The following is a 57,671-nucleotide window of genomic DNA, read 5'->3' as shown; positions in this document are numbered from 1 at the left end:
AGAAGAGCAAAAGGCTGAATTAGAACATAAGAATCACAACATAAAAGAGAGTTTAGATTATGCTAAAAAAATCCAGACTTCAATATTGCCTCCAATTGGTGGTTTGAAAGAAAAATTTTCAGATTCATTTGTGTTTTTTAGACCTAAAGATATTGTAAGTGGAGATTTCTATTGGTACTATGAACATGGTTCTAAATTGTATGTTTCTGTCTCTGATTGTACTGGACATGGTGTTCCAGGAGCATTTATGTCTATTATTGGTAATAACTTAATAGAAAAAGCGATTGTAGAGCTAAAAATCGATAAACCAGCAGATGTGTTAAAGTTTATGAGTGATCGTATCAATGAACAGCTAGGAATGTCAACAGGTGTCTCTGAAGTAAAAGATGGAATGGACATGACGCTAATTTGTATTGATAAATCAAACAATAAACTAAGCTTTGCTGGAGCAAGAAACCCATTATACTTCTATAGAGCTGGACAGTTGGAAGAAGTGAAAGCAACGAAAATGTCTGTAGGGTATAACAGTAAAAAAGTAGCCTCAGAATTTGAGAATATAGAAATGGACCTACTTAAAGGAGATCGACTGTATATGTTCTCTGATGGTTTTGCAGATCAAAAAGGTGGACCGAAAGGGAAAAAATTCTACTATAGACCATTTAGAGAAATTTTACAAGGGTCAGGAACACAGTCTATGGATTTTCAAAGAGATTTATTAGAGAATACAATTGTTGAATGGATGAACGGAGCAGAACAGCTAGATGATATGCTGGTCTTAGGAATAGAAATTTAAGGAGCAATACTTAAAAATAAAAAGCTCTGCATACAGTATGCAGAGCTTTTTTTGTAAATATTAGTATGCTTAAAGCTAAATGCTTCAAGTGAAATGATTACCAATCATCATCGTCATCCTCTTCAACCTCAGGAGCAAGTTGAACAAGAAGTCCATCCATCTCATTCGTTAAATGAATTTGACATCCTAGTCGACTGTTATCTTCTACATGCCAAGCTTCATCTAACATTAGTTGCTCGTCTTCATTACGTTCAAGTGTAACTTTATCATTCAGAACATACATTTGACAAGAAGCACACATCGCCATTCCTCCACAAGTCCCTTTTACTGGTAACTCATAGCTTTTGCAAAGCTCCATCATATTCATGTTCATGTCTGTTGGAGCTTCTAATTGGTGCTCAACACCTTCTCTGTCGATAACCGTTACAGTTATGATATTGTCCATTGATTTATTCTTTAATTAATTAAAAGCCGTTAATCCCGTTTACTGTTGTATATTTTAAAACGTTATTCTTTTCTGGATAAATTCTTTTGAAAGCGCTTTGAACCATTAATGTAGCTTCATGGAAACCACATAAAATTAATTTTAGTTTACCAGGGTAAGTGTTTACATCCCCAATAGCAAAAATTCCCGCTCTATTGGTGCTATAGTCAAAAGTATCCACCTTAATAGAATTCTTTTCAATTTCTAATCCCCATTTAGCAATAGGACCTAGTTTAGGAGTTAACCCGAATAAAGGAAGCCAGTTATCTAATTCAATAGAAGTATTTTCCGCTCCTTTCGTTTTAATAACAACACGCTCAAGCTGATCCTCCCCTTCTAACTCAAATACTTCACTATCTGTCATCAACTTTACTTTACCTTCAGAAGCCATATCCATAATGCGTTGTACAGAGTCTAAATGACCTCTAAAACTCTTACTTCGATGAACCAAGGTTACTTCTTTCGCTACTCCTTCTGCAAGGAAAATGGCCCAGTCTAAAGCAGAGTCACCACCTCCACTGATAACTACGCGTTTGTCACGGTATATTTCAGGATCCTTGACAATATATTCTACTCCTTTCTTTTCAAATTGTTTTAATGTAGGAATAGGTGGTTTTCTTGGTGTGAAAACACCTAGCCCACCTGCAATGGCAACATTAGGAGCTTTGTGTTTAGTTCCTGCATTTGTTGTCACAATAAATTGGTTGTCTTCAGTCTCCTCAATGCTTACAGCTGTTTCACCTAGTGTAAAGCCAGGTTTAAAAGGAGCGATCTGCTCCATTAACTTATCCGACAAATCTCCTGCAAGTATAGAAGGATACGCAGGAATATCATAAATTGGCTTTTTAGGGTATATTTCTGAACATTGTCCACCAACCTGTGGTAAGGAATCAATTAAGTGACACCTTAATTTTAGTAACCCAGCTTCAAATACCGTAAACAACCCAACAGGCCCTGCTCCAATAATTAATATATCTGTTTCAATCATCTCTTATTTTTTATATCAATACAAAAATAACTTTTATTAGAGATGCATAACTATGATTTTTGTCAAAAATGGTATTTTATGTAGTATTTGTTACAAAAGAAACATTACTCAAAATCTGGGTAAAGTAAGTACTTTTTACGCACCATTTTAAACGCATTCAATTCATCTTTCCATGATGCTCGGATTGTTTTTACTGACTTTCCCTCCTCAATCATTTGTTTGATTTTTTTATTTCCAGTCAATAAATAAAAGAAACCATCTTTCCTAAAAAAGTCAGATGGGTTGGAAGATTGATGATACATACTCGTTAACCAATGTAAATACAATTCCCCTAATTCAGGCATAAAATGATCTCCAAAAGCAGTGAGGTCGTATCCATGGCAACGTTTATTTTCATGTTTAGGATGCTTTGCACCAAACATAGGTTGGGGAATAAAAGAAAAATCGGTAGAAGGAATAAAAGGAGAACCAAAAATTTGAAAAGGTGTAGTGGTTCCTCTACCAACACTAACATTTGTACCTTCAAACAAACAAAGAGAAGGGTAAAGGTAAATACTTGTCATATTCGGTAAGTTAGGAGATGGAGCAATAGGAAGATGGTACTTATCTTTGTGTGTATAATTGCTACATTGAATGATTTCTAATTGACATTGTATTCCGTTATTGAGCCACTTTTCACCATTAATCATTTGGGCATATTCAGCTATTGTCATTCCATGGACAATAGGAACAGGGTGCATTCCAATGAATGATTTTTGACTCATCTCCAACACCGGTCCATCAACATAAAAACCATTAGGGTTAGGTCGGTCTAACAATAATAGAGGAATATTGTTTTCTGCACAAGCTTCCATTACATAATGCATAGTACTGATATAGGTGTAAAAGCGCGCACCTACATCCTGGATATCAAAAATAACAAGGTCAATATTTGCTAATTTTTCAGCAGAAGGTTTTCTGTTTTTTCTACCATAAAGTGACAGAATAGAAATTCCAGTTTTTTTATCTTTCCCATCAGCAACTTTTTCTCCAGCATCTGCAGTGCCCCTAAAACCATGTTCTGGAGCAAAAACTTTTTCTATAGTTATTCCTAAAGAAACTAAAGAGTCCACAAGGTGAGTGTTTTGAATAACACTTGTTTGGTTGGCTACAACAGCTACTTTTTTACCTTGTAAGAGAGGAAGGTATTTCGAAGTCTGGTTTGCTCCTGTATTGATTTGAGCTGAGATTTCTAATAAAGAAAGCACAAACAAAGAAAATAAGGTGAATATATTTTTCATGTGTATAATAAAATGGGTTTTTTACCTAAATTTGGCGCAAAATAGATAAAACGATTTGAATACAGAACTATATATAGCAAAAAGGATGCTAGAAAACAAAAAGGGGAAGGAAAAAGTTTCTAAACCTATTGTATTTTTAGCTATTGCCGGTATTACATTAGGTATTGCGGTAATGTTATTGTCCATTTCTATTGCTTCAGGTTTTCAAAAAGAAGTAAGGGAAAAAATTATTGGGTTTGGTTCACATGTTCAAATATCTAGTTCTTATAATAATTTATCGTTTGAATCAAGTCCATTGCTCATTGACGATATTGCAATGGATGCTATAAAGGCAGATGAATCCGTTAATCATGTACAAGTATTTGCCTATAAGCCAGCAATCATGCAAGCGAAAGAAGTGCTTGAAAAGAATGAAAAAGGAGAAGCGATAAGGGATATCTTAGGAGTCGTGTTTAAAGGTGTTAGCCATGATTTTAATAACACTTTTTTTCAAAAACATTTAAAAGAGGGAAAGATCCCTAACTTTCAAAACCGAGGCGAAAATGATAGCATTGTAGTGTCTAGGTTTATTGCAGATAAATTACAGTTAGCAATCAATGATAAAGTGGCCACTTTTTTTGTGAAACAAGAGGGACCTAAACAACGAAACTTGATAGTTGCTGGAATCTATGAAACTGGCTTAGAAGATTTTGATCGACAATTTTGCTTTATAGACCTCAACCAAGTTAGAAAATTGAATGAATGGGGAATAGCAACATTTTTGAAAGTTGAAGAAAACTGTGAACATGGATTTGTAGTTGTGAGTGCAAAGGTTTTTGGAGGAAATCAAAATTATCGCTATAGTTGGAATAACGCTCCTTATAGTGTTGAACAAAAACAAATTCTTTGTCCAATTAAAGATACAGTAATTCAATTAGTGGCTACAGATTTTGAATCCAATGGCTACTTGGAGCCGATTGAACAAAAATCAATAGCAGATACAGCTTGGTTAACCATTAAAACGCAAGGGAATAACCAATGTAATTGTGAAAGCAGTACGGCAGATTTAGAGCCCAATTACCTTAATGATTCAGTGACAGCGTATCGTACTCAAGGAGGAACCTTTATTACCACATTAAAAACTTCTGGGGGGAGCGCTAACCACTATAGCGGAGGAGTAGAGGTGCTGTTAAACAAATTTGAAAAATTAGAGGAAGGAGAGGAAATTATAGAAAGATATGTGGGGCCTCAATATAATGTGACAACAATCGTTACGCAGAATGAAGAGATATTCAATTGGCTAGAAATGCTAGATATGAATGTCTATATCATCATTGGATTAATGATTATTGTTGCAATTATTAATATGACCTCGGCGTTAATGGTTTTAATATTAGAAAAAACGCAAATGATAGGAATCCTAAAAGCTTTAGGGGCAACTAATTGGAGTGTAAGAAAAGTTTTTATTTACAACGGAGCATACCTCATTTTAAAAGGCATGTTGTATGGAAATATCTTAGCTTTTTTGGTAATTTTCTTACAGCAACAATTTCATATCATAACCTTACCTCAGGAAAATTATTATGTTAGTGTTGTGCCTATGGATATTCCCGTTTTTGCACTGTTGTTAGTCAATTTAGGAGCTTTTGTAGTTTGCTACTTAGCACTAGTTCTACCCTCGTTTATTGTCACTAAAATAACCCCTGTAAAAGCAATCAAATTTGATTAAGCAAGGATTCCTTTTCTTGGCAAAATCGACCGCTTAATAGTTTTAACAAAAATTAGGTCATACAATTGTAATAATTTGTAATTTAGCAAGCTATGAATTCACTTACTCTATTTTTGAAACAATTAGTAGCGCTCACGTTAGTATCAATAATTTTTTCTGGATTTACTGCTTTAGCTCAAGAAACAGGTACAATTAGAGGGTTTGTTTATGATAAAGCAAATGGAGAGCCAGTGATGTTTACCAATGTGAAGATTAAAGGTACAGGAATAGGATCTCCTACTGATGTAAATGGATTTTATCAAATTTCTAATGCTCCAGTTGGGGCTGTTGTACTTGAAATAACAAACGTTCAATATTCAACAAAAGAAATTCCGTTAACAGTAACTAAAGGTAAGATTATTTCTAAAAACATTTATTTAGAAGAAAACGATAAGTTACTAGATGAAGTTGAGGTTTCTGCTGAGGGACAAGAGTCGAAGAAGCAAGTGAAAATGTCGATGATCAAGGCAACCAAAAAAGAAATTCAAGCAGTACCATCAATAGGTGGAGAGGCAGATATTGCAACCTACTTTCAAACAGTACCTGGTGTGGTTAGTACAGGAGATCAAGGTGGACAAATGTATGTAAGAGGAGGTTCACCAGTGCAAAATAAAGTATTGTTAGATGGAATGGTAATTTATAACCCTTTTCACTCCATAGGTTTTTTCTCTGTTTTTGATACAGAAATTATAAGGAACGCAGATATTTATACAGGAGGTTTTAGTGCACAATATGGAGGAAGAATTTCATCAGTAATGGACATCACTACTAAAGATGGGAATAAATCTAAATTTTCTGGACGAGCGGCAGTTAATCCATTTGGATCAAAACTAACCCTAGAGGGGCCAATTAAAAAACTAAAAGAAGATGGAGGGGGCACAATCTCTTATGTGCTCTCTGGAAAAACCTCATACCTAGAACAAACGTCTAAATTGTTTTATTCTTATGTGGATACAGCAGGGTTACCTTTTAATTATACTGATTTGTATGGAAAGGTATCTATTAATGGAGCTAATGGTAGTAAGGCTAATATTTTTGGTTACAATTTTAGTGATAATGTAAAGTGGAAAGAACTCTTAGATTTAAAATGGGATTCTTATGGGGCAGGAGCAAATTTTGTGATGGTGCCAGCCGCAACGCCTGTGTTGATTGAAGGTCGATTTAATATCTCTGATTATAAAATTTCTTTGTCAGAAAGAGATCCGTATACCAATTTAGTCGATACTTCAAAAGGAAGACACAGTGGAGTTAATAACTTTACTTTAGGTTTTGATTTCAAGTACTTCAAGAAAGATGATGAAATCAAGTATGGTATAGAAATTAATGGGTTTAGAACAGATTTTAATTTTAAAAATTCAGTAGGAAGAACCATTGAGCAGGTTGATAATACAACTGAGCTTTCAGGATATCTAGATTATAAAATCGTAAGAAACCGTTTTGTATTAAATCCAGGTTTTAGGTTACAATATTATGCCTCTCTAGGAAATGTTTCTCCAGAACCTCGTCTAGGATTGAAGTTTAATGCCAATGAAAAATTAAGGTTGAAATTTGCTAGTGGAATCTATTCTCAAAATTTAATTAGTGCAACTTCTGATAGAGATGTGGTCAACTTGTTTTACGGGTTCTTATCTGGACCTGATAACTTGCAGGAAGAGCTAATTCAAGAAGATGGAACAGAGCGAGAGATTACGCATAAGCTGCAAAAAGCAACACATGCGATTTTAGGTGCTGAATACGATGTCGCTAAACATTGGTCTATTAATGTAGAAGGGTACTACAAATGGTTTACGCAACTATCCAATATGAATAGAAATAAAATATATGAAGATGGTGTGAATGACTACCCTGATGTGTTAAAGAAAGATTTTATTATTGAAACAGGAGATGCTTACGGGGTGGACTTTGTATTAAAGTACTCAGATGATAGACTTTATTTATGGAGTGTTTACTCGTTAGGAAAAGTAACGAGATGGGACGGTACACAAACCTATTCACCAGTGTTTGATCGTAGACATAACATCAATTTTGTTGGAACATATCTCTTAGGAAAAGATAAGAAATGGGAGCTTAATGCACGTTGGAATTTTGGATCAGGACTACCTTTTACTCAAATTCAAGGATTTACCCAGTTTGTAGATTTTAATGGAGGAGGAATCAATACCGATTATACTACTACTAATGCTAATAATGTTGATATTGTTTATGGAAATATTAATGAGGGGAGACTATCTGCATATCACCGTTTAGACTTTGCTGTTAAAAGAAAATTAGAACTTAAGAATAAAAGTTTAATCGAGTTAACAGCCAGTGTAACCAATGCCTATAGTAGAAAAAATATTTTCTATGTAGAGCCTGTTGCTAATCAAAAAGTATATCAGTTACCTATACTTCCAAGTTTTGGATTTAGTTGGAGCTTTTAAGTCTCAGAAATGTCAAAACTTAGGAGTAATTAGAGAAATACCTTGAAAGTGGTATTGCTATTATTTTGTTTTCTGTTTTTATTTGTTTAGAATAAATCTAAATAATATGTATAAACACTCTGATAAAATAGCAAGTAACGAAATAGGTAAGATTAGACATTGTAAATATTGTAATCAAGTTGAGGTTCAAATTGGAGCCATAGTAAGTTATATGTCCATCACGAGATTTACTAATCTTTATTTATCTTTAGTTGATATCAAAGAGAGTGTATCCATATACGATGAAGCAGAATTTCATGAAAAGTTGATGATCACTTCCCCTATTAAGGATACCTATTTTGCTTTTACAGTACATGAAATAAAAACATTGTTAGCTTTGTTTGAAGAGGCCTTATTAATGTTTGAAGTTCAAAGAATATTAAGTGAATAATATTTCCCCACTTCTTATCTCGTTATTCTTTTTATTGTATAATAAGTAATGATACTTTCCTTTTTGATCATGCATTAAATGCACCTGATATTTGTTGACTCTGTAAAATTGAATGATTTCATCTCTTATACAATCAATACCTTGAGAACCATTAGTCTTTAATTGATAGATCAATCCATCCAATTGCGTTTGATCATCTAAGATGATGAAAAAAGCACCATTTAAACCTTTATTTAGTGGGTCTTTTCTGTTGAAATGAATACAACCATGCACTGCTGAAGTGCAGAAGATACGTCTTGAAAACTGAGTGTTCCAATCAAAAGCTTGGGTGTTGACCACTGGCTTTTGTTTTTTTTGAGGTGTTATTTGATCTCCTACATTCCAGGCAATGTGCTTTTTCACTTCCTCATGATTAATAGTGCATGAAGTAAGCATGAAAAAGAAGATAATAGAATTAATTTTTAACATTTCTTATACAAATAAAAGTTCTTGTTTTTGTGAAAAATAAAGTTCTGATAGCTGCTCTCTGTCGTCAGGATGCGCTATTTCAATCATAGCTTTAGCACGTTCCTTAAGATTTTTACCATACAAGTAAGCTGTCCCATATTCTGTTACAATATATTGTACATGAGCTCGCGTAGTTACAACAGAAGCTCCATGTTTTAAATTGCTAACTATTCTAGGAATACCACTGGAAGTTCTAGATGGAAGGGCTATGATTGCTTTTCCTCCTTTAGACAGTGTAGCACCTCGAATAAAGTCCATTTGTCCACCAACTCCTGAATAATGCTTTGTCCCAATTGAATCAGCGCAAACCTGTCCGTATAAATCAACTTCAATAGCGCTATTAATAGCAGTAACTTTAGGATTTCTTCTAATCGTTCTTACATCATTTACATATTCAACATCCATCATATTTACTAGTGGATTTTCGTGAATGAAATCATATATTTTTTGAGTTCCAAAAGCAAATCCAGCTACAATCTTTCCTCGTTCTGTTACTTTTTGAGAACCATCAATAACCCCACTATTGACTAAGTCAACAATTCCATCGGAACACATCTCAGTATGTATTCCTAAATGTTTATGATTATTTAATTGACTCAAGGCTGCGTTCGGTATCCCTCCAATCCCCATTTGTAAAGTAGCTCCATCCTCTACTAATGATGCGACATTTTTTCCAATTTCTTGTTCTACAGAAGTAGGAGTATTAATCGTTAACTCATGTAAAGGCTCATTGATATAGACATGAGCATGAATTTTTGATTGATGGATTACTCCATTTCCATATACCCTAGGCATGTTAGGGTTTATCTGAGCAATGACATACTTTGCCGAATCTATAGCAGCATTAGAAATATCGACAGAGCATCCAAGTGAGCAATACCCCTTGCTGTCTGGAGGGGATACCGTTACCATGGCAACATCAATCTTCATTTTTTGATCTCTAAACAATTGTGGAATTTCACTCAGAAAAATAGGAATGTAATGAGCTCTCCCGTTTTGAACATAAGGGCGTATGTTTTTTCCAACAAAAAAACAGTTTATTTTAAAGTTATGTTTAAACTCCTCTCTTGCGTAAGGAACCGCTCCTTCTGTGTGAGCGGAAACAATTTCTACATCTTCTAATTCATCCGCACGCTCTACCATTGCATTTATTAAATACTGTGGAGCCCCAGCCGCTGTATGTATAAAAACCCTATCTCCAGATTTTATCACTTTTACAACATCCTCAATTGTTTCTTTTTTCATACCAGTTTTTTTTATTTAGATTTATTCTAAACAAAGGTATGCTGAATACAAATAAGAGAATCTAACAGCGAACCGTTTTTACAGAATTTTGACAATGCGGTGTGATTGTCATTTTATTGTCAACCTGATAAATGTTAGGAACTATCCATCATAGAAGAGATACATTTGATAAAAATTCACAGCTATGAAAAGAATCATTTTTACCTCAACATTGGTAGCTACGCTATTAAGTTGTAAAAAGGAAGAAGCGCCAGAAGAAAACGACCCTATAGTTGATGTTGAAAAAATAGAGATTCCATTTGAAGGAAAATGGAAACGTACATTTGAAGCTGGCCCAGGAAATACTCAAACAGTCGTATATTCGATATATCAGGATAGTATAAGATATACCCTAACAGGACCAGTCGCAAATTCGAATTATAATATGATTAGAGATACCTTCCTATTAGAAGATAATCGTTATATCGGTCATACTACAGATAATGTATATTACCTCATCTTTGCAAAAAATGTTGTCGATGATTCCATAAGCTTGTACAAAGAAATAATACCCAACTTCTCGGCCGGAATGTCAACCGATGTGCCTCATGATTCAACCACTCAGAACCATGGGTGGGCAGTATATTACAAAGACTAAAAGTGTGTTAAAAAAAATACCATCCATGACTGCCAGCAACAGCACCAATAATTGTGATTAAGCTGATGGTTAATAAAGCCCAGTGAAAACGATGTAAAATTTTAAATGTTTTTTCAGGGTGTGATAAGGCGTATTTTTTAAAAAGTCGATGTAGAATAAATGGCTCTAGAATGAATAGTACAACTGTAAAAAGTACCCAAACTAAGGTCATCGTATGCATCCACCAAAATTTGGAAGAAAGGAATCTGTCCCATGCGTTGAGGTAGTAAACCATATAGAATCCAGAAATAGCTGTGATTAATGTTGTAATTTTTGCTTGAAAAGCAAATTTGCCTTCAATACTTTCAAAGGTTTGATAACGATCTTCTGGCTTACTAAGTTTTTTAATGGAGGGGATGATCACAGTGGTTACCATAGCAACACCTCCAATCCATAAAACAACAGCTAAGACATGTAAAACTCTAGCTAAAGTGAAAAGTTCCATGTTTATTATTTTCAGACAAAGTTATTGTTTTTTTTATGTGATATCCGTGATTAAAAGGTGATTAAAATCAGGTTTCTATAAAGGGAATCTGACAACAATATGACAAACAGAAAACACATTGAATTTACCTTTGTAAAAAAATAATGAATGTATAGATTAGTTGTTTTTATAGTATTGTTTTCAGCTTATACGAATTTTGCACAAATTCATATAACAGTTAATGATGAAGATCAATACCCAATTCCCTCAGTCCATATCTCACTTTTTTCTGAAAGTGGAAAGTTGGTAGCAATGAAGCTAACTGACTCAAATGGGAAACTTGAGTTTTCTGAAGAAGAAACCAAAGGGATCGATACATTTGATGCAAAAGTTAGTTTTATTGGTTTTGAAACAATATATAGAAAGGTTCGCCTAAACCAAGCCTATAGTTTTATTCTAAAAGAAAGTAATGTAATGCTAAATCAAGTAGTTGTTACAGCACAATACTCTGAAAATAGTCCCGAAAAAGCGGTGCATAAGATCGAAATTATTGATCGAAAAAAGATTGATGCAATGGGGGCTATAACATTACAGGATGCTCTTTCTAATAGTATGGGGATTCGAATAGAGCAAGATAATATCTTAGGAAGTGGTATGAGTCTACAAGGAGTTTCAGGTCAAAATGTAAAGATTTTAATAGATGGAGTGCCTGTAATAGGGCGTTTGAACGGAAATATCGATTTATCCCAAATCAATTTAGATAATATTGAAAGAATAGAAATTGTAAAAGGGCCTTTGTCTGTAAACTATGGAACCAATGCTTTGGCAGGAGCTATCAATCTAATCACTAAAACAAATAAAAAAGGTCAGTTTTCAGTAGGAGGAACTTCATATTATGAAAGTGCTGGTAAATTTAATTTTACGGGTAAAGTCGGATTCAATAAAAAAAATAATGATGTTTTAATTACTGGTGGGCGAAACTATTTTGATGGTTGGAATGATGGTGATCAACAATTTAAAAACCCAACACCAATTGCTGATTCAACACGTTTTAAATCTTGGAAACCAAAAGAACAATTGTTTGGAGGGGTACAATTGGGGAAAACCATAAAAAATGTAAAGTTAAAATATAAAGGAGACTTGTTTAAAGAGACAATATGGAATAGAGGGTATCCACGTCCCCCATATCAGGAAACCGCTTTTGATGATGACTATCAAACTGCTAGAATTGATAATGCATTGTTCTTTAATCGTAAAGGAAAACAGTCTACCATTAATGCGTTAGCTTCAATCAATCACTTTGAGAGAACTAAGAATACGTTTTACACAGATTTAACCACATTGGATAGAGTCTTAACAGAGAATGCAGGAGACCAAGACACTTCTGTTTTTAATCAGTTTCTTTCAAGAGGATCCTTTATTAGCCAAAAAGACTCAGCGAAATTAAATTATCAAATTGGGTATGAAATTAATATCGAACAAGCGGAGGGAAGAAGAATAGAAAGTGGAACACAAGAGCAAGGAGATTATGCCTTGTTTGCAAGTTCTGAGTATAGTCACAATAATTTTATCGTAAGGCCTGGATTAAGATATGCATACAATACTAGCTATTCAACACCATTATTGCCTTCATTAAATGTTAAGTTTGGAAAGGATAAATACGCTATTAGAGCTTCGTTTGCTAGAGGTTTTAGAGCTCCATCATTAAAAGAATTGTATTTTAATTTTGTTGATATCAACCATAATATTGTAGGTTCTAACAACTTAAAAGCAGAAACCTCAGCTAATTATATCTTAACGATGGCTTACAATATTTTACACGAAAACTTAATCTTTAAATCAGAAATAGGTGGGTTTTACAATGCAATAAAAGACCAAATTGCATTAGCTCAAACAGATGGGACACAATATACTTATGTCAATATTGGAGAGTTTCAGTCTGTGGGAGGACAAGCTGATTTTCAAGTAGGCTTTTATCACTTTAAAGCCAATGTTGGAGGGTCATATATTGGAAGGTCTAATAGTGTAGAGGCTGATGGCGCTCCACAATTTAGTTTTAGCCCCGAATTAAGAAGCAGCTTGTTATATGAATTAAAGAAACAAGGATTAACAATGGCATTATTCTATAAGTATCAAGGGAAACTCCCCAATGTGATTCAAAATGCCGATGGTCAAATTCAAACGAACTATATTGAAGCCTACCATACATCAGACTTTACTTTGTCAAAGAAATTATACAAAAAACAAATAGACCTTTCTATTGGAGTGAAAAATATATTTGATGTAAAAAGAGTAGCTTCTTCAACAAGTAGTGGAGGAGCCCACTCTTCTGGAGGAGCGACAATACCTGTTGGAATGGGAAGAACCTATTTTGCTGCTTTAAAATTGAACCTTACAAAATGGAAAAAAGCTAATAAAGAATGAAAAGAATTATATATATCATATTGTTGTTGAGTGTCATTGCTTGTAAAAAAGATGAAATACCTGTTTTGAAACATCAGGCGGGTAATGTGATTTCCAATGCTTTCGAAATGGGAACTGATTATCGAAAACAAGCTTTTTTTGATTTAGAAACTAATGCATTTGTAAGTGAAAATATTAAGACTTCTTGGGACTTAGGTTTTGAGACAGGGGTAAACGGTTCGAGCGTTATTTTGAACTCAGCAAACTTTATGTCCATAGCAAAGGTGAATAATACTACATTTAATGCCGTTACTGATACCGTCGGTTTGGATTGGTTATTTGATGTTCCCTCAGGGAATTTAGACTCTACAGCAATAGGTGATTGGCAAAATACAAATAGTATCTATGTCGTTAATAGAGGAAATGATCATTTAGGAGCGCATAGAGGGTTTTGTAAAATAGAATTTCAATCAGTTTCAGGTACAACCTATACGTTTAGAATCGCAAATTTAAATGGAACATCTGATGAAATGATCACCATCACTAAAGATGACGCTTTAAATTATGTAGCTTTTTCTTGTGACACTAGAGCAGAAGTAGAAGTAGAGCCCAATAAAGAAGCATGGGATATTCAATTTACCCAGTATACTTATGTCTTTGTAGATTTACATGAAGAATACCTTGTAACAGGAGTTTTAGCGAATAGGAATGGTGTACAAACTGCAAAAGTATTTGATAAGGAGTTTGCTGACATAACAAGTGAAGATATTGGGAACTATAATTTTTCTGATGCTATAGATGTTATCGGTTATGACTGGAAATATTATGATTTTTCGTTGGCAAATTATACCGTGCATTTAGATCAAAATTATCTAATAAAAACTACTGAGGGGATTTTTTATAAATTACATTTTATAGACTTCTATAATGAGAATGGAGATAAGGGAACACCAACTTTTGAAATACAAAAGTTATAGCCTTTGTGTCATGAAAAGGTTTGGTAAATGTCATAAAAAAGTAAATTATTTAGAGACAGTCTAAATAATGATTTTTGTTAGCTTTCTTCTCTCATTTACTTCTTTACTTTGTCAGTGAATCAAAAAAAATATAAAATAAATTAATACATAAAAGGATGAAAAGAATATTACTATCAGCTTTATCGTTAATTGCATTAAATTCGATGAATGCACAGCAGGTTTCAGACATGATATCAACTGGGGCAGGAAACTCTAATGCTGTTTTCTATAGTTTAGAAGACGGAGAAGTTTCGAATATCACCAACGAAGACTGGGACTTAGCATTCAATACCAGTATTTTTGGTGTTGATATCAGAATCAATGATGGAAAAGGGGTTCAGTTATATACCTATCCAAATGGCGATACCTCAGATTTTGCAACAGTAGATACAGCAGGAATCTCTGGTTGGTCTCAAAACTACAATTCAAGTGAAAGCTGGGATTATGGAGCTTTTAATACAACTGCTAATGGTAGTTCTTTTGATTATGGATGGGGAGCTTATAACCCAACAACACATTATGTAACAGGTGATTCTGTATATGTAATTAAAACTTTAGCAGGAAACTATAAAAAAATATGGATCCAAACATTGGCAAATGGACATTATAACTATAAATATGCCAACTTAGATAACTCCAATACAGTTAGTGAGTCAATTCAATTATCCAATTATTCAGATAAAAACTATTTCTATTATTCATTAGATAATGGAACAGTGATAGATAGAGAGCCTGCAACAGGAACATGGGACTTTGTAGCAATGAAATATTTAGCTCCTCAACCACAAGGAGGGTACTATCCATCTACTGGAATATTAATGAACAGAGGATTAAAAACAAGAGAAGCTAGAAATGTATCAACTGCTACTGCTTTATGGAGCGATTATACAGAAGAAGAAGCAATTGATGTTATTGGTTTCGATTGGAAATCATTTGACTTTTCTACATATTCTTATATCATGGAGGACGATTTAAGTTATTTTGTGACTGATAGAGCTGGAAATATTTGGCATATCATTTTTACCGCTTTTGGAGGGTCTACAAATGGTAATATTGAATTTACTAAAGAAATGATTTCTGCTGTATCAATTGAGGAAAATAATGGAATTAATTTAGGATTATATCCTAATCCAGCTTCTAATCAAGTAACTTTCTTGTACGAATTAGAAAATGATGCAGTAATCACAATTTATGACCTACAAGGAAAAACAGTATACAATAACGAGTTTTATGGAGCAGGATTTAATCAGCAAACAATAGATGTTTCATTTTTAAACTCAGGAATCTATAACGTTATGATTCAATCAGAGAATAGAGTTGGAACTCAAAAGCTTGTAATAGAATAAGTTTAACGATGATATAAAAACAAGGTCTATTATAAAGAAAAAGGGCTTAATCATTTGATTAAGCCCTTTTTGTATAGTGGAAAAATAAAATTATCCTACATATTCTTCAGCTGAAAAATGAAAATCACTTTCGATTTTAGCATTTTCATCACTATCAGAACCATGAACAGCATTTCTACCGATAGATTCAGCATATTTAGCTCTAATTGTTTCCTCAGCAGCTTCTGCAGGATTAGTAGCTCCAATTAATGTTCTAAAATCAGCAACAGCATTATCTTTCTCTAATACAGCTGCAACAATAGGACCAGATGTCATGTATTCTACTAATTCTCCATAAAAAGGACGTTCACTGTGAACAGCATAAAATTCTTTTGCTTGTTCAGTTGTTAATTGTCTCAACTTCATTGCAACAATTTTAAATCCTCCATCTGTAATCATTTGAAGAATGTTTCCGATGTTGTTATCTTCAACAGCATCAGGCTTAAGCATTGTAAATGTTCTAGTACCTGCCATTTTTTGTTTTTTTGAATTTTAAATTAAAATAATAAGCCACAAAATTAGTGAAAGTTTTGTTCTAAGGGTAATTTTCTTATTCTAAATCAATAAAAAAAGATTTTTAACTCTACATTTATTGTTGTTAGTTTGCTATTGTGATTTGATAGACAACCTTTTATAGTGTTTAAGAGTCTTATTTATTATATATAATTTTTTTTAACAAAGTTATTTAGGAGATTATGGAGAAAAAAACAATGTTTAGTTATTTACTGCTTTTGGTATCAATGTGCAGCTGGGGGCAAACAACTATTACTATAGGTACCGATAATACAACCAATGGGAATACATCATATCCAGCTCCATATGGAAATTACTATGATGGAGCAAAACATCAGATCATTATTAGGGCAGCAGAACTGAATACTGCTGGGATGACAGCCGGAAATATATCAAGTTTGTCATTTAATGTTGCTACAGCCAATGGTGTAGCAATGGCTAATTTTAATATTGCAATGGGACTCACCACAAAAACAGAGTGGAATGTTAACGATGATTTTGAAACAGGATTAACAACAGTTTTCTCTACTGTAGCCTATACTGAAACTTCAGGGTGGAATACGCATAATTTTTCAAGTCCCTTTTACTGGGATGGAGTTTCAAACCTTATTATTGAAACCTGTTTTGAAAATACCAATTATACAGGGAATGCGCAAATGTATTATTCGACTACTTCCTACAATAGTGTGCTGTATTACAGAAGAGATAATCAGCCTGTTTGTTCGGTAACTCAAAATGGTTTTTCATTTAGTGAGTCATCGAATAGACCAAATATACAATTGGAGTGGGAAGCTCCAAATGTTCCTCCTGTTACCGATTTTTCTGTGAGTTCAGTAACAACATGTTCAGGGCAAATTAGTTTTTTTGATGAATCTTCAGGAGATCCAACTACTTGGTCATGGGATTTTGGAGATGGAAATACCAGTACGCAGCAAAACCCCTCACATGTGTATACTGCATCAGGAACCTATACTGTTCAATTAACAACAACCAACCAGTTTGGAAGTCATATAGAAACGAAGACGAATTTTGTTACAGTTAATTTATCTGCTCAAACACCTGTAGTTGCAGGATGTACTCCAGTAACACAAAATGGAACGTTGGGATTTGGAATAACCAATGTAAACTTCAACACCATTAATGAGTCTTCTGGTGATGCAGCTGAGGGATATTTAGATAATACTTGTTCCCAAACAGTAGTTTTTGCAGGGCAAACATATCCTATTACCATACAACATGCCCAACCAACAAACCATAACTGTGTGGCATGGATTGATTATAATAACGATGGTGTTTTTGATGATTTAACAGAGAAAATAATATCGAATACAAGTGCTTTGTCTACAGCAGGAAATGTAACCATCGCATCAAATGCAGTTCTTAATACCCCTTTAAGAATGAGAGTGATCGCCGATTACGACCTGAATGCAGTTCCTACTCCTTGTACCAATCCAACTTATGGTCAAGCAGAAGATTATACTATCATTGTAGAACAGGCAACAGTACCTCCTGTAGCAGCGTTTGAAGTTGATCCTACGATTACTTGCGAAGGAACAGTTACATTTACAGATTGGTCAACAAATATTCCTACCTCTTGGTTATGGGATTTTGGAGATGGAAATACTTCAATTCAACAACACCCAACGCATGATTATCAATCGAGTGGTGTGTATGATATTCGTTTAATTGTAACCAATCAATTTGGTTCAGATACCATTGTTTACACCAACTATATTCAAGTAAATTTAGAAAACAGTTTAGTTGAAGCGCAATGTACTCCGGCAACTTTAGGACATTGTTGCGGATATGGTATTTATCAGGTAGAATTCAACCTAGGCTTTAATCCTGCGTATGGTTTTTCAAATTATTCTGATGGAGCAGAAGATGGTTATCAAGATTACTCTTGTCAATATAATGATAGTATAGTTGGAGGAACAAGTTATCCTATCGTTATTAGAACAGGAGTAGATAATCCACAAGATACTCGAGTTTGGATAGATTTTAATAATGATGGAGCTTTTGATAACGCTGAAATAGTTTTGGAAGCTTTAAATAGTTATCATCCAACTGGAAATATTGTTATCCCATCTTCGGGAGTAGTTTGGGATACGCCGCTAAGAATGAGAGTGCTTTCAGATGAAGTGGGGGCAGCTTTATCGAGTTGTGATGATTTAACAAGAGGTCAAGTAGAAGATTATTCTTTAATAATAACAGAGCCTGAAGTAGATACTACAACAATTGTTGAAAAACATTTAAATGAAGTGGAAATTTACCCTAATCCAACAAATGGAACGATTAATGTTAGTAATACCTTTTACAGAATGGAGTCAATTCATGTGTATACCATTGATGGACAATTAGTGCAAACGATGACAGCCAATACCAATGAATTGTTTTTGAAACTAAAATTAAATGAACTTGTAAACGGTATCTATCTTTTAACAATAAGGTATACTAATGGAGAAAATCATTTAGAAAAAATTATAATAAGAAAATAATATCAATGAAGAGAATATTACTATTATCTGTATTTATTTTATCGTATTTGGGAGCATTCGCAACTCATCTAATAGGTGGAAACTTAGGATATGAGTACGTTGGTCAATTTGGAGCCAATTATCGTTATAAAATTATTTTAACAACCTATACGAATTGTGATGCAACATCCAATATACCGCAGCCAGAAGGACCGAACTTAACCATTGGTATTTATGGACATGATGTACAAAATGATCCACTAAATGGAGGTGACAAAACATGGATTACAGATGCAACAATAACATTGGTTGATTCCAATCAGATAGACCCTAATCTTCCTGGGAACTGTCCAATAGGATCAAATGTTTGTATTTATAAAGGTGTTTATGAAGGATTTGTAGATTTACCACTTAATTTTAATGGTTATCATGTCTTCTATGAAAGATGTTGTAGGAATGGGAGTATTGTAAACTTAATACCCTCAGAGTCGATGGCCTTTCATGCTTTTATACCTTCCCCTTTACTACCTAATACATCTCCTGTATTTACAGATGATCCTGTTCCATTTTTATGTGCAGGGGACACCACTACGATTTTGAATACTGCTTATGATCCAGATGGAGATTTGTTAGTATTTAGCTTTGTTACCCCTTATAATGGATTTGCAAATTCAAATAACCCAGCACCTCTTCCTCCTCAACCCAATTTAGGATGGAATATTCCAAATGTGACGTACGCAGGAGGATATAACATGGCTTCTCCTTTTGGAGTAGGAGGGTATTCTTATATTAACGGTTCAACGGGATTAACTTCGTATTATCCACCAGTTACTGGTGACTATGTTGTTGCTGTTGAAATAAAGGAGTATAGGAATGGAAATTTGATAGGTGTTACTCGAAGAGATTTGCAATTGTTGGTGTTAAACTGCTCTGCAAATGGAACGCCCTCTTTATCCCCATCTTTAGGTTCAACCAGTACTCAATATACTGTAACTGAAGGAGAAACTTTATGTTTTGATTTTGGTTATGATGACCCAGAAGGAGATAGTGTTACTTTAGAAGTTAATGGTCAAATTTTTGATCCTAACAGTGTTAACCCACCAGCTACTGTAAATTCACCAGTTTCTGGTTTAGATACTGTTTCTACAAGTTTTTGTTGGACAACAGTCTGTGGACAAGCTCAAAACTTACCCTATCAATTTCAAGTTTCTGCAACAGATAATGGATGTCCACCAAAGGCAAATAATAATGTTTTTCAAATTACGGTAAATCCTGTAGCTCCACCTGATACAATTATAGGCCCTGTAATTATTTGTGAAAATTCGGTGCAAACTTATACTACACAAACTGTTCCCAATACGACATATAATTGGTCGGTAATAGGAGGAAATATTATAGCAAATAATGGATCCTCTGTAGATATACATTGGGGAAGTGTTGGTGCTGGAACAGTGTCGCTGTCAGCAACGAACCAATTTGGTTGTAATTCAGCGCCAATTAGTCTTAATGTTACGAAAACTTCAGGTCCAACTGTTGATGCCGGAATTGACGTAACAATTTGCGCTGGAGATACCGCTCAATTAAGTGCTTCGGTTATTGCCGCTAATGCTTATACATCAAGTTGGAGTCCTTTAGGAAATGTAATTAATGGAACAACGTTAAATCCTTCCGTTTATCCACAGGTCACAACCGATTATGTTTTAACGGTTAATATGGGAGGAGGATCTTGTATCAATACAGACACAGTTCGGGTTATAGTTAATCAATCAGTCATAAATGCTGGCCAGGATACAGCTTTGTGTATCGGTGATACTGTGCAATTGGGAGCATCAGGAGCTACTAGCTACAACTGGTCTCCAAATATTGCTATAAATGACGTTGCTGTTAGTAATCCATTAGTGTACCCAACTACCACGCAGTCTTACATTGTTTCAGGAACAGATGCCAATGGATGTTTTGGTTCAGACACCGTAACCGTAAATGTCAATAGTTTACCAATAGTTAGTGCTGGTGAAGATGTGTGGGTTTGTCCAGGAGGAACAGCACAGTTGAATGCCACAGGAGGAGTAACGTATGCTTGGTCTCCTAACTTTAATATTTCTGATACAACAATTGCAAATCCTGTTGTGACACCAACAGTTGACACCTCTTACATTGTGCAGGTAACAGATACCAATGGTTGTGTGAATTCAGATACGGTCTTAGTTGCAGCCAGTAGAAATGTTCCAACAGATGCAGGAATGGATACGACAATTTGTGCTGGTGATTCTATCGTGATAGGAGGCAATCCAACAGCTGTAAATGGGACAGATTATGCCTGGGTTCCGTCTGCAAGTATTATCGATTCAACATTAGCTAATCCAACAGTATTCCCTTTAGTCACTACAGCGTTTATTGTTTATACTTCTAATGATACATGTACTGGAACAGATACCATCTTGGTCACAGTAAATCCTTTGCCTATTATCGATGCAGGAAATGCTGTGCAAATTTGTATAGGAGATACAGCTCAGCTAAATGCTTCAGGAGGGGTTTCGTATTCATGGAATAATGGTCAACTTTTAACAAATGACCAAATTGCTGATCCTATGGCGTTTCCAGTAGATACAACAAGTTTTATCGTTACAAGTGTTGATGCCAATGGTTGTGTAAATACGGATACAACTCAAGTCATTGTAAACCCACTCCCTAATGCTAATGCAGGGTTAGATACTTTAATTTGTCATGGAGATTCGGCTCAATTGATGGCTTCTGGAGGGGAAAGTTACGCATGGAGCCCCTCTGTTGATTTAGCGGATGATTCAATCGCTAACCCTTGGTCTTATACCTTAGATTCAACGACATATTATGTGGCTGTTACGGATAGTAATGGATGTGTAAATAACGATTCTGTTAATATCGCTGTTTATCCGCTGCCAATCGTTAATGCAGGATCAGACCAACGAATATGTGTGAACGATACTGTTCAATTAACAGCTACAGGAGCAAGTCTATATTTGTGGACTCCAGGAGATTCTTTAAGTGACTCTACCACTAGTAGTCCTTTTGCTTTCCCTATTGTTACAACAACTTATGTAGTAGAAGGAACCTATAACTATGGATGTAGTAATACAGATACCGTTACTGTTTTTGTAAACCAATCTCCAACTATCTCAACAAGCCCAACAGTTCAAATTTGTGTGGGAGACTCTGTCGAGATTTCTGCTAGTGGAGGAGATGCTTATGCATGGTCTCCTAACGTCAATATTTCTGACACTACAATAGCCAACCCAGTTGTTTATCCAACAGTTACAACAACATATTTAGTTGCTGGTTTTGATACTATTGGTTGTGGTTCTCAAGGACAAGTGACAGTAGTCGTTAATTCTTTGCCAACTCTTCAAGCCCATACACAATCCACCGTTAATGTCTGTATTGGAGATACCACTCAATTACAAGCAAGTGGAGCAGTTTCGTATACCTGGACACCTAGTCAATCATTAAGTTCGGCTATAATTAGCAATCCTTTTGCTTTTCCACAGTCTACAACTGAGTATACGGTAGTTGGAACTGATGGTAATGGTTGTGAAAATTCAGCTAGTGTAACGGTTGAAGTTTTTGAGGTTTCTACTATGCCTGATACTGCCATTTGTGTAGGAGAAAGCGTCTCTTTATTCGTAAATGGTGCACCAGGAGATGTTTATTCGTGGTCTCCTACTACAGGGCTGGATAATCCATCTATTGCAACTCCTACAGCTACGCCAACCAATACAACGACTTATGTTGTTAGTGTTACTGATGTGGCAGGTTGTCAAGATCAAGCTCAAGTGACCATTACCACGTTAAGTGCTCCTCAGTCAAGTTTTAGTACTCAAGTTGAAGCTGATTGTGAGGGAACAACCGTTCGTTTTACGAATAATTCGACAAATGCATCAAGTTATAACTGGACTTTTAGTGATGGAACAACCTCTACGGAAGAAAACCCAGTACACTTATTTGATTATGACGGAACTTACTCTGCTGTTTTGGTGACCACAGATCCAAGTGGATGTAACGATACCTTAACAATCAATGGAAATACGTTAATCTTTAATGACTTGTTCTCAGCACTTCCTCCTAATGTGTTTACTCCCAACGGAGATGGAGATAACGATTTCTTCGAAGTAGCACTTAACCCAGAAATTGAAGAATGTACTTCGTTTGTTGTGTTTAACAGGTGGGGACAACTAATTTTCGAATCAGATGGAAGTTCAATTAAATGGGATGGAAAAAAGGAAAGTGGAAGAAAAGTGCCAGAAGGAACTTATTTCTATATAATAGACTTAAATGGAGTAGTGTATAAAGGGACATTGAGTTTGTTTAGGTAAGTACTATATTATCTCATGTATAATATTTTACTAATTATAGCTATTATATTTTCTATTGAGCTAAGCGCACAAACGGACTCTTCTAGTAAAACTAATATTTTGTTTGTGGGGTTCGAGGGGCTAGAAGGATTTGGTGATGTGAAAAATTTAATGTCGTTGAATAATTCAGAAGAATTGATGATTAAAGGAGGTCTTGTACCTAAAATAGGTATGTCTCATCGATTAAAGAAGAATTTTTTAGTGACTTTTGATATTAATTATTCATTTTATACTAGTTCAAAATTAGATACTGTTATTAGTAGTGAAATTAAGATGTATAGGTATAAAAAGCATGGGCTTGGAGCAGGTATAGATTTTGATTATTATCTTCTAAAGAAAAAACATAATTATACAGGTTTGTTAGTTGGAGTGCAACTAAATAGATTAAGTTCTTTTTCAGAATTTGAGGTTTTAAAAGAAGCTTCAAAGTTGAATGTTCTTAGATATAAAATTGGAGTTGTAGCCTATAGACTAGGGGCATCAGTACGATTCTTTTATAGTAGGTTTGGTGATAATAATATGCTCGGGGCTGAATTAAGAATAGCTTTAAAGTCGTTTTGACTAATTATTTAATGAATCGTTTATTAAACAAAATATATCCATAGTTTAAAGAAAAATTCCAAGGAGAGTTGGGTTGAGCATCATAATAGTTTACAGCAAAAGCTAGTGGGCCAATTGGACTGTGAAAAACCAGCTTAGCAGTAGCAAGATACCTGTAGTCGTTAAAAGAAACATTGTAATTATAGCTAGCGGTATTGGTGTTCGTACGTTCAATAAGGACTGAAGGGCGGAATAAATAAACTTCGCCACGTAAATCAATATTCGGTCGAATTGGTGTAACAAGTTTGGCTCCTAGACCAACATAACCATGAGAAGCGTATTCTCTAAAAAAGTGGGTTTTACTTTCTGGAAATGGCTGATAAATAGGAGCGTTTAAAACAGTAGAAGTGTAATTTCCAAAAAATTGATTTCGCCAGCTGTTTACAGCTTCAACTTCAATACCTAGTCTAATGTTCTTGTGGAATTTAAGGTATTGTTCATAATGTGCAGTTAACCAAAAATCGTAATGGGGAATGTTAAATTGATCTACTGTTGCATTGGCTGTACTTCCTGGGTAGTAGTCTTCTAGTCCTTTGATGTATTTCCCAGAAACAGAGAAAAATCTTCCCTCAGAAGAATAAGCTTTTCGATTTAAGGTTGAGGTGCGTAAGCTAAGACTGTTGACATGCGCAGAAAAGTAGGTGATGTCAGCAGTGTCACTTGCAGAAAAATTATCTGTTTGATAATAACTATCTTTATTGATTCCATGGGAAGTATTGAACGTCAACTTGATTTGTTTCCCCAAAGGGATGCCAATTTCTCCTCCATAAAAACTTTCATTTTGAATAATATATGAAGGTTTGACAGCGTCAAAGAATGTGGTAAAACTTTTAAAATAATCCCAGTTGTTTAGTACTCCGTACCCTTTGAGGTAAAAAGGTATTCTGGTATTAAAATCTGTTTGAATGCCTATTCCCGTCGAACCATAATATTTACCAAAGTGAATATCGCTATTTAGTTTTAATCCTATTTTGCCTAGTTTTAAGTACTCTAAACCAAAATAACCAGTGTTGATTGGCCTTGAGGAAAAAACACCTCCAAACTTTATAGCAACGGGTTTCTGAGGAATGACATTGATTTTAACTTCGTATTTTTTAGAGTGTGGATTGTATTTAGCAATAGGGTATAATGATTTGATTTTTTCGTCAGCAAGAAGTTTAAAGAAACGTTCCTTTAAGGTGTGAAAGTCGATCTCAATTTCATTTCGATGAATCAATGCATTCTTGATATACCGAGCCTGATTACTTGAAACTCCCTCAATAGTAATTAAGTTAATTGTTGGGTTTAATTGGGCAACTTTAGATTTAAAGTTGTTTCTTCTAAGAATAAGGCTGTCTGTACTCACTCTTCTGGCTATTTGGGCCTTAATAGCATCCATCGATTTTATGGTTGCATCATAGCCCTCTTGAATAGCTGTTTGAGCTTCCTCAAAGTCAAAGGTTCCGATAGAAACTTTTGGGGAGATTAAAATACCATTATCACATAAAATATCAACGTCATTTCTGTTAATGACCATACTTTTTAGTTGAGAAAGTACATCATCTTCATCCGGAGGTGTAATTGAATCAGATAAGTTTACCCCAATAATAATGTCAGGGTAAAAGTCGTTATACATAATGTCACTAGGGAAATTATTATACAATCCCCCATCAAATAAAAGTTTTCCGTCAACTTTGATAGGCCTCAGGTAACCAGGGAAAGTCATGGAAGCTCTCACAGCTTGGTTAAGATGTCCTTTGTTAAAAATAACAGCCTGTTTAGTGTTAACGTCAGAGCCAACGCATCGAAAAGGGACAAAAAGATTGTTGAAGTTATAATCTGCAGCTTTAGAGACACCTGAAAAGGTGGTCATAAATTCAAAGTCTAGTAAAGCTGAATTGGTAATGTTAGTAGGAATAGCTTTACTAATTGAAAATTCTTTTTCAAACCAAATTTTTAAAAGAGCAGCATCATTTTCTGGATTTCTGTAATAGTAATCTAAGTCCTTATCAATTTTACCAAAGGCCATTTTTAAAAAGAGTTTGCTTCCCACTAATGCCTCCATTTCTTGTGGTGAGTATCCACTAGCATAAAAACTTCCCACTAATGCTCCTGCACTAGTCCCTGTTATATAATCAATGGGAATGTTGTGTTCCTCCAAGGCTTTTATAGCCCCAACATGTGCAAGGCCAAGTGCTCCACCACCACTTAAAACTAAACCGACTTTTTGGGCACTAAAATTGCTTGTTAAAGTACACGTAATCAAAATAAGAAATACAAACTTTAGCGTTTTCACCCGATTCATTTTATTTTTGTATTACAAAGATGTTAAAACACTTTCAACTAAAAAATACTTTAACCTTTAAAATATGCATAGTCTAACTAAAATATTCTTACTATTAACTCCTTTCTTTATGATAAGTTGCTTAGATGTGGTAGAAGAAATAGAACTAAATGAGTCCAAAGGAGGAAAAGCTATCTATACGATTAATTTGAGCCAAAGTAAAATTAAACTCAATACTTTAATGAAGTTGGATAGTATTGATGGCCATCGTATTCCTAAACAATATGAAATTGAAAGCGAGCTTGCCAAAGCGGTTCAAGAGTTAAGGACGAAAAAAGGAATTACTGGAGCAAGGTACGAACTGAATAAAACAGAATATATCTACACATTAGAAGTTGAATTCTTAAGTGTAAATGATTTGGATCTAGCTATTCGAACATTATCCTATTGGAGAAAATCTGACTGGAAGCCTCAGGAAGCTTTCTACGTTCAAAAAGAACGACGTTTTATTAAACATGTTCCACAAATACATGTAAAAGAAAAAGACCTTGGAGAAGTAGAAAAAAGAAAAGAAAGTTTAAAATTGGGAAGCTATACTTTTATCCTAAGAAATGAGGGGGAAGTAAGTACAAATAACCATAAAGAGATTAGAGTTTCGGGGAATAAAAGAGCAGCACTGTTTCGAAAAGATTTGTATAATTTGGCTAAGTATAGAAACGGTTTTAATTTAGAAATGGAAGTAAAATAATAGATTGTTTTGTTAATAAATAAAAAAGGATTACTTTTGCAGGCCGTACAAAGTGTGCGGATTAGAATTATTTAAAACAAATTATTATGAACAATTACGAAACTGTTTTCATTTTAACTCCCGTTTTATCTGATGTTCAGGTAAAGGAAGCAGTAGAGAAATTCCAGAGCGTTCTTAAAGATGCTGGAGCGAAGCTTTCTCAAACGGAGAATTGGGGATTGAAAAAAATGGCATATCCAATTCAAAAGAAATCAACAGGTTTTTATACATTATTTCAGTTTGAAGGAGCTGGTGATGTTGTAGAAAAATTAGAACTTGCATTTAGACGTGACGAGCGTATTTTACGTTTCTTAACAACTAAAATGGATAAGCACCATGTTGCTTTCGCAGAAAGAAGAAGAAGTAAAGCTAAAGCTTAATTAAAAACATTAAAAAAGATCAGAAATGGCTGGAAAAGATTCAGATATCAGATATTTAACGCCAATTAGTATTGACGTTAAAAGCGATAAATATTGTAGATTCAAAAAATTAGGGATTAAATATGTAGATTATAAAGATCCTGAGTTTTTATTGAAATTTATTAACGAACAAGGTAAAATTTTACCAAGAAGAATAACAGGAAACTCTGCTAAATATCAAAAGAAAGTAGCTCAAGCAGTTAAGAGAGCTCGTCATTTAGCGATTTTACCATATCTTGCGGATCAATTAAAATAAGGAGGGCATATCATGGAAGTTTTATTAAAGAAAAATGTAGATAATTTAGGAGATAAAGATGAAATCGTATCTGTAAAAGATGGTTACGGACGTAATTTCCTTATCCCTCAGAAGATGGCTGTTATTGCAACAGAATCTGTAAAGAAAATGCACGCTGAAACAATGCGTCAAAGAAGTCATAAATTAGCGAAGATTAAAGAAGAAGCTCAAGCAGTTGCTGCTAAGTTAGCTGAAGCTTCAATCAAAGTTGGTGCTAAAGTTGGTGAGAACGGAAAGATTTTTGGTTCTGTTACTAACGTACAGTTAGCTGATGCTTTAAACAAAGCTGGTTTTGAAGTAGAAAGAAGAAAAATTAAATTATTAGGAAGCGCAATTAAAGCTGCTGGTTCTTATGAAGCAGAAGTGAAATTACACAAAGAAATCACTGTAAAAGTAGGTTTTGAAGTTGTAGGAGAATAATTTGCTTACGCAATTTGATTAATATTTTAAAAGCCTTGTAGGAATTTCCTACAAGGCTTTTTTTATGATCGTTATTAATTTTATAGGAAGTCAAGAGAGATGAGAAGATGTTTTAACTTAATAGTAATTTTTGCTTTTTCAATACTTTTATTAGCCTGTGAAGCAGGAAATAAAACACCTAAAGGCGTTGAAACGATTTCAAAAGAAAAGAAGGAACAAGAAAAACCTAAAGTTCCTGTATTGGGTTGGCATAGAACAAAGGAAGGTGTTCAGTCTTACAATTACGAAGCTTTAAATATGTTGGCCTATTTTTCTTATAAAGTGAACCCCTCAAATGGAGAGGCTGAGGAAAGTATCGATTGGGCAAACGATCCAATAATAGACTCAGCTCAAGCTAAAAACTGTTCGGTTTATTTAACAATTACGAATTTTGGTTATTCAAAAAATGCAGCGTTGTTATCTAATCAAAAAGCTTGTGATACACTGATCAAGAGAGTATCTAATATGTTGGTGCAACGAAATGCAGCTGGAGTTTGTGTTGATTTTGAAGAGATTCATCAAAAAGATAGTAGTCTTTTTGCAGGTTTTATACAACAGTTAGGACAAGAATTAAAGAAAAATAAGCATCGTGTTATGGTGGTGCTACCCATAGCATTTCAAGAAAATATAGTAAATGCAAAAGTCTTAAAAACGAGTGTAGACTACTTTGTAATGATGGGCTATGCTTGTTACCATTTAAAAAGTCATCATGCTGGACCAATTTCTCCTTATCAAAGTGGGGATATTTGGGAGCCTTATAACATTAATGATAATGTGGATCAATACTTAGAACATTCCTTTCCAAAAGAACAATTCATGGTTGCTTTACCACTTTATGGCACAATATGGGAAACGGAAACCATAAATTTGAACAGTAGATCTGTTAAAGGGATTAAAGAAATTAGCTATAACAAAGTAATGGAATTGGTAGAAAAAGATAAAGTTATGCTTGATTCCGTTAGCCAAAGTTCTTATTGTGTCTATCGAGAAGGAGAAAAGATCATGCAATGTTGGTTCGAAAGTAAAGAAAACTTAGCGTATAAGATAAACCAGTTATTAAAAGAAAAATCAATTGGAGGAATTGGCTTTTGGGCAATGGGTTATGCCAACGAACATCCTGATGTCTGGAAGATGGTTGAGGAAAAATGTAATCCTTCCCGATAAGGGAATAAAATACGTAACTTTGTTAAAGCATTAAGTTCCATGCCATGAAATTTTTCTTTTTTTTAATATTGATTAGTTCTACTTTTTCCATTCACGCTAATGATATTGACTCTTTAAAAACGATTCTTAAAATTAAAGAAAACGATGCAACAGAAAAGGAAAAAGTATTGGAGCTTTTAATGCTAGAATATAAGCGTGTTAATTATGATTCATCAAAAATATATTGTGACAAGTCAATTGCCATTTTATTAAGCCAAAATAAAAGAGATGATAAAAGGTTAGCGCAAAGGTATATAGATAAGGGAAGCCTATTAACAAAATTATATTCATTTGACTCAGCAGGACATTATATTAATGCTGCAATAGATCTTTGTGTTAGTAACAACAATAAAGCTTTGTTAGGAAAAGCTTACAATCAATTAGGGGTACTTTATTATAAAAGTTCAGACTATGAAAAAGCTATTGATTATGCTTTGAAAGCTCTAAAAATATCTGAAGAGGCAGGGATATCTAAGCTGCCTCCTTTAAGTTTAATTTCTACATCATATTATGGGGTTAAAAATTATAAAAAAGCTTTAGAATATAATGAGCTTGCTGAGAAAGAAATTTTATCTAAAAAGAAGCTTAATTTAAAAGATTCCTTAAGTTTAACTACAATCCATACTAATATCGCAGGAGCATTGATGCATTTACAAGATTCAGTAGAAGCTGTCAAGAGGTTGTTTTTATCATATAAAATAGGTAAAGAAACAAATAATTATAAGAGTTTAAGTTATACCTCATACGCTTTGGCTAAATATTATGATTCTAATAAAGAATCGGAAAAATATAATATAGATTCAGCTTATTATTACCTTAAGGAGTCTTTAAGGTACAGTAAATTGACTAATGATATAGGTAGGGAAGTAGGTGCCTATATTGGTTTAGGGTCATTATTAGTTGAGCAGAATAGAAATGCAGAAGCTTATCACGAACTTAGAAAAGCATTAAATGTCGCTCATAAGTTTGGAGTAAAACAAGATGTAGAGCATTTGTATTATTATTTGGCATTAGCAGCTATTAAAGAATGTCCAGATTCAGTTTTATTCTTTCTAAATAAAAGAGATAGTATTAAGTCTTCTTTTCTGAATGCTCAAAATATTGAGAATATTAATGAATTAACCCTTAAATATGATACCGAAAAGAAAACCTATGAGAATCAAATTCTCAAGCAAAGTATCGTTGTTCAAGAGAAAGATTTTAGGTTAAAAATAATAATTGCTGTAGGGATAATTGTTGGGACGTTATTCGTTGCATTACTCATGTTTTTAGTGGTGAATAGGAAAAAGGCTAAAGCAGAAAAAGAACTGTTAGAATTAGAGCAAAAACTATTGCGTACTCAAATGAATCCACATTTTATCTTTAATTCTTTAGCAACAATAGGTAGTTTTATAAGGGCGAATAAAAAAGAAGAAAGTTACAGGTATATTACTCGATTTGGAAAATTAATGAGAGCAATTTTAGAATGTTCTAGAGAAGAGTCGATTAGTTTAGAAAAAGAAATTGAGATTATTGAAAATTTTCTGTTTTTACATAAATTGCGTTTAGGGGAAAAATTAAATTATCAAATCAATGTGGATGATGAAATAGACGTCGAGGAATATGACGTTCCTCCAATGTTGCTTCAGCCATTTATAGAAAATGCAATAGAGCATGGTGTGGAAAAACTGACTGCTCCTAGCCAGTTGATCGTAAATGTGAAATTGAAAGAAAGGGTGTTAATTTTGGAAGTAGAAGATGAGGGGAAAGGCTTTAAACAAGTTGAAGAGGTTGCCAGTGAAAAGGAGGGGTATAAATCTTATGCAATTCAAATCACAAGGGAGCGAATTGAGAATATGAGAAATAAACAAAGCATAGAGTTGGCTATCAATAATATTATTGAAGACGATGTTGTGAGAGGAACTAGGGTTGCTTTAGTAATAAATTAAAAGGTATGTATAATATATTAGTTGTAGATGATGTAGAAGTGCTAAGTGATTCTTTAATAGATCTCTTAAAATCATATTATGCAGAAGAAATTTCATCAATTCATGTCGCTAATAGCTATCAAGAAGCGTTAAATCTGATGTTGACTAAAACGTTTGATATTCTCTTTTTAGATATTGAGTTGGATGGTGATAAAACAGGATTTCAATTGTTAGAAGCAGCCAATAAAGAAAATTTTCATTTAGTTGTAGTAACCTCCCACGCACATTATGCTTTAAATGCTATTAAATATAGTGCGATTGATTTCTTATTAAAACCTGTAGCTATAGAAGAATTAGGAGACGTTTTTGAAAAGATAAGTAAAAAAGAACTCCACCAGTCATCTATAATGCTTCAGTTGAGAACACTTCAAGAGAATTTAAGTGAAGCCAAACCTAAAAAAACAAAACTGGTTCTAAAAACACAAGAGGAGATAAAGGTGGTGAAAATTAAAAATATAGTTCGTTGTGAAGCAGATGTCAATTACACACGGTTTTATTTGCTTTCAGGTGAAAAGATTATGGTTTCAAAACCTCTAAAAGAGTATGATAGTATACTAACTGATCTCGGCTTTTTTAGAGCTCATAAGTCACATCTGATTAATATTGAGTATTTTGAAAGTTATAAAAAGCGTGAGGGTGGATACTTAGAAATGACAGATCAAAGTATTGTTCCTGTTTCTGTTAGAAAAAAAGAGAAGCTTTTAATGCTGATTGAAAGCTTGTAATTTTTTGTTTACGTTAAATAAAGAATACTTCACGATAAATCATCCTTGAAAAGAAGGCGTTTTTCCTACTCTTATTTTTGCTTTGAATTTAATCAAAACAATAAAAAAATGAGTTTTACAGAAAAACAATTAGAATTGATTCATGCTGAATCACCAGAAGTTTTATTTAGACTTGAAGGGATAGAGGTTGTTGCTATATACAGCTTAGGGCAAATGCATAACAAAGTAGTTCGTTTAACAGATAATTTCTTTGGAAATACCAAAGTGGGAGTATTTAAGATTGATGAGCTCAATGATCAAAATGAATTGAATTTTTCTAATCCTGACGATTGGCAAAATGTTACAATTAATTCCATTAAGTTTTCCTTAAAAGGTCCTACCAAGTGGGGAGAATTTGAAGATACCTATCAAAGGTTAACGGATATTAAAACTATAGAATTGTTAGAAAAATAGGAAGATAAAATAATAAGAGAAAATGAAAAGTGTACTTGTAATAGTTGTGTTGGCTATTTTTTCCATAAAAAGTAGTTGGTCTCAAGAGGCTTATATTGGAAAATCGGCAGATAAAGTAATTGATTATTGTAAATATTGGGAACAAGAAAAAGGGATTGGTTTGTTTCATAAAATGTATGAAGATGGAGAACTCAGTGGAGTTTATTTAATGTTTTCAAATACATCAGACCTGGATTTTGATTTTGTAGCGACGAGGTCAATTATATTTTCATTAAAAGATGGAGTTTGTAATGAGGTGAAAATAGAATATGTAGATATGTCAAAATCTAAGTTAAAGACATTCTATGTAGCGGAAACAAGTGATTTTAATGCTGTTGGTAATTATTTCTTCGCGCCTAATTATAAAACATATCGTGTTTTGTCTGAAAATATTTTAGGAGACGCAGTTGTGAAAATCAAAAAGACGGATGTGAAAAAACTTTCTTCTGGAACAAGAGCTAAAGTCAATACAGGGATTTTGGAATATGAAAAACAAGAAGCCCAGAAAGAAAAAGAAAAAGCAGAAAGGTTAGCTAAAGAGAAAGCAGAAAGAACAGAACGGCTTTCAAAAGTACTTGCTCTAGATAAAGAGTCTCCTGAGCAGTATCAACGTTTCGTAGAGCAATTAACAGATAACTTAATGAAAGAGTTTGATTATAATAGAAATTCTCTGACAGAGTTCTGTAAGTCAAAAAGAGATGGAGCTTCATATTTTGAGTATAAGAATATATATGCTGCGAAATTTACAAGAAAGCATAATGGTCAATCTGGAGAATATGAGGGTGATTTTGAGTCAAACAATGAGTTTAAATTAGTAGCAGGAATAAATAAATCGCTTTCGTATATAAAAGAAGCATCCTTTGATATACCTTGTATATTCAAAGAAGGATATCATAGGAATACAGAGTTAACTCTCTCAAAAATAGAAACAGTTGTTGTTGAAGGGGAGACCGAAATTAAATTGAAAAATGGTGTACTTACTTATGTCAACAAAACTCCTCTGGATTATATTCAAAAAGAATTAGAAAAAGAGGTGAAAGAAAGAAACGAGGCTAATGGAAAATATGTTTTGTCATATTATTACATTAAAGTTTTTAATAAAGAACAAGTTAGAATAAACCTCAAGAAAAAGAAGAGCGCGCTAGATGTAGCTAAAGGATTGTATTAAATATATTTTTTTAGTTTAACTGTTTGATAATCAATTTTAAAAAAGCGTACAGCCGTTTAAGTTCGTTTTTACACAGGTTTTAATTGTTTAATTACCGACTAAATCCTCGCCGACCTATTTACTTTGCGTTGTCAAGTCAAAATGGATTGATGTACTAAACAATGTTGTTTGGTAGAATAAAAAATCAAAGTAAAAAAAAGTATTATGGCAAACCTAAGAAACAGCGTACAATTAATCGGAAACCTGGGAATAGATCCAGATGTGAAAGAATTAGAAAACGGAGTTAAAGTAGCACGAATGACGCTAGCAACAAATGAGTCCTATAAAAACCGAAAAGGTGAGGTTGTTAAAGAAACACAATGGCATAACCTTGTTGCATGGAATAATCAGGCAACGATTGCCGAGAAGTATTTAGAAAAAGGAAAAGAGATTTGTGTGGCTGGAAAATTAAACAGCAGATCCTATGAAGATAGTAATGGGGTAAAAAAATATGTAACAGAAATTATTGTGTCTGATATTTTAATGTTAGGAAAAAAGATGAGCTAAATAATCTTCCTGTCCTTTGATAAACATATTTCTTCTAAGAGAATATTTTGAGGAGGACAGGGGTATTTTAATTTTTTAAGAGAGTAGAAGGTAGTTTTGTTAGTTATGATATGTGCGCTTTGTATTTCGAAAGAATAGCAAGCGTTTTATCTAAATGCTCTTTTGTGTGTGTAGCCATTGGGGTTAATCTAATGGAAGAATAGCCATTTTCGTTAGGAAGATATTTTTGTACCCAAAGACCATCTTTGTATAGTTGATCGGCTAAAAACTTTAACTTTTCATTCTCTACTTTAAAACAAATAACTTGAGAATCCTTAGATATAGGTGTAAGTCCTATTTTACGAACACCTTCTCTTATGTAATTTACATTTTCGTGTAGTTTCTGAATTAAGTATTTTCCTTCATCTGAATTGATGATTTCAAAAATTGTTCGAATTGCCACTACATTTTGTGAGGGCAAATTGTAGGTGTACATATAAGGTCTTGAATGATATTGCATGCTTTTGATTAAGTCATCATTTCCTACTATAAAAGCACCAATGTTTGCAAAAGTCATTTGAAAAGAGCCCATTAAAATATCTATATCGTTATATACATTTTCTTTTTCTGATAAGCCCCTTTTGTTTTCTCCGTCAATAATAATAGAATGTGCATCATCAAAAAATATTTTGATGTTATACTTTTTAGCAATTTCAACAAATTGAGCTAATTTAATATGTTCACCTTTCGAACCAAAAGTACCAACTAAAACTAACCATTTATTAGGTGAATCTGGTGCTCTTTTTACTAACTCTTCAAAGTGTTTGGGGTCATTGTGTCTAAAACGATAAAATTGAGCTCCAGAATTGGCTCTAGCAAGTAGCATCCCATCAAGTATACTGGGGTGATTCTCTTTGTCTGAAAAGATGATAGCGCCTCTTCCAGTAGAACTAATAGTTCCAAGATTTGCTAAAAAACCTGAGTTAAAAATTAAACAATGTTTACGATTAAAAAATGTTTTTAAATCATCTTCCAACCCTTTGTGATGACTTGTGTAGCCATCAGAATATCGGGCTCCTGTACCTACTATTCCATTCTCTTGGACATCCTTTAAAACAGCTTCTATTACTTTAGGATGCTTCGATAGGCCTAAGTAATTAATTGATCCCATCATAATCAATTCTCGTCCATTTTCCTCAATTACATTTCCGAGGTTTTTGTCATAAACATACTGGTAGGTGTTATCCATTATGTTTCTTAAAGTTGACTCTTGTACGTTACGTTTCATAATTTTAAGTATTTATTTATTGTATTTGATATAGTTTGCAGGTCAATGGGTTTCGGAATGTACTCATTGAATCCTGCGTTTTTACATTTTTCTATTTCGTCATTTAAACCGTATGCAGTTTGCGAAAATACAGGGACGTCTGGGTTAACTTGTCTAATGGCTTTTAATGCTTCAAACCCATTCATAATCGGCATGTTAATGTCCATTAATATCAAGTCAATATTATCATAAGAGCAATACAAATTAACTGCTTCTACGCCGTTTTTTGCCCATATAAGGTTGACTTCGGTATCTTCTAAATGTTGTTTTAATAACCAATAACTTTCATCTTTATCCTCTGCTATTAAAATGGTTTTTCCTTTCCAGTTATAAGGTAGATTATGCTTTAAGTTTTGATGATTAGAGGGTTGAATACAAACTTTTTCTTTTTGGGGGAAGTTAATTGGTAGGTTAAAATAAAAAGAGGTTCCCTGATTGGGAGTGGACTCAACCCATATTTTACCATTTAAGAGGATGACTAATTCTTTGGAAATAGCAAGTCCAATCCCAGTCCCCTCAGATTGATCCAGTTTGTTAAATCGGTCAAAAATTTGATCTATTTTGTTGTTAGGTATGCCTTTCCCAGTGTCTTTTACAAAGAAAGTTAATTGGTTGTCTTGATGGGTGTATCCTACAATTATTTCCCCTTTATCTGTGTATTTATAAGCATTGTTGATGAGGTTGCTAATAATTTGCTTTAACCTAAGTTGATCGGTGTAAAAAAAATATTCGAAAGGATCATACTTTTGAATTGCGATACTTAATACAACCGTTTGTTTTGTATTTTTAAACTCTTCATAGATCTCAGAAAAAAAGACGGATAAATCAAAAAACTTCAAATTTAATTGAAGTTGATTCGCTTCAATTTTAGAGATGTCGATAATGTCATCGATGAGTTGTAGTAATATTTTGGCATTTTTTTTTATTAAATGAAAAATGTTGACTTTATCAGTTTCTGCTATTTTTCCTTGTAAAAACAATTGGATATATCCATTAATGATATGTAAAGGAGATCTTATTTCGTGTGACATGTTGGATAAAAAAACGCCTTTTAATCGATTAGCATTTTCTGCTTGGTTTTGAGCAATTGTCAATGCTTGGTTTTGTATCCTTAAGGTATGGGTAACTTTTTCAATTTCTTTACGATATTGATCAATAGCAGCAAGGGTTAAACAGATGCCTTCGCTGATTAAACCTATTCTAAATATGCTACTCGAATTTAAAAATGAAGATTGAATGATCCCTGTGTCTGACAGTTGAAATAACACAATGCAAATAAAAAATAATGAAAATCCAATTAAAAAGTAATAGGCTAGAGCGTTTCCTTGCTGTATCGATTTAATGGATAGAATAATGATAAGAATAACTGTTGAGGGGTAAAAAAGATTTAATAAATAGATACTTATAAGTAAGAATTCTTGATTAAATAGGGATAGGATGCTTGCTATGAAGCATAGTATTTGAAACAGGTAAATGATGCGATGCGATGCTCGAAGCTTTTCAAGGCTTTTGAAAATTAAAAAACGTTTCGTAAGTGATAATAAAAATAGGTTGCCTAGACTAGCAAAAAGGACAGTAGAGTGGTTGGACCACCAAGGGTAGTTAGGCCATAGTAGTTGACGAGAAAAACCGTCTAAGTTTAAGATGAATAATGAGAAGAAAAAGGCATATAAAAAATAATCAAGATATAATTTTCTTTTACTGATTATAAACAAAAAAAGACTGAGTAATATAACAGCCAAATAAACGCCATAAAAAAGCCAATTGATAGTTGTTTGCAGTTGATCTTCTATAAAAAATGTGGCTTGTTCCGATAGCTTAAGGGGTAAATTAACAGAATCCCCATTGTTATATGCTTTGATATAGAATGTGAGCGAACTTTTAGGGAGAAAATCTATGGGGAAGAGGTAGTTACGATGTATCAATATCCTGTTGTTAAACGGCCTAGATTCACCTGTTTGGATAGACCTAAGAATACATTGGTTGGATGTCTCATAGAAATCTAGCTCATTAAGGTCAGGATACATGATACTTAAGATCAAAGATTGTGTTACGTGAGTAGGGTTTGTAATGGAAAGTTTATACCAATAGGCGGAGGTCGTAAATCCCATGTTTAATTTATTGGAACGAACGAATAAACAGTCTTTTTTTATAATATCATGGATAGAGTACTCGTTGTTTTTGTCTTCTAGTATTTCAATAAAGCCTCGGACAGGATAGCTTCTTGGCTGTTTTTCAATAATTAATGCTTTATTTTTAGCGAAAAACATATTGCAAATACTTATGCTGAGTATGAGTAAGTAAAGTTTGTTCATCTTAATAGAGCCCGTAAATGATGCAGTTGGAAGATTGTTTATTAATAACCCGTTGAATTAATTGACCGTAATAAGGCTCAATCATTATGCTTATAGTTTCTAAAAAATCACTATGATATTCTGATTGTTGATCGCTATAAAACACTAATTGTGTCTTTAGCTTCTTGTTTAATGATAAAGAGAAAGTGATGTTTGTGATGTTTTGGGCCTCATAGTATTTAATGAAGTATTGTATTAACCTATATAGATGTAGTTCTAGTTTTTTGTCTAATTTTAAATCTGCTTGAATACTTGAGTTTATCGTTATCCTTTTTTTTCCTGCTATCAATAATTCAATTGCAGATTGTAGGTTGCCATATTCATGTAAACGAGGAGAAATAACATAACTTAAATTTCTGATCGATTGGATGGTTTGCTGAAGGATTTTACTTGGTTTTTCTGGAGGTGTATGGTGTTGAGGTAGGCTTAAATTAAAATTCACCCCCGCAATATTTTGTGCAACATCTTCATGTAGTTCACGAGCATATTGTTCATGAGTTGTTTCACGCTCTTGATCAATAGCTTGTTGTAAAACCTTTCTTTTTACCCTAGAGGAATAGAGTTGATACGCATGTTTCAGTACTTCGTCTAACTCTTCAATTTCAAAAGGTTTTTTGATGTACTTATAAACGTATCCTTGATTAATAGCGTGAATGGCGATGTCGATGTCCTTACATCCTGTGATTAAAATTTTTATCGATGGAGACAATGGGGTGCGATGTGCTAATAACTCAAATAATTCTAGTCCAGTTTGTTTGGGCATTACTTGATCCGAAATAATAACAGGTATTTCTTCTTTCTTGAGAATCTTCAATGCCTTTTTTGCCGATTTTGCAAGGAGTACATCGTATTGGTCTCTAAAAGCTTTTTGAAAAAGAATTCGAGTTGAGTGATCATCGTCAACAAAGAGTAATTTTTTCATGTAATTGGGGTTTTCAAAAAAAATCTTTACAAGGATGTTTGGCCTAAATATACCTAAAAAATAAAATTTAGATAGTTTTTTAGTGAAAGTCTTTAGTTCTAAGTATTGATACAGAGTGTTTTATGTTTTTGTGTTTTTTTCTTGAAATAGGATTGGTACTTTCCTTCGATTAGCTGTTTTTGTTGGTTGTTGACCTTAGTCTATTCCCTAAAATGACTTAGCGTTTTTTAATAGAGTTTTCGATAGAGGGTAAAAAAAGATTAAAACGTAAAAAAAATACGTAGTAAGCCATTACATTTGTAACATGGCTAAAGTAAAATCAGCATTTTTTTGTCAAAACTGTGGAACAGAATCAGCAAAGTGGTTAGGGAAATGTCCGGGATGTAATGAATGGAATACGTTTGTAGAGGAAGTTGTCCAAAAAGAAAATAAAAAGGATAAAATATTACATGGAGATTCCTTTAAAAAAAATACGAAACCCCACCATATTAGCGAAATTACACCATTAGAGAATAGGCGTTATAAATTGTCTAATGATGAGTTTAATAGAGTCTAAGGTGGTGGCATTGTGGTAGGGTCTCTTACGTTGATAGGTGGTGAGCCCGGTATAGGTAAGTCTACATTGTTGCTTGACTTGGCTTTGAATAGTCAGCTTAAAGTATTGTATGTTTCTGGTGAGGAAAGTGAAGAGCAGATAAAAATGCGTGCAGATCGAATAGATCATCAGGATGCGAATTGTTTTTTGTTAACCGAAACCAATACACAAAATATCTTTCAACACGCACGTAATTTAGCTCCTAATTTAATTATCATAGATTCCATTCAGACTTTACAAACGCCAGCTATAGAATCTAGTCCAGGAAGTATTTCTCAAGTAAGAGAATGTACAGCCGAAATGATGCGTTATGCCAAAGAAACAGGTGTACCAATTATTTTAATTGGTCACATCACTAAAGATGGAGCAATTGCAGGTCCAAAGGTTCTTGAACATATGGTGGATACGGTGCTTCAATTTGAGGGAGACCGAAATCATTTATATCGTTTGTTGAGAAGTATTAAAAATCGTTTTGGAAGTACCAATGAGTTGGGGATTTATGAAATGACGAGCAAAGGGTTAAAAGAGGTAGATAACCCTTCAGCAATATTAATTAGTAATCAAAATGGTGAACTGAGTGGAGTTAGTGTGGCGGTTACTATGGAGGGAACACGTCCATTACTTGTTGAGATACAGGCTTTGGCAAGTACAGCTGCTTATGGTACTCCTCAACGTTCAGCAACAGGTTTTGATTTAAGAAGACTGAATATGCTGTTGGCTGTATTAGAGAAAAAATGCGGGTTTAGAATAGGTCAAAAAGATGTTTTCTTAAATATAACAGGAGGGATAAAAGTCGATGACCCCTCTATTGATTTAGCAGTAGTTTGTGCAATATTGTCTTCAAACGTAGATTTAAGTATTGATTCAAAAACTTGTTTTGCTGCAGAGGTAGGATTGTCTGGAGAAATTAGGCCTGTACCAAGAATCGAACAGCGCATTTCTGAAGCTGAGAAATTAGGGTATGAACGCATATTTATTTCCAAACACAATAAAGGGTTATTACAACAAAACTACAAGATAGAACTCGTAATGGTCAATAAAATAGAAGATGTGTTGAGATCATTGTTTGGGTAAAGTGTCATGTACCTTTAATAGACTATCTAGTTGATGTTGAATGTGTTGGTGTGTTCCTGTAGGCAGGTTTAATCCTTTGTTTTTCTTAGGGGAGATAATTTTAATAGCGCAAACGATTAGTAAAGTAGGTATTAGCATAAATACGATTACTTTCAGGCGTTTAGGGTTTTTGTGATAGTAGTGAGTTAGCGAAATTGGAACGTTTTCATAATAATAGTTTCTTTTTTTAGAAGTGAGCTTTTCATGATAGTCGTACCCATGTTCAGTTAAATAATACTTGTCATCATCTAGATCCAGTTCTATTAAGTCTAGTTTTTCCATTTTTGAGATGAGCTCCTTAGGACTGGGAAAAATCTTTATATCAAGGTTTAAAAAGTCAACTTCAGTAAAGCATTGATTAGGAGCCTTAATCAGTGCTATAATGTTGCGATTAATGATTTCTCTTTCTGCTAAACTCATGATCGCAATATAAAAAATAATTAGTGATGGAGAGTGATTAAATAAGGGATAGTAGGAGGGAAGTAGGTATAACCGTTTTTACCCGTATGTTAATCGTTTAATTTCCGAATAAGGTTGTTGGAGTCATTTACTTTGTGTTATAAAATCTAAAATAATTCAAGTGTTGGGCAAAAGTGTCTAGCAGCAATAGAAAAAATAAATTAAAATGACTAATCTAAGAAACAATGTACAGTTAATAGGTAGTTTAGGAACACAGCCTAAAGTAAAAGAATTACCCAATGGAATTAAGGTGGCTCGCCTTACTTTAGCAACCTATGAATACTATAAAAATAAAGAGGGAAAAATTATTCAAGAAACCCAGTGGCATAGTCTAGTTGCATGGAATCATCAAGCAACAATAGTCGAAAGATACCTGGAAAAAGGAAAAGAAGTTTGCGTTTATGGAAAATTACATAACAAAAGTTATCAAGATAAAGGAGGGGTGGTACGATATATTACTGAGGTTGTAGTGACAGATATATTGCTTCTATATAGACATAAACAGTAGGATGTCCTTTTTTATTGGGATTGTTCTGTTAAAAATAAGCTACTTATGAGGAACTCTTTAGATGTTTGTTTTTTACTCTTGTTAAATGATGAAATTAACATAACTCAGTGTTGTAGCCCCCTCCTTATGTAGATATAGTGAGGGGGGTATTTTGTGGAAATAAGTTATTCTTGTATATTATATTGGTTAATATGATTGAGTAAATCTCCCCCCATATATAGAATTCCCTTATGCTCTTCAATAGAACTGACTTCGGAAACAATTTTTCCAGAAGTATCGTAATAGGTTTTTAATATATTACCATTTTCCGATAAGTGCATAAGCATTCCATAAGGTTTTTGTTTAGGTTGTAGCCACATTGGTAATGCATAAATCATTTTTTTGATGGTTGTTTTAGAATGAATTTTGTCAAGTAAAGGGTCTCTTTTAGTTGTGAAACCTAACCAAAAACTACCATCCTTTCTTCTAGATATTCCATTAGGAAAACCTGGTAGATTGTCAATGAAAATATCTGTTTTTCCGCTGTGTTCTCCTTTTAACCAGTACCTTAAGATTCTATATTTAGTCAAATCAGCCATTAAAACAAATTCATCATTTTGAGACACTGCAACTCCATTTCCAAAAAAAGAACTGTCAATTAAAGTAGTGATTTTTTTAGTGCTAGGTGTGTATGCATATAGTCCACCGTCTGGTCGTACCTCCATTAATATTTTTCGAGCATGTTTTCTGCTAAATGAAACATTAGAAGAAGTGTTGGAAAAGTAAATAGTCCCATTTGTTGCAATGTCAACATCGTTGGGGATTAAAAAAGGTTGCTCAGTTTCATCTTTTTGTGCAAGTATAGTAATGTTACCAGTGGTGTCAATTGAAATAAGTCCTCTTTTTTGATCACAAGCAATAAGGTTATGTTGGTCATCAAAATGTAAGCCAGTTACCCAAGAACCAGTATTACAAAAAGTTGAAATATTACCACTTGTATCAATTTTTAGAATTCTACCGTTTTTGAAATTCTTCTTGTTTATATGAACACCACAATAGATGTAACCATCTTTCCCAATAGCTATATCTTCTGGTCCATACCATTTTCCGATACTTAGGTGCTGACTTGATTTCAGTAAATCGTTGTCAGATGTGTTTATGCTATTTGAAAGTGATGGAGGATTCCATGATAAGGGGGTTAGTTGACATGATTGAAACAGTAGAAAGATGCTGCTGGCTACAATAGCCTTTAATAGATTTGTAGTTCTCATTTTGTTTAAATTTTAAGTTTAAAACAAAGAAATGATGAGAACAAAGAAGCTCCATTGATATTTGTTAAGAAATAGCTATTTCTTTTCTAATTCGACTTAATGACTCAGGAGTTATTCCCAAGAAGCTGGCAATTTGATGTTGAGGAGCATTTAATACAATTCTCTTGTCGTAATTTTTGATGAAATCTAAATACTTTTGCTTACCTGTTTTTGTTTGCATGAGAGTAGTACGTTCTATCGTACATAAATAATTTTTTTCAGCCCATATTCTTCCTAAACGTTCAAACTTTGGGTGTTTTTTATAGAGCAGATTCAATGCCGTATATGTTAAAGAGTAAGTAACGCTTTCCGCTATGGTTTCTAAAATTTCTGCTGATGGTTGTTGAGAAATAAAACTTGTAAATGTTCCTATAAATTGTCCCCCACAAGAAAAATAAGTTGTCACCTCTTTTCCTTCTTCTAGATAATAGGTCCTCAATAAGCCTGATTGAATAAAGTAAATTTTATTAGCGATACTGCCCTCTTTGATAATAGTGGTTTTAGATTGAAAACGTTCTTCATTAATTGCTCGATTAAAAGCATCCCACTCTTCATTATTTAAGTCAATTAATTCATCTAGTAATGTTCTCAATTCTTTCATTTTCTGTTATGTAGTTAGATTTACAATGATAGTTAATTATTTTTAGTCCCTATGTATTGTTAGTGTAAATTGCTCTTGATTAGCTTCCTCTGCTAAACTTTCAGAACCATCTACTTCTTCCAAAATAGATTGTAAATCTGGCTTTTGATAATTGTTGGGAGCATTTAGAACTTGGTTACTCTTAAGGTGGTGATTTCCATAAACTTTCACATACTGTATTTCAGTTTTAGGGATATATACTTTTTTCTCTACGACTTTAGTTTTTTCAATTTCTTTGTAAACAGTATCATAAATGTATTCTATTTCCTTAATAGTGTCTGTTACAGAAATATATTTGATTTGTTGAGACTCTGCTGAATTGATTATAGTAGTATAAGGAAGTTTTAAAAAGAGCATGACAAGGATCGTCGCAGCAATCGCTAATATAGCTTGATATAAAGGGATAGCTATTCCTGTATTAGTTGGGGGAGTGTTTAGAGGGAGAGGAGTAAGCGTTGTTTTTTCCTCTTGAATAGTAAGAAGCAATTCGCGACGTAATCGATATGTTTCTGGGCTAAGGAACTCATTAACTAAAGCTTTTTCAGCGGTCGATAGCTCGCTAAAATCTTTTTGCTCTAGCAGTTGCTGTAGTTTCCATTCTTTTGTTTGAATTTTTGGTTCCATCTTTAATTATGTTTAAAAATATGCGGTTCGTTTATTGGAGAAAATTCTTTAATGTATTCACTGACTTGCTGTGTCGCATAATAAATTCGAGATTTGACTGTTCCCTCAGAGACAGCTGTGATTTCCGCAATTTCTTTTACAGAGAACCCCACGTGATACCTAAGAATGAAAGTCGCTTTTTGTTTAGATGTCAACAAATTGATCCCTTGTCTCAAAGCAATTTTAAACTCTTTCCGGTCAAAAAGGTTTTCGTCGTATTGCAAGGGTGTTTTTTCAATAGGTAAATCACGCGTTGTATTGCGATTGGAAAGCTTTCTGTAGTCCGATTTGAAAGAGTTGCTAGCAATGGTGAAGAGCCAGGTATAAAGTTTTTTAGAAGGATCAAATTGCTGTTTCTTTTCAATAACCTTTAAAAATAAATCTTGTAATAAATCTTGCGCTTTTTGATGATCCCCATTCAACATACGAAAGAAATAACCCAGTAGTTTTGGGCTATATCTTTTGTAGATCTCTTCGATGTATTTGTTGTGGCCTTTTTGAATGTAAAGAACCATCAACTGTTCATCAGATAACTTGGTTATATTTTTAGAAAAAAGTTGCACAAAAAACTAGTTTTCCTTGAGAATAGCATGAATATCATCTAGACTGTTGGTGCGTTCTCCAATTAGTAATAATAGTGTTTTAACCTCTTCTAATTCCTCCTGTTGTTCTGTGTTTTTATAGTGTTTGTATAGTTTGGTTAAAGCTGGTAAATACATAACTTGTGCATTTTCAGCAACCTGCTGACCAATGTTAAAAGAGAAATTTATTTTTAAGTAATCCAGTAAATAGCGCTTCTCGTAATTTCTAATGATTAAGGAGATGTTGTCAATTGGTGTCTCTGAATATTTATAGGCTAAGCCTGTTAAGTGTAATTGCTCACCATATTGCGCTCTAAACCCTTCAATGGAAGTCGTAACAACATATACAGCGTGTTGATAATGCTTAAAGAAATGGTCAATGATCTTTTTCTGGTTTTCTTGATATTCTTCTTGGTTTTTTGACTCCGAAAGTTGGATGTTTAGTTGAGGTAATCCTAGTTTTTGAATGACATTATTTCTATAGTCGTCCTTAAACAGTAAATAGGTGTTAAGAATGGTGATGTCTTTTCTAAAATTCTTAGCTTCTTGAACCAGTAAACAAGGATAAGTGTCATTATCTCCACTTGTAAATACGATGGCATTGTCATCTAACTCGGAAAGAAGATTGTACCCCCAGTTTAGTAGACCAGCAGGGACATCATTGGTTTGGTAATATTCTTTGCAGTACTTAGAGTAAGCCCTATCATCTCCCATAATCTTAGCCTGAGTTAACATATTAACCAATACCTCTTCATTGTTGGGGTTGACTTCATAAGCTTTCTCCAAATGTTTTAAATATTTTTCGTTGTTGCCAGAGTTTCGCCACATAATAAGATTAGCTTGGTAACTTTTTGGGGCTGCCTTATAGGCTTGTTCAGCAATTGTTGCACATTCTTTACTGTACTTGGTGAGTTGCTCTTCATTTTTCCAATTGAGGTTCTTTAACGCTCGAGCAGCATTGTAATAGTTTTCCCAAGCAACAGCATTCTTTTTGTTTTTATTCACCTCTTTTTTCCAAAGCTCTTTTTGTGTAAGGTACCATTCTTCATTTTGTAACTCTTTTACAATACTATAAACTCGTTTTAATTCTTGTGCATTAATGTTGGTTAGGGCTAGCCCTATAATTAAACTATAAATTATCTTTTTCATTTGATTGAATTTTAATGAACAGAAGCGCTTGATGTTCGATGGTTTAAAAGTATTACTCAAGACTTTTAAAAACGTTCAATAAAATGTTATCTTTTGATAAAAGAATGACTCTTTTAACATTCTTTTGCAGAAATATAGATCTAGTCAATGCTTTTTATTGCAGTAGTTTATAGAGTTCTAGTGGAGTAGAAGTGTTGGTCTTGTTGTTTAAGTTTTTTCTATGTGTAGAGATCGTTGCTGGACTTAATTGTAGTTGTTGGGCAATTTGCTCTGTATTCATTCCGTCTATAACCAGTAAAGCAATTTCTAACTCTCGTTTGGAAAGTTTGTATCGACTAGCGAAAGCATCTTTAATAGAACTTTCATTGTAAGTTGTAGTGTAGTTCTTGATACGTTCCATGAGGTTGTTAGGGTAGTGAGTGTTTCCATTAGAAACGTCATTAATGGCTTGTTTTAAAGTCTCTTGAGGAGCGTTTTTTTCAACAAAACCTTCTACTTTTAAGCTCATTAATTCTTTAATGAGTGAACGCTCAAAATACATGGTAAAGACAATGTATTTGATTGTGGAGAAATGTGATTTTAACATGCTAATTAAATCAACACCTGTTTTCCCTTGAAGATTTAAGTCGGTTAGAACAATGTCTACCGATAAATTGCCGTTAACAATTTTACGTAGTGCCTCTTCATAACTGTTTGCAACCCCCACAATTTCAATATGAGGTTCTTGTTTTAAAAAAGAAACAATGCCGTCAATCATCATTTGGTGATCATCAACAATAAATAACTTACTCATAGGTTATTGATTTGAATGATTATACAAGTTCCGCGACCGAGGGCAGTATCAATAGTTAATTGTCCATTTAAAGGTAACAACCTTTTTTTAATATTCTCAAATCCAATTCCTTTTTTTGTGATAGCACTATCAAATCCAATCCCGTTATCTTCAATGATAATGTTCAATTCATTTTGTTCTCTACTATAAGAAATACTAACTGCATTAGCTTGAGCATGTTTGGTGATGTTCTGAAATAACTCTTGAATAACTCGGTATAGGTTTGTTATTGCTTGATTTTCTATAGTAAAAATATCATTTTCGGGATAACAAGTTAAGGAAATTTCATGTTTTGAAAACGCTTCGCTAATTAAGCGTTCAAAAAAAGATTCAACATTAATAAAATCTTTAGTTGGAGGAGGAGCCAGTTGGTGAGAAATAGTTCTGATTTCAGTGTTGATTGCGGTAAGCTGTTGTTCAAGCTCGCTAGGTTCGACCGTTCCTGTTGTTACTTTTAAACGTAGGCCAGTTATTGCACTGGCTACCCCATCATGCAACTCTAAAGCAATTCTCTCTCGTTCTTGTTCTTCTCCCTCGATTGTTGACAGCAGTACTGTTTGTTGTTGCTCTGTCTCTAAAAGCATGTTTCTTGTCCGAAGGTTTTTTCGAATGAAGTAAAAGCTGATAAAAGTAAACAAGAATAATAGAATTAATATTAGTATCCACTTGTTACGGTTGTCCCGTTGTGTTTTAAGTAGGTTTTTTTCTTGAATAAATAAAAGTTGAGCTCTTGACAATTCTTGTTTGTGTTTTAGATCAGCAATTTCTTTTTCTTGTTGATAGATCATGTTGGCTTGTTGCCTGCCAAGCTCAATAGCATTGGTTTGTTGGTCAATTGTATCCTGAATATGATGCATCTTTTGGAGCCATTGATAGGCTAACTGATATTGCTTTAAGTCCTTATAAGCTTCGGCCAAACCTTCAGCAGCAGCTTTAGCTGTTTCTAATTTGGAATCTTTGAATTGATTATAGGATAACAAATAGTATGCTATAGCTTCTTTGGGCTTATTTTGATTAACAAGTACAGTTCCTATACCATTGTAAGCATGTCCTATTTGAAAGTTTTCCCCCATTTTCTCAAAGATGGAAATAGCTTTTTCTTCATATTCATAGGCTTTTGCTAGCAGCTCTTTAGGGGTAAGCAGTTGATCATTGTTGGTGTTGTTAAGAAGAATAGAATCATTGTAAGTGCTGTCTGAAAGGCTTACATAACAAAGGCCTAGAGAGGTGTAGCATAAGGCCAGTCCAGCTTGGTCGTTACACCGTTCTAAATAAAGGATGCTCTCCTGTAGAATAGCGATTGCCTTGGGGTAATTCTTTGTTCGATCATATACCTGAGCGTAGTTCAAGAGACCAGTCCCGATGCTGTGATCTGAAGAGTGTACTTTCTTTATTGCTAACGATTGCTCATGGTGTTTAATGGCATTTTGATAATCATCATTTTTAAAGTAAATACTCCCCAAGTTTCCCAAAATAATTGCTTCATAAGGAGGGTTGTTGTCTTTAAAAATGGTTAGTGCCTTGTTGTTGTATTCAACAGCCTTGTTGTAGTTAGAAAGTGCATCGTGAACGTTTGCTATACTCGCATATAGTACACCAAGGCTAGAACTGTCAGCATGGTCTTCCTGCATTTGCTGTTCCAGTTGGGAGTAACTGACTAATGCTTCGTTTAATTTATTTTCATTGAGGAGTATGGTAGCCATTCCAGACCAATACGACCATATCCCTTTTTTAAAGTTGGTAGCCTGAGAGATTGTCAATACCTTTTGATAGTGTGATTTTGCTTCGTCATATAAGGATAACTTGACAAATTCATGTGCGATGTCATTATGGAGTATTGCTTGAGATGAATCGTTTACCTGGGGACGGATTGCAGCAGTTAAAGAGTCTAAAACAGCATTTTGTGTACAGTAAGGTAGAGCGATCAGAAAATAGGAGAATAAGAGAAAAAATCGCTTCATAAAAAGCTTTTAAGTAAAAAATAATATGCCTAATATAAATGTTTTTTTGCAAATGGAAAATAAGCCCAATTCGATTGAGGTAATTGCAACCAATTTCCTTTCAGGATAGAGTAAAAAAAAGTAACCCCCGAAAGAAAAGAATTTCTAACGAGGGCTACTGTCGATTTATGAAACAATCGAGTTACATTTCAAATGTTTCCGTGCAAGGGGTATTCGTAAAGTTAAGATTAGATGAAGTGTAGTTAGGGTTGGCAGTGGTTCCGCTAGAAATCTTTCCATAAACTCCACAAGCTGCATTATCGGTAAAGTTTACATCATGAATGTTGAGCTTTGCGTCGTACCAAAGGTAGATGGTTCCTTTTGAGTTTGTAGGATCCTCTCCTCCTCCAATGATGTCAGCAAAACCAATTTCATTCAATGGATTTGTTCCGTCAAATTTGATTCTTTTCCATGTTCCTTGGCCTGAGTTTGATCCTTTAAAGGTAATTCGTTCAGTAGCTGTTCCCACAGCTTTTATACTTTTTCCGTCATTGATTTTAACTGTTATTCCAGGTTCAAACTCTATAGTTGTTCCAGGGGCAATAGTCCAGTCTGTATTGCTGGTAATTTCTCCACCACCTTTGACTCTATACGGTACATTAAGGTTAGTCCAAGTTTGAGGGGTTAAAATAGTTCCAGCACTTGCATAACTCTTGATGTAAATGACATCCGTAGTGTTTCCTGTGTAGGTTCCTCCATTGATGGCTCCTCCGTATTCAGCAGCGATGAACATCGGCATAGTACAGCCAGAAATGGTATTGTTTTGGAAAGTGAAGTCTCCATCAGAATAGTTGGCATTGATTCCATAACCATCACAATTCATAATAGTAGTGTTTTCAATTGTTGCTTTAGAACCGGCATAAAGAATAATACCACCCTCGTCACCATTGCTATTAAAAGGGTCGCCAGCAGCATATTTAATTGTACACTCCGATAGGTTGTTTTTTACATCTTCAGAATTGATAAAAATCCCAGCCCAAGCCCCTGGAGCTTCATCTACTCCTGTAAATAAAATAGGATTGCTAGCAGTTGCTATGGCGCTTAATGAACCATCTTCACCAACGCTCAACCCAGCATTTGTTTGAAATGCAATAGCCACCCCAGGTTTTATTTTAAGGTCACACGAAATATGCATTTTACAAGTAACGATATAATCAATGTCCAATCCTAAATCTTCTAATTCGTATGTTGTACCTGATTGTGTAAAAGTAAAACAATCTAACTCTTTAGGTGACGTAACTTCTGGGGGCGTAGAATAGATACAACTTCCATCGTCCTTTCTTGCTTCTTCACTGTAGTTATCAGCTGCTGAATCTGTACAGCCCTTCTTTTTACAAGAGAATGTTACCATAGTGATGGCTAACAATGCCAATAATCCTTTTTGTTTCATAATTCTGTTTTTTGTTATTTAAAACAAAGGTCTACAGAATGTCTTGTGAAGCATATAGGGAATTCCCTAGTAATGCGTTTAATTGGAAAAAATCAATTAAATTTTGATAGGAATTAGTCGTCCAAAAGGTTCAAAGCAATAGCCTTTTTAACTAAGCCCGTAATGTTTTTTACATCGAGTTTAACGAAAAGATTACTACGATGTAATTCCACGGTTTTCTCAGAAATAAAAAGTTCCTCAGCAATTTGTTTGATCGATTTCTCTCGCATGATAACCTCAAGTACCTCTCGCTCTCTTTTAGTAAGAATAATTGTGTCGTCAGAGATGAGTTGGTTCATTTTCTTTTGAGCCATCGTGCTAAAATATTTCCCCCCTTTTGCTAAAGTTTTGATTGCAGTTTCAATTTCAATTAGAGATTCAGATTTGAGCACATATCCGTCAACTTTATTGCTTAATTGCTTGATCGTTACGCTGTCGGAAATAGTAGAGAGTAACACAATTTTTACATGGGGAAATTCCTGTTTTAAATCATTTAAAAAGTCTTTTGCATTGTCAGTACCAAATTTGATGTCTTGAATAAGAATGTCAAATTCCTTTTTTCGTAGGGATTCAAACAAAGCATTTTTGTTCAAAACACCATGGCATTTAGCGTTGGGGAACTGCTTCGTCAACACCGAAAGTAGGCCGTCCAAAATTAATTGATGATCATCAGCAATAATAATATTCATGACGGTAAAGTTAAATATATTGAGATTAAACTTCCATTTCCTATTCTGCTCTCGATATCAATAGTTGCATCAATTTCAAAGAGACGTTGTCTTATGCTGTTTAAGCCTTGGCCCTTTTGATCTTTTGGAATAAAACCAACCCCCTCATCTTCAACAGAGATGATTAATTCACCCTTTACCGAAGATAGTTGTACAGTGCAACTATTCACTCCTGCATATTTTTGAGCATTGTGTATTAATTCTTGAATACTGCGGTACAATAAAATTGATTGACTTGGGGGAAGCGCAATCGTTGAAGGTAGATTGTTAATGAAATCAATTTTAAATCGATCACTTGAGTTTTCAACGCAATATTCTTCTAAACGTTTGGCCCAGTTTTCTTTATTCAAATCCAAGGGCATAAGGTTGTGGGATATTCTACGTGTTTCATCATGAAGACGTTGCAGTTGACTAACAAGAGGAGAGAAAGTACTGTCTTTACTTTCTGTCATCATTCCCTCAAGTTTTAATTTGATTCCAGTAATGGAAGAAGCCATTCCGTCATGAAGTTCATTGGAGATTCGCTTACGCTCTTTTTCTTCGGCAGAAATGGCCGCTAACATTCTTTTAGATTCCTGCTCTTTTTGGAGTTGTCGCATCTTTTCCTTTTGCAGGCGGTTGTATAAATAATAACTGAAGAGCAGTAAAATAACTACTACGCCAAGAATAATGGCAAGTTGGGTTCGTTTATAAAGTTGATGTTTACTTTGGGCATTTTCTAAACGCGCGGCAATAAGTTTTTTTTCTTTCTTTTCTGTGTCGTATTTAATTAGAATATCATTAATTGCTTTTTTGTTCTCTGTACTGGATGCTTCAACATAAGTTTCAAGAGCAGCAGAAATATGTTCAAAAGCTTCTTTTTCTTTTTCAAGTCCATGATAAGCATAGCCAAGATTTTTATGAATAGCATATAACGTGTTTTCATTCTCAAGAGCAATAGTCTCGGCTAATGCTTGTTCGCCTACTTCAACAGCCTCATTATAGTTTTTGTTAATCAAATATGCTTTGAGTAGTCCAACTTTATTTAACATCGTAAAATGCTTTTGTCGAAACTGTTCACTTAATTGGAGTGAAGCTTTAAAATAAATAATCGCACTATCGCAGCTTTCTTCAACGATAAATACTTCACCAAGACTGTAATTACTAACAATTAAGCCAATGGGATTGTTGTATTTTTTAGAGAGTTTCAACGCTTGGTTGGCATTTTTTTTACCCTCAGGAATGCGATTAAGCTTTAAAAGGGTAACAGCTAAAATTCCTTTAACACCAGGTAAATGAATGGTGTCATTAAATGCTGTTAAGCGATCATGCGATACCTTACTGTATTTGTATGCAGATTCAAAATCAGATAATCCAAAAAAGATGTTTGCAATGTTGTTCTGAACTTGTGCCGCAGTATAATAGTTTTTAGTATTCTCTAGAATTTCCAAAGATGTTTTAAAGGTCTGAATGGCCTTTTTATAATCTTTTTGATAGGCATAAACAGAAGCTTGAATATTGTAGAATTTTGCAGATCGAAAGGTTTTGTTTTTTCGTTGATTAAGAGCAATACCCTTTTCTGCATGTGAAAAGGCTTCTGTCAATTGTCCTGAAAGAAAACGAGCTTTAGACAAAGTGTAATAATAGGTTTCCTCCAATAAATAATCGTCAATAACTTTAGGGTAAATCACCTGTTCGATGGAGTCTAGTTTTTTTGGGTTGCCAATACCACTAAAAATAGTGTTGCCTATACCTATTGAGTCAATTTGTTGACTCCAATACCAATTCATGATTAGGAAAGAAGCAAGAAGAAGGAGATGTCTCACGATAAATAGATTTTTGTTCTTCCAAAGATAAGAATTACCATTTGAATTCTAGGCTTCATTTGATATGATCGTCTTGGATAATATTAAAATGATATAGGAAAATGTTAAACTTTTTTGAACTTTTTAAACTATTGGGTGTATATCCGTCAAACTAATCTTATTTTTGATTAGCTAAATACTGGTATTATGAGTTTTAAAAAGCATGTTTTTTCGATAATAATTGTAATTTTAAGTGTACTATTTTTGGGGTTTTCCTGTAAAAACAAGAAGAGTACTGCAAATACCAATACCAATAATCAAGAAATGACTGCACTGAATTTTAATTTTGAAGAAGATTACCAAAACCTTTGGGATACTGTAGCTCAACATGAAAATAATGGGTTGTATAAATCTGCGTTAAGAACTGTAAAAGAGATCTTTCAGACAGCCCAAAAAGATGAGAATACGCCCCAAACAATCAAGGCGTTAATTTATAAAATGAAGTATAATTCTTATCTTGAGGAAGATGATTTTGTAAAAGCATTAAATGAATTGCAAGGAATAGCTAAAACAGCGAAATTTCCTTTGAAACAGTTGGTTCATTCCATTGCAGCAGAAACTTATTGGAGGTATTATCAACAAAATCAGTGGCAAATTAATGGGCGTAGTTACTCAGAAGATTTTAAAGATGATGATATTAGAACTTGGGATTTAAAAACCCTCTCCAACAAAACGTTTGAAGCATATTTAGCTTCTTTAAGTGGGAAAGATAGTTTGCAACATACTACCTTGTCAGATTTTAAAGCGATTTTAAATTATCATGAAGAAACGGAAAAGTTTAGGCCTACTTTATATGATTTTTTAGCTTCTCGCTCACTGGAGTTTTTTGAAAATACACAATTTAACTTGACTCAACCTGCCGACTTTTTTACATTAAATGATGAAGTGTTTTATGAGGAAAATCAAGCGTTTACAGAACTGGAAATAGTAAGGCCTAAAGACGCTTCTAATCTTTTTTATGCAATAAAAATTTATCAAGAATTAACAATACATCAATCGCGTCTTGGAAATGAATCGGGGATCATTGAAACAACATTGAAACGTTTGTCGTTTGTCAATAATCAAACGACTCATCCTCAAAAAGAAAAGTTGTATTTTGATGCGTTAACTGAGTTGACTAAAACATATAAAGAAAATGACGAAACAGCAAGAGTATGGTATAAAATAGCTCAGATTCATTCAGAAAAAGGAGATCGCTATAATAGAACAACAGGTGAGCATCAATTAGAAAAAAAGAAAGCAATGGAAATTTGTAATGCTACCATTTCAAAGTTTCCAGAAAGTTATGGTGCAAAAGAATGTCGAGCTTTAAAATTACAAATTGAAGCCAAGTCAATGGCTTTTGAAATAGAGAAAAGTCAACGCCCAAATCAACCCATACAGTTAGTTTTTAAACATAAAAATATAAATAAGGTTTTCTTTAAACTGGTGAAAGTAGAATGGGATTTTAATTTTAAAGATCGCTATGAGACACTTGATCGCTTAAATAAATTGACTCCTGTTAGAACTTGGGAGGTTGCTATAGATAATCAAAATGATTATCAAGAGCATTACAGCCATTTAAATACAGATGGTTTGCCATATGGAAAATACTTTATTCTTTCGGGAACACATAAAGATTTTATCGAAGAAAAAGAAGCGGTAGCCTATGCCTCGTTTTGGGTCACAGATATCAGCTTTTCATCTGTAAGAAATGGGCATGATGAAACAGAATTGTTAGTGGTAAACTCCGAAACTGGAAAAGTATTGCCAAATGTCTTGGTTCAACAGTATACTTATGATTATGGTAGATCCAAAAGGAATTTAAAGAAAAGAAGCCAATATAAGACCGATTCAAAAGGAAAAGTAAAAGTAACACCACATAGGACTAATTATTATTCAAATAGCTATTATTACTATTTCAAGAATGGAAAAGATGAGTATTTCACCGATAATTCAATTTATCAATATGGCAGGTATAAAGAAGATGAAAAAGAACGTATAAAAACGACGTTCTTTACTGATAGAGCGATCTATAGACCTGGGCAAACGGTTTATTTTAAGGGAATTGTAATAGGTCATTACAAAGACAAGCATTATATCATTCCTAAAGCTAAAAAGACAATAACGTTGTATGACGTCAATCGTCAAAAAATAGCAGATGTAGCTGTCGTTACCAATGAATATGGAACTTTTTCAGGTACATTTAAGTTGCCAACTGGTGCAATGAATGGCTCAATGAGTCTTTCAGATGAAAATCGTCAGCGAAAATATATTCAAGTAGAAGAATATAAAAGACCGAAGTTTGAAGTCAATTTTGATCCAATAAAGGGGAGCTATAAATTGAATCAAACCATTGAAGTTGTCGGGAATGCTAAGGCCTTTGCTGGTTACTTTTTAGATGGAGCTACAGTAAAGTATCGTGTGGTGAGGGCAGCTCGTTTTCCTTATTGGTGCTGGTATAGATGGGGGTATAATCCTACAAGTCCAACTGTTGAGATTAAAAGTGGAGTGTTGAAGACAGATGATAATGGAGAATTTAAAGTTGATTTTACCGCGTTAGCAGATGAAACTGTTGAGGAAAAATATAGCCCTACGTTTTCTTATGAGGTTATTATTGATGTTACTGATTTAAATGGAGAAACGCAAAGCAATACAGCTGTGGTAAATGTAGGGTATAATGCCATGGATTTTTCTATAGGTATTGCCGAATCTTTTGATAAAAACGAAGAGCAAGAGTTAAAAATTAATGCACAAAATTTAAATGGAGAAGAAGTTGAAGCTCAAGGTTGGGTTAAGGTAACAGCATTAATCGAACCTGATCGTATTTATAGGTCTGCATTGTTGTCTAATCCAGATTTGAAAACAATCGCCCAAGAAGACTATCACTCTTTATTCCCATTTGATGAATATGACCGAGAAAATAGTATTGAAAAATTAAAACGAGGAAGTGAGGTTTGGAAGCAAACTTTCGATACTAAAAACTCGCGAGTACTTAAGTTGATCAAGAACAAACTGACGCCAGGAAGGTATGTGTTAGAAGCTGAAACTACTGATGAGTTTGGGACAAAAGTCATTGATGTTAAGTATTTCACTGTTTACGATAAACAAGGAAGTAAAATACCTGTGAAGGCAACTTGGTGGACAACCGATTTAAAGTTGAAAGGAGAACCAGGTGAAAAGGCAGCATTTGTTATTGGAACCTCAGAAAAGGAGTTGTTGGTGACCTATGAAATAGAACATCGAGGAGAAATAGTTCATTCTGAGGTGATGGCTTTAAGCGATGAGCAACGTTTAATTGAGCTTCCAATTGAAGAAAAGCATCGAGGGAATTTTAGTGTAATGTTTACAACAACTAAACACAATCGATTTTTTCAAGATCATAAAACCATAGCGGTCCCATATACTAATAAGAAATTAGATTTGACTTTTGAATCATTTAGAAATAAGTTGTTGCCAGGTCAAAAAGAAGAATGGAAGATTAAAATTAGAGGAGCAAAAGGAGATAAAGTTGCTGCTGAACTATTGGCAACGATGTATGATGCCTCATTAGATGAGTTTGCAAGCAATTCAATAGGACTTTCGATATATAACAGTTATTATGCTTCAACAAATTGGACAAACAGTTGTTTTGCTAAAGAATATTCCTCTTTGGATTCAGATGATTGGAACCCTTATTATAGTTTTAATCCAAGAGCCTTTACTACATTAAATTGGTTTGGATATAGCTATTATCAATATGCTTTTGGTTATCGTGGTAGAAAATACAAAAGGATGGTAAAAAGTGAGGCTAATTTTCAAGATGCTGACAATGAGGGAGCAGAGCTAGAAATGGCTGATGCAGCGCCTCTGTATTCTGTCGTAGAGGAAAGCGAGGTGATGCCAGCTAAAGCTGTCGCTAATTCTCCTAGGGTAGGTAGCGGATTAGCAAGAGATGAATCTAAAAAGGAAAGAGAACAAGATAAAAAAGTCAAACCATCAGCTAAACCAAGAACAAACTTTAATGAAACTGCTTTCTTTTATCCTCAGTTGGAAACCAATAAAAATGGCGATGTAATTGTGAAATTTACAATTCCTGAAAGTTTAACCAGATGGAAGTTCTTAGCATTAGCACATACAAAGGACTTAAAAATAGGAACAACTCAAAAAGAATTGATTACTCAGAAAGAGTTAATGGTTGTGCCAAATGCACCACGTTTCTTTAGAGAAGGTGATCAAATGAGTTTTTCGAGTAAAGTGGTTAATTTATCAGAGGGAGCTGTACAAGGAAAGGTAAAGCTAGAATTGTTTGATGCTTTATCGATGAAAATGATAGATACTCAATTGAAAAATGTAGAGCCAGTAAAAGAAGTTTCAATAGCAAAAGGAAAAAGTGTAGTAGTGAATTGGAAGATCACAATACCAGAGGGGTATAGTGCTATTACATATAAAGTAACGGCTGAAGCAGGGAACCATACTGATGGAGAAGAAATGGCGGTTCCAGTGTTAACCAATAGAATGTTAGTAACAGAATCGTTACCGTTACCCGTTAAAAAGGCTGGAGAGACGAAATTTACTTTTGAAAAGTTAATCAGTCAAAGTAATGGGTCAGCGACCCTAAAGAATCATAAAGTTACATTGGAGTTTACTTCAAACCCAGCTTGGTACGCGATACAAGCCTTGCCATATTTAATGGAGTACCCTTATGAGTGTGCAGAGCAAACTTTTTCACGTTATTATGCAAACGCTATAGCAGGTCATGTAGCCAACTCCAATCCTAAAATAAAACGTGTATTTGATCAATGGTCTAGTTATGATTCTGAAGCCTTTTTATCAAACCTAGAAAAAAATCAAGAGTTAAAAGCATTGTTGTTAGAAGAAACACCATGGGTATTGAATGCTCAAGATGAGCAAGAGCGTAAAAAACGAGTAGCATTATTATTTGACCTCAATAGAATGCAAAATGAAAAAGAAAGAACCATTCGTAAATTGGAAAAAATGCAGTTACACAATGGCGCTTGGCCTTGGTTTAATGGGATGAGAGAAAATAGATATATTACACAGCATATTATCACAGGTCTAGGGCATTTGAATCAATTAGGTGTTGAAAAAAATAGTCAAAAAGCTATGACTAAAAAAGCGGTGACTTATCTAGATAATCAAATGCAAAAAGATTATTTGTACATTAAAAAGCATCACGCCAA

The 57,671-nt window shown here is 33.9% G+C and carries 45 protein-coding genes and 3 pseudogenes (2 of these 48 only partly in view); 25 read left to right on the top strand and 23 right to left on the bottom strand.

The genetic code is table 11. The features are described from left to right. Nucleotides 1–793: the final stretch of a SpoIIE family protein phosphatase gene (locus N4A35_15040; GenBank protein ID MCT4582729.1), read on the top strand. 1,223 nt of this gene lie to the left of the window's left edge; only the last 793 of its 2,016 coding nucleotides appear in the window; its start codon lies off the left edge, out of view; it ends in the stop codon at nt 791–793. 97 nt (nt 794–890) lie between these two features. Here N4A35_15040 and N4A35_15035 read toward each other — a convergent pair whose 3' ends face one another. The 3 genes from N4A35_15035 to N4A35_15025 all read right to left on the bottom strand — a co-directional run bounded on the left by N4A35_15035 (nt 891) and on the right by N4A35_15025 (nt 3,545). Next, nucleotides 891–1,238, bottom strand: a complete 348-nt coding sequence (locus N4A35_15035) for a 2Fe-2S iron-sulfur cluster-binding protein (protein MCT4582728.1) — start codon at nt 1,236–1,238, stop codon at nt 891–893. A gap of 19 nt (nt 1,239–1,257) precedes the next feature. Further along, nucleotides 1,258–2,265, bottom strand: coding sequence for an NAD(P)/FAD-dependent oxidoreductase (locus N4A35_15030; protein ID MCT4582727.1), 1,008 nt, complete (start codon nt 2,263–2,265; stop codon nt 1,258–1,260). Nucleotides 2,266–2,369: 104 nt separating this feature from the next. Next, entirely contained in the window at nt 2,370–3,545 is a 1,176-nt protein-coding gene (locus N4A35_15025; protein MCT4582726.1) for a DUF1343 domain-containing protein, read from the bottom strand. Nucleotides 3,546–3,630: 85 nt separating this feature from the next. On the opposite strand from N4A35_15025, the gene N4A35_15020 reads away from it, so the two are divergent. The 3 genes from N4A35_15020 to N4A35_15010 all read left to right on the top strand — a co-directional run bounded on the left by N4A35_15020 (nt 3,631) and on the right by N4A35_15010 (nt 8,142). Beyond that, entirely contained in the window at nt 3,631–5,253 is a 1,623-nt protein-coding gene (locus N4A35_15020; protein MCT4582725.1) for an ABC transporter permease, read from the top strand. 92 nt (nt 5,254–5,345) lie between these two features. Then, nucleotides 5,346–7,712 carry a TonB-dependent receptor gene (locus tag N4A35_15015; GenBank protein ID MCT4582724.1) on the top strand — a complete coding sequence of 789 codons (2,367 nt, stop codon included), beginning with the start codon at nt 5,346–5,348 and terminating at the stop codon, nt 7,710–7,712. 106 nt (nt 7,713–7,818) lie between these two features. After that, entirely contained in the window at nt 7,819–8,142 is a 324-nt protein-coding gene (locus N4A35_15010; GenBank protein ID MCT4582723.1) for a hypothetical protein, read from the top strand. Here N4A35_15010 and N4A35_15005 read toward each other — a convergent pair. After that, nucleotides 8,131–8,610 carry a hypothetical protein gene (locus tag N4A35_15005; protein ID MCT4582722.1) on the bottom strand — a complete coding sequence of 160 codons (480 nt, stop codon included), beginning with the start codon at nt 8,608–8,610 and terminating at the stop codon, nt 8,131–8,133. The genes N4A35_15010 and N4A35_15005 overlap by 12 nt on opposite strands. A gap of 3 nt (nt 8,611–8,613) precedes the next feature. Further along, nucleotides 8,614–9,894 carry a 4-hydroxybutyrate CoA-transferase gene (locus N4A35_15000; protein ID MCT4582721.1) on the bottom strand — a complete coding sequence of 427 codons (1,281 nt, stop codon included), beginning with the start codon at nt 9,892–9,894 and terminating at the stop codon, nt 8,614–8,616. A 184-nt stretch (nt 9,895–10,078) separates the two neighbouring features. On the opposite strand from N4A35_15000, the gene N4A35_14995 reads away from it, so the two are divergent. Further along, nucleotides 10,079–10,531, top strand: coding sequence for a hypothetical protein (locus N4A35_14995; GenBank protein ID MCT4582720.1), 453 nt, complete (start codon nt 10,079–10,081; stop codon nt 10,529–10,531). A 7-nt stretch (nt 10,532–10,538) separates the two neighbouring features. On the opposite strand, the gene N4A35_14990 is transcribed toward N4A35_14995, so the two are convergent. Next, on the bottom strand, nt 10,539–11,015 hold the full coding sequence (locus N4A35_14990; GenBank protein MCT4582719.1) for a hypothetical protein: 477 nt from the start codon (nt 11,013–11,015) through the stop codon (nt 10,539–10,541). Nucleotides 11,016–11,162: 147 nt separating this feature from the next. Here N4A35_14990 and N4A35_14985 point away from each other — a divergent pair, with 147 nt between their 5' ends. The 3 genes from N4A35_14985 (at nt 11,163) to N4A35_14975 (ending at nt 15,759) form a co-directional block, all read left to right on the top strand. After that, nucleotides 11,163–13,418, top strand: a complete 2,256-nt coding sequence (locus N4A35_14985) for a TonB-dependent receptor (GenBank protein ID MCT4582718.1) — start codon at nt 11,163–11,165, stop codon at nt 13,416–13,418. After that, nucleotides 13,415–14,374: a hypothetical protein gene (locus tag N4A35_14980; protein MCT4582717.1), complete on the top strand. Its 960-nt coding sequence runs from the start codon at nt 13,415–13,417 to the stop codon at nt 14,372–14,374. The genes N4A35_14985 and N4A35_14980 overlap by 4 nt, the downstream gene beginning before the upstream one ends. A gap of 155 nt (nt 14,375–14,529) precedes the next feature. Further along, on the top strand, nt 14,530–15,759 hold the full coding sequence (locus N4A35_14975) for a T9SS type A sorting domain-containing protein (GenBank protein ID MCT4582716.1): 1,230 nt from the start codon (nt 14,530–14,532) through the stop codon (nt 15,757–15,759). A 90-nt stretch (nt 15,760–15,849) separates the two neighbouring features. Here the strand turns inward: N4A35_14975 and N4A35_14970 are convergent, their stop codons facing one another. Further along, on the bottom strand, nt 15,850–16,272 hold the full coding sequence (locus N4A35_14970) for a nucleoside-diphosphate kinase (GenBank protein MCT4582715.1): 423 nt from the start codon (nt 16,270–16,272) through the stop codon (nt 15,850–15,852). A gap of 695 nt (nt 16,273–16,967) precedes the next feature. Between N4A35_14970 and N4A35_14965 the strand changes: the two are divergent. The 4 genes and pseudogenes from N4A35_14965 to N4A35_14950 all read left to right on the top strand — a co-directional run bounded on the left by N4A35_14965 (nt 16,968) and on the right by N4A35_14950 (nt 23,734). Then, a pseudogene (locus N4A35_14965) lies at nt 16,968–17,339 on the top strand (PKD domain-containing protein). Between the two features lie 234 nt (nt 17,340–17,573). Then, nucleotides 17,574–18,809, top strand: coding sequence for a GEVED domain-containing protein (locus tag N4A35_14960; protein MCT4582714.1), 1,236 nt, complete (start codon nt 17,574–17,576; stop codon nt 18,807–18,809). A gap of 5 nt (nt 18,810–18,814) precedes the next feature. After that, complete coding sequence (locus tag N4A35_14955; GenBank protein ID MCT4582713.1) at nt 18,815–23,134, top strand: gliding motility-associated C-terminal domain-containing protein; 4,320 nt, start codon at nt 18,815–18,817, stop codon at nt 23,132–23,134. 15 nt (nt 23,135–23,149) lie between these two features. Then, the gene (locus N4A35_14950) at nt 23,150–23,734 is read left to right on the top strand and encodes a hypothetical protein (protein ID MCT4582712.1); all 585 of its coding nucleotides are present in this window, start codon (nt 23,150–23,152) and stop codon (nt 23,732–23,734) included. Nucleotides 23,735–23,738: 4 nt separating this feature from the next. On the opposite strand, the gene N4A35_14945 is transcribed toward N4A35_14950, so the two are convergent. After that, entirely contained in the window at nt 23,739–26,048 is a 2,310-nt protein-coding gene (locus N4A35_14945) for a patatin-like phospholipase family protein (GenBank protein ID MCT4582711.1), read from the bottom strand. A gap of 118 nt (nt 26,049–26,166) precedes the next feature. Here N4A35_14945 and N4A35_14940 point away from each other — a divergent pair, with 118 nt between their 5' ends. The 10 genes from N4A35_14940 (at nt 26,167) to ssb (ending at nt 34,097) form a co-directional block, all read left to right on the top strand. Beyond that, the gene (locus N4A35_14940; GenBank protein ID MCT4582710.1) at nt 26,167–26,784 is read left to right on the top strand and encodes a hypothetical protein; all 618 of its coding nucleotides are present in this window, start codon (nt 26,167–26,169) and stop codon (nt 26,782–26,784) included. A gap of 86 nt (nt 26,785–26,870) precedes the next feature. Next, complete coding sequence (gene rpsF, locus N4A35_14935; GenBank protein ID MCT4582709.1) at nt 26,871–27,203, top strand: 30S ribosomal protein S6; 333 nt, start codon at nt 26,871–26,873, stop codon at nt 27,201–27,203. Between the two features lie 25 nt (nt 27,204–27,228). Further along, nucleotides 27,229–27,498 (top strand): 30S ribosomal protein S18, encoded by a 270-nt coding sequence (gene rpsR / locus N4A35_14930; GenBank protein MCT4582708.1) that lies wholly within the window; start codon nt 27,229–27,231, stop codon nt 27,496–27,498. Nucleotides 27,499–27,510: 12 nt separating this feature from the next. Continuing rightward, on the top strand, nt 27,511–27,957 hold the full coding sequence (rplI, locus tag N4A35_14925) for a 50S ribosomal protein L9 (protein MCT4582707.1): 447 nt from the start codon (nt 27,511–27,513) through the stop codon (nt 27,955–27,957). A 99-nt stretch (nt 27,958–28,056) separates the two neighbouring features. Next, complete coding sequence (locus N4A35_14920) at nt 28,057–29,160, top strand: glycosyl hydrolase family 18 protein (GenBank protein MCT4582706.1); 1,104 nt, start codon at nt 28,057–28,059, stop codon at nt 29,158–29,160. Nucleotides 29,161–29,204: 44 nt separating this feature from the next. Continuing rightward, nucleotides 29,205–31,127 (top strand): histidine kinase, encoded by a 1,923-nt coding sequence (locus tag N4A35_14915; GenBank protein MCT4582705.1) that lies wholly within the window; start codon nt 29,205–29,207, stop codon nt 31,125–31,127. 5 nt (nt 31,128–31,132) lie between these two features. After that, a complete protein-coding gene (locus tag N4A35_14910; GenBank protein MCT4582704.1) occupies nt 31,133–31,891 on the top strand; it encodes a LytTR family DNA-binding domain-containing protein in 759 nt (252 codons plus the stop codon). Between the two features lie 108 nt (nt 31,892–31,999). Then, on the top strand, nt 32,000–32,344 hold the full coding sequence (locus N4A35_14905; protein ID MCT4582703.1) for a hypothetical protein: 345 nt from the start codon (nt 32,000–32,002) through the stop codon (nt 32,342–32,344). A gap of 22 nt (nt 32,345–32,366) precedes the next feature. Beyond that, nucleotides 32,367–33,551: a hypothetical protein gene (locus N4A35_14900; GenBank protein ID MCT4582702.1), complete on the top strand. Its 1,185-nt coding sequence runs from the start codon at nt 32,367–32,369 to the stop codon at nt 33,549–33,551. A 204-nt stretch (nt 33,552–33,755) separates the two neighbouring features. Continuing rightward, on the top strand, nt 33,756–34,097 hold the full coding sequence (gene ssb / locus N4A35_14895; protein MCT4582701.1) for a single-stranded DNA-binding protein: 342 nt from the start codon (nt 33,756–33,758) through the stop codon (nt 34,095–34,097). Nucleotides 34,098–34,200: 103 nt separating this feature from the next. Here the strand turns inward: ssb and N4A35_14890 are convergent, their stop codons facing one another. The 3 genes from N4A35_14890 to N4A35_14880 are packed head-to-tail and all read right to left on the bottom strand — an operon-like array spanning nt 34,201 to nt 38,679. Beyond that, nucleotides 34,201–35,364: an aminotransferase class I/II-fold pyridoxal phosphate-dependent enzyme gene (locus tag N4A35_14890; protein ID MCT4582700.1), complete on the bottom strand. Its 1,164-nt coding sequence runs from the start codon at nt 35,362–35,364 to the stop codon at nt 34,201–34,203. Next, nucleotides 35,361–37,673 carry an ATP-binding protein gene (locus N4A35_14885; GenBank protein ID MCT4582699.1) on the bottom strand — a complete coding sequence of 771 codons (2,313 nt, stop codon included), beginning with the start codon at nt 37,671–37,673 and terminating at the stop codon, nt 35,361–35,363. Before N4A35_14885 ends, N4A35_14890 begins: the two co-directional genes overlap by 4 nt. A 46-nt stretch (nt 37,674–37,719) precedes the next feature. After that, nucleotides 37,720–38,679, bottom strand: a complete 960-nt coding sequence (locus N4A35_14880) for a response regulator (protein ID MCT4582698.1) — start codon at nt 38,677–38,679, stop codon at nt 37,720–37,722. Nucleotides 38,680–38,983: 304 nt separating this feature from the next. Here N4A35_14880 and radA point away from each other — a divergent pair. Continuing rightward, nucleotides 38,984–40,348: pseudogene (gene radA, locus N4A35_14875) on the top strand (DNA repair protein RadA). Here radA and N4A35_14870 read toward each other — a convergent pair. Further along, a complete protein-coding gene (locus N4A35_14870) occupies nt 40,334–40,807 on the bottom strand; it encodes a hypothetical protein (protein MCT4582697.1) in 474 nt (157 codons plus the stop codon). The pseudogene radA and the gene N4A35_14870 overlap by 15 nt on opposite strands. Nucleotides 40,808–41,012: 205 nt before the next feature. Between N4A35_14870 and N4A35_14865 the strand changes: the two genes are divergently transcribed. After that, the gene (locus N4A35_14865; GenBank protein MCT4582696.1) at nt 41,013–41,354 is read left to right on the top strand and encodes a single-stranded DNA-binding protein; all 342 of its coding nucleotides are present in this window, start codon (nt 41,013–41,015) and stop codon (nt 41,352–41,354) included. 164 nt (nt 41,355–41,518) lie between these two features. Here the strand turns inward: N4A35_14865 and N4A35_14860 are convergent, their stop codons facing one another. From N4A35_14860 to N4A35_14810, 11 genes and pseudogenes are all read right to left on the bottom strand, one after another. Beyond that, the gene (locus tag N4A35_14860) at nt 41,519–42,604 is read right to left on the bottom strand and encodes an SMP-30/gluconolactonase/LRE family protein (GenBank protein ID MCT4582695.1); all 1,086 of its coding nucleotides are present in this window, start codon (nt 42,602–42,604) and stop codon (nt 41,519–41,521) included. A gap of 64 nt (nt 42,605–42,668) precedes the next feature. Beyond that, nucleotides 42,669–43,244, bottom strand: coding sequence for a Crp/Fnr family transcriptional regulator (locus N4A35_14855; protein ID MCT4582694.1), 576 nt, complete (start codon nt 43,242–43,244; stop codon nt 42,669–42,671). A 42-nt stretch (nt 43,245–43,286) separates the two neighbouring features. Continuing rightward, nucleotides 43,287–43,907 carry a hypothetical protein gene (locus N4A35_14850; protein MCT4582693.1) on the bottom strand — a complete coding sequence of 207 codons (621 nt, stop codon included), beginning with the start codon at nt 43,905–43,907 and terminating at the stop codon, nt 43,287–43,289. Between the two features lie 2 nt (nt 43,908–43,909). Beyond that, the gene (locus N4A35_14845; protein MCT4582692.1) at nt 43,910–44,509 is read right to left on the bottom strand and encodes an RNA polymerase sigma factor; all 600 of its coding nucleotides are present in this window, start codon (nt 44,507–44,509) and stop codon (nt 43,910–43,912) included. 6 nt (nt 44,510–44,515) lie between these two features. After that, on the bottom strand, nt 44,516–45,676 hold the full coding sequence (locus N4A35_14840; protein MCT4582691.1) for a hypothetical protein: 1,161 nt from the start codon (nt 45,674–45,676) through the stop codon (nt 44,516–44,518). Between the two features lie 154 nt (nt 45,677–45,830). Beyond that, nucleotides 45,831–46,469, bottom strand: a complete 639-nt coding sequence (locus N4A35_14835) for a response regulator transcription factor (GenBank protein MCT4582690.1) — start codon at nt 46,467–46,469, stop codon at nt 45,831–45,833. Continuing rightward, nucleotides 46,466–48,469 carry a tetratricopeptide repeat protein gene (locus tag N4A35_14830; GenBank protein MCT4582689.1) on the bottom strand — a complete coding sequence of 668 codons (2,004 nt, stop codon included), beginning with the start codon at nt 48,467–48,469 and terminating at the stop codon, nt 46,466–46,468. Before N4A35_14830 ends, N4A35_14835 begins: the two co-directional genes overlap by 4 nt. Before the next feature lie 181 nt (nt 48,470–48,650). After that, nucleotides 48,651–49,898, bottom strand: a complete 1,248-nt coding sequence (locus N4A35_14825; protein ID MCT4582688.1) for a right-handed parallel beta-helix repeat-containing protein — start codon at nt 49,896–49,898, stop codon at nt 48,651–48,653. A gap of 113 nt (nt 49,899–50,011) precedes the next feature. Next, complete coding sequence (locus N4A35_14820; GenBank protein MCT4582687.1) at nt 50,012–50,236, bottom strand: helix-turn-helix transcriptional regulator; 225 nt, start codon at nt 50,234–50,236, stop codon at nt 50,012–50,014. A gap of 63 nt (nt 50,237–50,299) precedes the next feature. Then, nucleotides 50,300–50,626 (bottom strand): annotated as a pseudogene (locus tag N4A35_14815) (response regulator). After that, nucleotides 50,623–52,434: a tetratricopeptide repeat protein gene (locus tag N4A35_14810; protein ID MCT4582686.1), complete on the bottom strand. Its 1,812-nt coding sequence runs from the start codon at nt 52,432–52,434 to the stop codon at nt 50,623–50,625. The pseudogene N4A35_14815 and the gene N4A35_14810 overlap by 4 nt, the downstream one beginning before the upstream one ends. A 222-nt stretch (nt 52,435–52,656) precedes the next feature. Between N4A35_14810 and N4A35_14805 the strand changes: the two genes are divergently transcribed. Continuing rightward, on the top strand, nt 52,657–57,671 hold the 5' portion of the coding sequence (locus tag N4A35_14805; protein ID MCT4582685.1) for an MG2 domain-containing protein. It continues 1,126 nt past the right edge of the window; the window shows 5,015 of its 6,141 coding nt (coding positions 1–5,015); it begins with the start codon at nt 52,657–52,659; the stop codon falls past the right edge of the window.

It is taken from the genome of Flavobacteriales bacterium (assembly GCA_025210295.1).
Lineage (GTDB): Bacteria > Bacteroidota > Bacteroidia > Flavobacteriales_D > Parvicellaceae > S010-51.
Note: the sequence above shows the minus strand (reverse complement) of the source record. Positions and strands in the feature narration are given on the sequence as shown.

Excerpts from the sequence above, each read along its gene's own strand:
- N4A35_15000 (MCT4582721.1), bottom strand. The coding sequence starts at position 9,894 with ATGAAAAAAGAAACAATTGAGGATGTTGTAAAAGTGATAAAATCTGGA.
- N4A35_14905 (MCT4582703.1), top strand. The coding sequence starts at position 32,000 with ATGAGTTTTACAGAAAAACAATTAGAATTGATTCATGCTGAATCACCA.
- N4A35_14825 (MCT4582688.1), bottom strand. The coding sequence starts at position 49,898 with ATGAAACAAAAAGGATTATTGGCATTGTTAGCCATCACTATGGTAACA.
- N4A35_14860 (MCT4582695.1), bottom strand. The coding sequence starts at position 42,604 with ATGAGAACTACAAATCTATTAAAGGCTATTGTAGCCAGCAGCATCTTT.
- ssb (MCT4582701.1), top strand. The coding sequence starts at position 33,756 with ATGGCAAACCTAAGAAACAGCGTACAATTAATCGGAAACCTGGGAATA.
- N4A35_14980 (MCT4582717.1), top strand. The coding sequence starts at position 13,415 with ATGAAAAGAATTATATATATCATATTGTTGTTGAGTGTCATTGCTTGT.
- N4A35_14890 (MCT4582700.1), bottom strand. The coding sequence starts at position 35,364 with ATGAAACGTAACGTACAAGAGTCAACTTTAAGAAACATAATGGATAAC.
- N4A35_15010 (MCT4582723.1), top strand. The coding sequence starts at position 7,819 with ATGTATAAACACTCTGATAAAATAGCAAGTAACGAAATAGGTAAGATT.
- N4A35_15030 (MCT4582727.1), bottom strand. The coding sequence starts at position 2,265 with ATGATTGAAACAGATATATTAATTATTGGAGCAGGGCCTGTTGGGTTG.
- N4A35_14985 (MCT4582718.1), top strand. The coding sequence starts at position 11,163 with ATGTATAGATTAGTTGTTTTTATAGTATTGTTTTCAGCTTATACGAAT.
- N4A35_14990 (MCT4582719.1), bottom strand. The coding sequence starts at position 11,015 with ATGGAACTTTTCACTTTAGCTAGAGTTTTACATGTCTTAGCTGTTGTT.
- N4A35_14885 (MCT4582699.1), bottom strand. The coding sequence starts at position 37,673 with ATGTTTTTCGCTAAAAATAAAGCATTAATTATTGAAAAACAGCCAAGA.
- N4A35_14840 (MCT4582691.1), bottom strand. The coding sequence starts at position 45,676 with ATGAAAAAGATAATTTATAGTTTAATTATAGGGCTAGCCCTAACCAAC.
- N4A35_14995 (MCT4582720.1), top strand. The coding sequence starts at position 10,079 with ATGAAAAGAATCATTTTTACCTCAACATTGGTAGCTACGCTATTAAGT.
- N4A35_15035 (MCT4582728.1), bottom strand. The coding sequence starts at position 1,238 with ATGGACAATATCATAACTGTAACGGTTATCGACAGAGAAGGTGTTGAG.
- N4A35_14820 (MCT4582687.1), bottom strand. The coding sequence starts at position 50,236 with ATGAACCAACTCATCTCTGACGACACAATTATTCTTACTAAAAGAGAG.
- N4A35_14910 (MCT4582704.1), top strand. The coding sequence starts at position 31,133 with ATGTATAATATATTAGTTGTAGATGATGTAGAAGTGCTAAGTGATTCT.
- N4A35_14880 (MCT4582698.1), bottom strand. The coding sequence starts at position 38,679 with ATGAAAAAATTACTCTTTGTTGACGATGATCACTCAACTCGAATTCTT.
- N4A35_14940 (MCT4582710.1), top strand. The coding sequence starts at position 26,167 with ATGATAAGTTGCTTAGATGTGGTAGAAGAAATAGAACTAAATGAGTCC.
- N4A35_14975 (MCT4582716.1), top strand. The coding sequence starts at position 14,530 with ATGAAAAGAATATTACTATCAGCTTTATCGTTAATTGCATTAAATTCG.
- N4A35_14950 (MCT4582712.1), top strand. The coding sequence starts at position 23,150 with ATGTATAATATTTTACTAATTATAGCTATTATATTTTCTATTGAGCTA.
- N4A35_14870 (MCT4582697.1), bottom strand. The coding sequence starts at position 40,807 with ATGAGTTTAGCAGAAAGAGAAATCATTAATCGCAACATTATAGCACTG.
- rplI (MCT4582707.1), top strand. The coding sequence starts at position 27,511 with ATGGAAGTTTTATTAAAGAAAAATGTAGATAATTTAGGAGATAAAGAT.
- N4A35_14900 (MCT4582702.1), top strand. The coding sequence starts at position 32,367 with ATGAAAAGTGTACTTGTAATAGTTGTGTTGGCTATTTTTTCCATAAAA.
- N4A35_15025 (MCT4582726.1), bottom strand. The coding sequence starts at position 3,545 with ATGAAAAATATATTCACCTTATTTTCTTTGTTTGTGCTTTCTTTATTA.
- N4A35_14835 (MCT4582690.1), bottom strand. The coding sequence starts at position 46,469 with ATGAGTAAGTTATTTATTGTTGATGATCACCAAATGATGATTGACGGC.
- N4A35_14915 (MCT4582705.1), top strand. The coding sequence starts at position 29,205 with ATGAAATTTTTCTTTTTTTTAATATTGATTAGTTCTACTTTTTCCATT.
- N4A35_14850 (MCT4582693.1), bottom strand. The coding sequence starts at position 43,907 with ATGGAACCAAAAATTCAAACAAAAGAATGGAAACTACAGCAACTGCTA.
- N4A35_14830 (MCT4582689.1), bottom strand. The coding sequence starts at position 48,469 with ATGAAGCGATTTTTTCTCTTATTCTCCTATTTTCTGATCGCTCTACCT.
- N4A35_15020 (MCT4582725.1), top strand. The coding sequence starts at position 3,631 with ATGCTAGAAAACAAAAAGGGGAAGGAAAAAGTTTCTAAACCTATTGTA.
- N4A35_14855 (MCT4582694.1), bottom strand. The coding sequence starts at position 43,244 with ATGAAAGAATTGAGAACATTACTAGATGAATTAATTGACTTAAATAAT.
- N4A35_14920 (MCT4582706.1), top strand. The coding sequence starts at position 28,057 with ATGAGAAGATGTTTTAACTTAATAGTAATTTTTGCTTTTTCAATACTT.
- N4A35_15015 (MCT4582724.1), top strand. The coding sequence starts at position 5,346 with ATGAATTCACTTACTCTATTTTTGAAACAATTAGTAGCGCTCACGTTA.
- rpsR (MCT4582708.1), top strand. The coding sequence starts at position 27,229 with ATGGCTGGAAAAGATTCAGATATCAGATATTTAACGCCAATTAGTATT.
- N4A35_14865 (MCT4582696.1), top strand. The coding sequence starts at position 41,013 with ATGACTAATCTAAGAAACAATGTACAGTTAATAGGTAGTTTAGGAACA.
- N4A35_14955 (MCT4582713.1), top strand. The coding sequence starts at position 18,815 with ATGAAGAGAATATTACTATTATCTGTATTTATTTTATCGTATTTGGGA.
- rpsF (MCT4582709.1), top strand. The coding sequence starts at position 26,871 with ATGAACAATTACGAAACTGTTTTCATTTTAACTCCCGTTTTATCTGAT.
- N4A35_15005 (MCT4582722.1), bottom strand. The coding sequence starts at position 8,610 with ATGTTAAAAATTAATTCTATTATCTTCTTTTTCATGCTTACTTCATGC.
- N4A35_14810 (MCT4582686.1), bottom strand. The coding sequence starts at position 52,434 with ATGAATTGGTATTGGAGTCAACAAATTGACTCAATAGGTATAGGCAAC.
- N4A35_14970 (MCT4582715.1), bottom strand. The coding sequence starts at position 16,272 with ATGGCAGGTACTAGAACATTTACAATGCTTAAGCCTGATGCTGTTGAA.